This is a genomic window from Acinetobacter guerrae (genome assembly GCF_009372255.1).
Taxonomy (GTDB): domain Bacteria; phylum Pseudomonadota; class Gammaproteobacteria; order Pseudomonadales; family Moraxellaceae; genus Acinetobacter; species Acinetobacter guerrae.
Genome location: NZ_LXGN01000045.1, coordinates 1 through 57,671, shown reverse-complemented (window position 1 = coordinate 57,671; position 57,671 = coordinate 1). Strand labels below are relative to the sequence as shown.

Genomic DNA, 57,671 nt, shown 5'->3' with positions numbered 1-57,671 from the left:
GAATATCTATTTCCAGATCTAGCATAAGGCCAATCTGGTGAGCTATGTCGAATTTTCAATTTGGAGTTGTTATGGCACTCGTTCCTCCATATGGTGGCGCAAGTTGTGACGAAAAACTACTTGGCGGCTTAATGATTAAAACGGACTGGAAAGGAGATGCACATGACTGAAGATAGATTAACCCATCTCAAGCAGCTTGAAGCTGAAAGTATTCACATTATTCGTGAAGTTGCAGCCGAATTTGAAAACCCAGTGATGCTTTACTCGATTGGTAAAGATTCTGCGGTGATGCTGCATCTGGCACTGAAAGCCTTCTATCCTGCAAAATTGCCATTTCCTTTATTACATGTGGATACAGGCTGGAAATTTAAGGATATGATCGCCTTTCGTGACAACATGGCTAAAACCCATGGCTTTGATTTGATCGTGCATCAAAACAAAGAAGGTCGTGACGCGGGCATTAATCCATTCGATCATGGTAGCTCGAAATATACCGATATCATGAAAACTCAAGGCCTCAAACAAGCACTGGATAAATACCAGTTTGATGCGGCTTTTGGTGGTGCGCGTCGTGATGAAGAAAAATCACGTGCTAAAGAACGTGTTTATTCATTCCGTGATAGTAAGCACCGTTGGGATCCTAAAAATCAGCGTCCAGAGCTTTGGAATCTTTACAATGGTAAAGTAAACAAAGGCGAAAGTATTCGTGTATTCCCATTGTCAAACTGGACTGAACTGGATATCTGGCAGTATATCTATTTAGAAAATATTCAAATCGTTCCTCTTTATTTCTCTGCGGTTCGTCCTGTGGTTGAGCGTAGTGGTACGCTGATCATGGTCGATGACGAACGTATGCGTTTAAAAGAAGGCGAAGTTCCACAAATGAAATCAGTACGTTTCCGTACGCTCGGCTGTTACCCATTAACGGGTGCGGTGGAATCTGAGGCAGATACCTTGCCTGAGATTATTCAGGAAATGCTTTTGGCCACAAGTTCAGAACGTCAGGGTCGTATGATTGACCATGATGAAGCGGGCTCAATGGAAAAGAAAAAGCAGGAAGGTTATTTCTAATCAATCTCCCCCAACCCCTCTTAAAAAGAGGGGAGCTTAGGAAAAGATTTCAGAATTTGTGGAGTTAGAGCATGTCTCATCAGTCAGATCTTATTAGTCAGGACATTCTGGCGTACTTAAAACAACATGAGCAAAAAGACTTATTGCGCTTTTTGACTTGTGGTAATGTCGATGATGGTAAAAGTACCCTTATTGGGCGTTTGTTGTATGATTCAAAATTGATTTATGAAGATCAATTGCAGGCTGTGACCCGCGACAGTAAGAAAGTCGGTACGACAGGCGAAGCACCTGATTTAGCATTACTTGTCGATGGTTTACAAGCTGAACGTGAGCAGGGCATTACCATTGATGTCGCTTATCGTTATTTCTCTACAGAAAAGCGTAAATTCATTATTGCGGATACACCTGGGCATGAGCAATATACCCGTAATATGGCAACAGGTGCGTCAACCGCTGACCTTGCGATTATCTTGATCGATGCCCGTTATGGTGTTCAAACTCAAACCCGTCGTCATACTTTTATTGCCAGCTTATTGGGTATTAAAAATATCGTCGTTGCCATTAACAAAATGGACTTGGTTGAGTTTTCAGAGGCACTTTTCAATGAAATTCAGGTTGAATACGATGGCTTTGTAAACCAATTGGGTGATCGCCGTCCAGAGAATATTTTATTTGTCCCGATTTCAGCTTTGAATGGTGATAATGTCGTAAATCCATCGGAAAGTACGCCGTGGTACAAGGGTCAAACCTTGATGAACATTTTGGAATCTGTGGAAATTAAACGTGAATCAAATAAACATGAATTCCGTTTCCCTGTCCAATACGTAAATCGCCCAAATCTGGATTTTCGTGGTTTTGCGGGAACAATTGCACTCGGTGAAATCAATGTTGGCGATGAGATTGTTGCATTGCCATCGGGTAAAAAATCGACGGTCAAAGAGATTGTGACTTTTGATGGCAATCTTCAACAGGCGATTGCAGGTCAGGCCGTTACCTTGACGTTAAATGACGAAATTGATATTTCTCGTGGGAACATTTTAGTCCGTGCTGGTGAACAGCCATTGATTTCACGTAGTGTACGTGCCTCTGTGGTGTGGATGACTGAGCATCCTTTAGTAAAAGGTAAGTTGTACAATGTCAAAATTGGTACACAAACTGTACCTGCCAAAGTGACTGAAATTAATTATCGTGTCAATGTAAATACCCTTGAGCATACTCAGGTAGAAGAGCTTGAGCTGAATGCAATTGCAGATGTGACAGTCGAGTTCGATGCACCTGTCGTCTTTGATCGTTATCAAGATTCCCGCTATACAGGTTCTTTCATCTTTATTGACCGTTTAAGTAATGTAACGGTTGGTGCAGGCATGGTGGAAGCTGCGGTTGAATGGACTGCGAGCAATAATCCTGTAACTGCCGAAGATCGTGCGGCGCGTTTAGGTCAAAAACCAGCGGTGATTGGTGTATCAGCACAAATCCTTGAGAAAGCACAAGCACTTGAAAGCTTATTGATTCAGCAAGGTGTTGTCGCAATTGCCAAAGCAGATTTGACTGCTGATCAAATCAACTTACTTCGTGAAACGGGTATTGTTGTGATTACAACCATTACAGAAGCATCAGATGCAGATGTTACGGCTGAGACTGTAGAAGAAGTAGCCGATCAGGTAGTGGAATTGGTTCGTTTGTAATTGACTTGATCAAAAAAAAACCTCCTAAATTTAGGAGGTTTTTTTTGGATAGATAGAATTAAATCACACTCATTAATGGAAAAACGCCAAATACCAAAGCACTTCCCATCAGAACACAACACGTCACAAAAGCCCATTTTAAAGTAAATTTTTGATGGTCAGCAAATTCAACTGCGGCCAGACCACAGAGTAAATACGTGGATGGTACTAAAGGAGAGAGTAAGTGAATGGGTTGACCAACAATTGAAGCACGTGCGATTTCAACAGGCTCAATACCATAATGCGTTGCAGCTTCGGCTAAAATAGGCAGTACACCAAAATAAAACGCATCATTGGACATAAAGAATGTCAAAGGCATGCTGAGAGCGCCTGTAATGGGTGCCATATACGGCCCCATACTTGCAGGAATGAGTGCCACAAACTGTTTTGACATGGATTCGACCATACCCGTTCCAGTTAAAATTCCTGTGAAAACTCCAGCTGCGAAAATAACACCGACAACAGCCAGTACGCTATCAGCGTGCATTGCAATACGCTTTTTCTGCATATGTAGATCAGGATAGTTCACCACGAGCGCAATACAGAAACCGAGCATAAATAGAATCGGCATTGGTAAAATCCCTTTTACTAATGATGCCATCAATATGATGGTCAAAATTCCATTGAACCAGCGTAAATGCGGACGTTGCGCTTCAGGATCTTTAGAAATGCTAATGTTGTCTGCATGACTAATGTCATCAATGCTAATGACACCTAAACGTTTACGTTCGTGTTTACCATAGAGATACGCAAGGAAAAATAACCAAATAATTGCCACAAGCATAGATGGAATCATGGGGATAAACACATGGCTGGCATCGACTTGTAACGCACTCGCGGCACGTGCAGTAGGCCCACCCCAAGGGGTGAGGTTCATCACACCACTTGATAGAAGCATGAGACAGGTCATTACCAATGGATTCATACCAATACGTTTATAGAGTGGCATCATCGCTGCGACACAAATCATATAGGTGGTTGAACCATCGCCATCTAAAGAAACAGTTAGGGTTAAAAAAACAGTACCTAATGTAATTTTAAGCGGGTCACCTTTGACCATTTTCAAAATCCATTTGATAGATGGATCAAATAAGCCTGAATCGATCATCAAGGCAAAATACATAATGGCAAAAAGTAGCATGACGCCTGTTGGTGCGAGTTTCTTAATACCTTCCAACATGGTTTCGCCTAACATTGACACTTCAATGTGGCTTAAGCTGTCAATGTGGAACCCAAGCCCCCAACCGATCAGGGCAAAAATAACTGGAATGAGAATAAGTGCTACCAAAGCACTGAGACGTTTTGTCATGATCAAATACATAAAACACATGATCATGCTAATACCTAAAAAAGTAAGCATGTACGCAATCCTTAGCCCAAAAGTTATTATTTATTAAAGTGTTCACTTAACTTGAACAAAGTATATATTCATTAATTTTTCTAAAAAATGCAATTACATAATTTATCGTTAAGACTAAAGTTAATGAATCATTTCTTTTTTTTAAACTATTTTTCACCTTTAATGGCGCATTTTTGTTTTCACCAGTGAGAGCGGCTAAAGTAAAAATCTATTTCATGCTCTTTGATCTTCAAGTTGAAATGGTGAGAGTATTTTCAATGCCATAGGTAAAATGCTAAAACATGAGTGATACTTTTGACTCTGAATGATGAAAATCAGTATTTATTGCATGCTCAAGCGATGAAAAAAAGCTGCACAAACTTCGTTTTTTCATTGAGTTTTATTCTGCTTTGGCACCGCTTTTATGCGACAATAGTCCTTTCATTTTTTTCAAGGCCTCCCATGTCAGACAGATCTCATGAATCTTTAACGGATATCGAAATTTTAGATATTTTACAGTCAATGAAAAAAGACGAGCTTGATGTTGAAGCGAAAGAGATCATACGTAATGGGGGTAAAGCAGGTCGGCAAGAAGCCCATAAACAAGCACTTATCGCTTTAAATCATAGTTTTGAAGAAAAATTTGTAGAAGCTGTAACTCTGGCATTGGGTTTAAATCCTGCACAGGCAAAAAAAATCCGATATAAAAAAGACCGTATCCGAATTTTAAAAGCACGTGGTATTGATTATCTTGCAATTGATGGTGCTGAAACGGCGCAGGTGCTAGCGCAAATCGCACAGGCGATTACTCGTGAAGATGCGATTGTCACCAAAGACTTGCATAATATTTTTCCTTTCTGGAAAGAAGGCTGGCCAATGGTTCAATTTGATAGTGCTTACAAAATTTTGTCAGAAGATATTCAGTTGCACTATGTCGCATTGATTGATGAGTTACTTAGATAATTTGATTACGCAATAATATCGCAGTTTGTCCTGTTAATTTTGATGATGCCTCTTAATGAGGCATTTTTTCTATCTGTTTTTTATTTATATCATCGTTCTGTCATTGATCTTTAAAATTTGAGTCAAGATCTTAGACTCAATCTTTATTCTCTAAAATTAATCTAAGTTACTGTTATATAAATTATTTAAATATTGGTATTACAATTTAATAAAAAAGTATTACTAAATTGGCATGTGCTTTGCTTCTTGTTTATCAACATACAAAAGTGATCTAGGGTTCCGATGTTGAATATTAAACAATTCAACATGACTGGTCCGAGAGATGACGGTTCGTAAGAACTACACGGAGGGACAAAAGCCCGGGAGGTTGATTGAACTAATCCGATCAGGAGTGGCTATGAACACTGTACATTATCATGATAATCAAATGCTTTGGGATGAGCGATTACCAGCGGGTCATCATTGGTCAGGACGTTTACAAAAGGGCTCGGTTTTACAAGTCACGTCGTTAGGGAACAATGCAAATTTATCGTTATATCTGGTAAATGCATTAGAAAAACTAGAACGCTTTAATATGCCAGACAGTTTGAAGGCACAGCACACCGCATTTTTGAGTCAGGGACATGTCTTGTATTCCGACTTGGGGCGAGTTATGGCTTCCATTGTTCGTGATGATCATGGCTGGAATGATGTTCTTTGTGGCCCAAGTACAGCCGAACAGATTGAGCAGCATTATGGTATTCAAACTTTTCAGGATGCACGAAATGAAAGGTATCAAAATGGTTTGGACAGTTTATTGGTTGAAATGACTAAATTCGGTCTGGCTCAACAAGATTTAACTGCAACCTTAAATTTATTTTCTAAAGTGGCGGCTAATCAAGCGGGAGAATTGTCCTATGTAAAAACCGACAATCATCAGCAAGTCATTGAATTACGTTTTGAGATGGACTGTTTGGTTTTTCTTTCAAATACGCCACACGGTCTAGATGCTTCAGATGTTTATCAACCTGCCGATTTTGAACTCAGATTATTTAAAGCTTTACCTCTGGCTGAACAAGACATATGCCGTGATTCCTGCCCGCAAAATCAGCGCGGATTTCAAAACAATGCACGCTATTTCGCAGTTTCAGCATAAGGGAGAGTTTGACATGACAGTTTTAGTAAAATTAGAAAATACCGTATTGAGTGAGATTTGCCCAGCGGGTGAAGCATGGATGGGAGAAGTCAAAAAAGGGCAGTATTTTCGTATTGTCGATTTAGAAGGTAATCAAGCGGTTGATACTTTGTTTATCAGCCAAGAAAATCCTGATGAGCGTTATAGTGCTACCGATACGCTTGCTCAAAATAAACAGATTTATCTGGAAAAAGGCTCAATTTTATATACCAATTATGGACGCCCAATTGCCACCATTTATGATGACAACTGTGGTCGTCACGATACTTTAGGTGGCGCATGCTCTTGTGAAAGTAATACTGTACGTTATGCACACGATAAGTACCCGATGCATAGTTGCCGTAATAATTTCATGTATGCACTGGCCAAGCATCCGATTGCCCTGAAACATGCGCTAAACGTGCGTCATATTGGACCTAATATTAATTTCTTTATGAATGTGCCTGTGACGCCAGAAGGCCATTTAATGTTTGATGATGGAATTTCTGCGCCAGGTAAATATGTGGAAATTAAAGCAGAAATGGATTTGATCGTACTGATTTCAAATTGTCCGCAATTAAACAACCCATGCAATGCTTATAACCCGACTCAAATTCAGTTGCTTGTACGTGAAGCAGGAGAGATCTGATATGTTTAATAAAGTCCTCATTGCCAATCGTGGTGCAATAGCTTGCCGTGTGATTCGCACCTTAAAAAAACTGGGTATTCAATCTGTTGCGGTCTATTCCGAAGCCGATCGGGATTCTTTGCATGTGACTTTGGCTGATGAAGCAGTGTGTATTGGTTCCGCAGCAGCCAGCCAAAGCTACTTAAATATCGAAAAAATATTAGAGGTCGCGCAGGCAACAGGTGCGCAAGCGATCCATCCTGGGTATGGTTTTTTATCGGAAAATGCCCAGTTTTGTGATTTATGTGAACAACATGGCATTGCTTTTATTGGGCCAACCTCGCAGCAAATGCGTGAATTTGGTCTGAAACATACCGCACGTGAACTGGCAATACAGAGCAATGTACCTCTATTGCCCGGTAGTCAGCTTTTGGCTGATGAAGTTGAAGCACTCAGTGAAGCTGTACGCATCGGTTATCCCGTGATGCTGAAAAGTACCGCAGGTGGTGGTGGCATCGGCATGCGTCTGGTGTGGAACGAGGCTGAACTGAAAGAAGCTTACACGACTGTGTCTTATCTGGCACAGGCCAACTTCAAAGATGCAGGATTGTATCTGGAAAAATTTGTACAAAATGCACGTCATATTGAGGTTCAAATTTTTGGTGATGGAAAAGGACAAGTTTTGGCATTGGGAGAGCGTGATTGCTCGGTTCAACGTCGAAACCAAAAAGTCATTGAAGAAACGCCTGCACCGCATTTAAATGATCAACAACGTCAATACATTCAAAATGTTGCCATTCAATTGATGCAATCGATTCAATATCGTTCTGCAGGAACAGTTGAATTTGTCATGGATACCGATACTCAGGAATTTTATTTTTTAGAAGTCAATACACGCTTGCAGGTAGAACATGGCGTGACTGAACAAGTCTATGGAGTCGATCTGGTCGAGTGGATGGTGATGCTTGCCAGTGGTGACTGGACTGCACCTCAAAAAACTTTGCAATCGACAGGTCATTCGATTCAGGTACGATTATATGCAGAAGATCCAATCAAAAACTTTCAACCAAGTGCTGGTTTACTCACCTCAGTAGAGTTTGATACGCATTCAAGAGTAGAAACTTGGGTTGAGACAGGCTCAACCGTATCTTCGTTTTATGACCCGATGATTGCCAAAATTATTGTTACAGCGAAGGATCGCGAGCAGGCAATTACTGCAATGCAAAGCAGTTTGGCGCATACTGAAGTAGCTGGGATTGAAACCAATCTGGAGTATTTACAAAATATTATTGCCAGCGAGGTATTTAAAGCAGGAACACAAACCACGCGCTTTTTAAATACGTTTAGTTGGAATACGCAAAAAATAGAAGTTCTGCAAGCAGGGATTCAAACTGCAATACAAGATGTGACTGGACGTTTGGGCTATTGGGATGTCGGTGTACCGCCATCAGGTGCGATTGATCCTTTAAGTTTAAATGTTGCCAATCAATTATTGAATAATCCATTCAATACAGCAGGTCTGGAATGTACTTTGCAAGGACCCACGCTTAAATTTCATTGTGATAGTCAGATTGCTATTACAGGGGGTGACATGGCGATCACACTGGATGGTCAATCGATTGCGATGTGGCAAACTGTTCAGGTAAAAAAAGGTCAGATTCTCAAATGCGGCAAAATTAATACAGGTTGTCGTAGCTATATTGGAGTAAAAGGTGGTTTTGCTGTGCCTGAATATCTGGGGAGTCAGGCGACATTTACGCTCGGTCAGTTTGGCGGTCATGCAGGGCGTAACTTATTGATTGGTGATATGTTGCCCATTGATGCGTTTAGCTTAGATCAATCATCTGGTTTGGCAATCAATCAAATCCCTACTTTTCACTCAAATTGGGAAATTGCAGTGATGTATGGCCCTCATGGTGCGCCTGATTTCTTTACTTCTAAAGATATAGACACTTTTTTTCAGCATGAGTTTGAAATTCATTACAACTCTAGTCGTACAGGTATTCGCTTGGTTGGACCTCAGCCAGAATGGGCACGTGAAGATGGTGGAGAGGCAGGTTTGCATCCATCCAATATCCATGACAACGCCTATGCCATTGGTGCTATCGACTTTACAGGCGACATGCCAATTATTTTAGGTCCTGATGGGCCAAGTCTGGGAGGCTTTGTTTGCCCAGCCGTTGTGATCCATTCTGAACTATGGAAATTAGGACAACTTAGAGCAGGAGACAAAGTCAAGTTTGTTCCAGTAAGTTATGCGCAAGCGCAAAGATTGAATCATACTTATGAGGCAATGCTTAAAGCGACGGATATATCCAAAATCAATTATGATGCTGATTTTACAGCAGAAATAATAACACTTAAAGATGCAGTATTGGCGCGTTTGGACGGAGCTGAAAAACGACCAGAAGTTACTTATCGACCAGCAGGTAATCATTATTTATTGATTGAATATGGTGAATTAGTCCTCGATTTAAATTTACGTTTCCGTATTCATGCCTTAATGCAATGGGTCAAAGATCAAAATATTCAAGGAATTATTGATCTCACCCCTGGTATTCGTTCTTTGCAAATACATTTTGATTCTTCAGTTTTAGATCAACTGGATTTATTACATCAATTGCAGCAAGCGGAAACACAACTCCCTGACATTGAAAATATGCAAGTGCCGTCACGTACTGTTTATTTGCCTTTGGCATGGGAAGATTCACAAACTCAATTAGCCACTGAAAAATACACACAACTGGTACGTCCTGACGCGCCTTGGTGTCCAGATAATATTGAGTTTATCCGACGCATTAATGGTTTAGCATCCAAACAAGCGGTTAAGGATGTAGTTTATAACGCCCGTTATCTGGTGATGGGACTGGGTGATGTATATTTAGGTGCCCCTGTAGCAACGCCGCTTGATCCAAGACAACGTCTGGTGACCACGAAATACAATCCTGCAAGAACATGGACACCTGAAAATGCAGTCGGTATCGGCGGAGCTTATATGTGTGTCTATGGCATGGAAGGACCTGGAGGTTATCAGTTTGTTGGACGTACCACACAAATGTGGAGCCGTTATCGTCAAAATGCCAATTTTGAACAAGGAAAGCCGTGGCTGCTGCGTTTTTTTGATCAGATTCGCTTTTATGAAGTTTCAGAAACTGAATTAATGCAAATGCGGGAGGACTTCAAAGCAGGTCGCCTGCAATTACGTATTGAAGATGGTGTACTCAATTTAAAGGAATACAATGCATTTTTGGCAGAACACTCTGGCAGTATTCAAGATTTTAAATCGGTACAACAGGCTAACTTTGAAGCTGAACGTCGCCGTTGGCATGAAGCAGGACTGGCAGAATATGTTTCTGAAAGTCTGGAAAATGTTGATGATGGGAATGCTGTTGATATCCCTGAGGGTGGATGCGTGGTGGAATCTCATATGCCAGGTTCAATCTGGAAAATTGAATGTGAAATGGGAGATGTGGTCGAGGAAGGTGCAACACTTGCCGTCATTGAAGCCATGAAAATTGAGATTCCTATTTTGGCACCTGAACGCATGAAAGTTGAATCAATTATTATAGAAAAAGGTCAAACGATAAAAACAGGTCAGGCTTTATTTACCTTGGCACCTATTGCTTAGTTTAGTTTTATTAATATTTGCCCTGATTTGAAATCAGGGTTTTTTTTGCCCAATTTTTAAGCATTATGATTTTATATTTTTTTGCTTTGCACCAAGTTAAGGCTGTAATAGGGGATGAAATGAAAAATTGAAGTTGGTTTATAAAAAAAACTATACTAGCTTTGTTTTTAATCATAAGTATTTGATTATATTTAAATAATTTAATTTAAAAAGTTGATGGCAAGATTTAAAAACTGGCATAGTTCATGCATTATTTAAGTAATACAAAACTATATTTTGGTAATACTGAAAAAGGAGCCTATCATGTCAGAAAAATCTAAATCTGTAAAAGCACGGCCTGTATGGATCACTTTTTTAGTTGAGCTACTGACAGTTCGGGCGGGCTTTTATATGTCACAACAAGTTCATTCTTCTAAGAGAGACAACATTGGCTAAACCTAAACTTACACGAATCAGTATCACTGTTCCAGAAGATACCGTTACCTCATTGGATCAAAAGATCGTAGAAGAACACTATGAGAGTCGTTCTCAAGCGATTGTCGATATGATTAATCGGCACCTGATTCATCACTATACCACTGAAAATTCGGTGATGGTCGGCACTTTAACCCTGTTGTACCGTCGTGATGCAGGTAATATTCGTGTTTATCTTAGTGATTTACAACAACAATTTTTAGAGCAAGTCATTAGTTCGCTTCATATTCAATTGGATGATCAGAAAATTCTGGAAGTGATTTTGCTACAAGGTAAAAGCAACACATTAAAGCAAATCAGTCAGCAGTTTATTGCTTTAAAAGGGGTGATTAAAGGTCATCTGGAACTTATGGATGCAGTCATGCCGCCTTTACAGCAGAATGAATAGGAGAAAAACGTGCCACAACTATCGACCTTACAGGATTGGCAAAATGCCTATGCACAAGGGCAATTTAAACTCAATGATTTGTATGATTATGTCAAGTCGATCAGTAATGATGATCATGCATGGATTGAACTAGCCTCCCAACAGCAGCTTGATATACAAATAGAGTTACTCCTCAATCAAGATCCTGCACAATTCCCCTTGTATGGCATTCCTTTTGCTGTAAAGGATAATATTGATGTCGAGGGCTTTCATACAACGGCAGCATGTAAAGAAGCCGCTTATCTGGCCAATTCAGATGCAACAGTTGTGGCCAAGTTAAAAGCAGCAGGCGCGATTGTGATTGGAAAAACTAATCTCGATCAGTTTGCGACAGGTTTGGTGGGTGTCCGTTCACCTTATGGCGCAGTCAAAAATAGTTTTAATCCTGATTATATCAGTGGTGGCTCGAGTTCTGGATCATCGGTAGTAGTTGCCAAAGGGATTGTTCCATTTTCTTTGGGAACAGATACAGCAGGTTCTGGTCGAGTACCTGCTGGGCATAATAATATTGTTGGGCTTAAACCCACCAAAGGTTGGTTTTCAACCACGGGTTTAATCCCTGCTTGTCGTACGCTTGATGTGATATCGATTTTTGCACTTGCTGTAGATGATGCATGGGCTGTTGCCCAAATGATGCAGGGGTTTGATGAAACGGATGCATATTCTCGACCGCATCCTGAAAATGTACCTGTTGCGTTTTCACTTGGGACGATCGCAATTCCTGCACAGCTTGAATTTTATGGTGATGAACAGAGCCGTCATGCTTTCGACATTGCAATTGAACGTGTCAAAGCACTGGGTTATCAAGTTGAATCTATTGATTTTACAGTTTTTAATCAGTTGGCAAACGCCCTCTATAACCGTTCATGGGTGGCAGAACGCACCGTTGCGGTAGAAAAGAAAATAAACCGAGATCAAGCGCATCCAGTGATTCAAAAAATCATTGCACAAGCAGATCAATTTTCTGCAACAGATGTCATGCAGGATGAATATGATCGAGCTGAGATGACACGTCATATTCAGCAAATCTTAGACAAATTTGATGCGTTAATGGTACCAACAGCGGCCACGATTTATACCATCTCAGAAGTTGAAGCCGATCCAATTTTAAAAAATAGCCATATGGGCGCTTATACCAACTTTGTCAATTTTGCTGATTTGAGTGCTTTGGCATTACCCAATGTCATTCGTGATGATGGTTTGCCTTCAGGTATTACTTTGATTGCCAAAGCTTGGCATGATCAAGCTTTAGCGCGTTTTGGGCAAATATGGCAGCAACAAAACCATTTAAAGTTAGGTGCTACAGATCATTCGTATCAACCTTATTCAAAAATTGAGTCGTCAAATTCGGTGAAATTGGCTGTGGTTGGTGCGCATTTAACAGGGATGCCACTCAATTTTCAGCTCACGACACGCGGAGCTGTTTTATTCAAAAAAACTCAAACAGCACATCATTACAAACTCTTTGCACTCAGTAATACCACGCCTCCAAAGCCAGGTTTGCAATATTGCGAACAGGGGCAGTCAATTGAGGTCGAAGTATGGGAAGTGCCCATCGCGTTATTTGGAAAAATTGTAGCTGAAGTTCCTGCACCACTGGGGATCGGGAATGTCCAACTCGCCGATGGAACTTGGGTCAAAGGCTTTATCTGTGAAGGGTATGCGCTCGAATCTGCAAAAGACATTAGTCACTTGGGTGGTTGGAGAGCTTATATTCAATCACTTCAAAATCATTCTACATCAATGTGTTAACCTTATTTTAAAAAGGGGATAGATCATGATTCGCACCGTAAGCTCGCTTTCTTTTTCTGTCATGTTGGCGATGGCTTTAACAGGCTGTGACAACACCGCAAAAGTACCACAGGCACAAGCTGAAAATGATAAGACGACAACGAGTTCCACTCAGCCAATTACAATAGGATATAGTGATTGGCCAGGTTGGGTTGCTTGGCAAGTTGCCATTGAAAAAGGCTGGCTAAAAGAAGCGGGTCTAAATGTTGAATTTAAATGGTTTGATTATTCCTCTTCGCTTTCTGCATTTGCTGCAAATCAGCTAGATGCAGTGCTTGTCACCAATGGTGATAACTTGGTGACAGCGTCAGGCGGTACCAAAGGGATCATGATTATGGCAACAGATTACTCTGCTGGTAATGATGTAATTATTGCTAAATCTGGCATCAACAGCATTCAGGATTTAAAAGGTAAATCAGTTGCAACTGAAAAAGGGCTGGTTGATCATCTATTATTATCGACTGCCTTAAATGATGCAAAAATTCCTCTTACTGATATTAAATTGGTCAACTCTGTGACCAATGAATTGCCACAAGTCTTTGCCAGTCCTGATATTTCTGCAATTGCGGTATGGCAACCAGTTGCTAATCAAGCATTAAAATCGGTTGCTGGCTCTAAGATTATTTATACTTCTAAAGATAAGCCAGGTCTGATTTACGACACGCTTTCGGTCAATATGAGCCATTTATCCACGCATAAAGAAGAGTGGAAAAAAGTCATTCAGGTCTGGGACAAAACGGTGAAATACATTAATGATCCAGCCACACATGCCGATGCAGTGAAAATTATGGCAAATCGAGTGGGGGTTGATCCAGCACAATATGAGCAATTTGTGGGGGGAACTCATTTACTTGATGTTGAAGCGAATAAAAAAGTATTTACCAAAGGACAAGGCTTCGATTCCATTTATGGTTCAACCTACCATGTCAATAAATTTAACGTGACTAATGGTGTGTATAAAACCGAAATGGATGCCGATGGTTTAATCTACCCTGACTTAATACAAAGCTTAAAATAAAATAAAAGGCGCTTCGATTCACGAAGTGCCTTTTTTATCTTTTATTTCACAGTTCGGTAGTTTTAGAGAAAACATTGATGATGATAATTCCACCGATGACCATAGCTAAACCAATAAAAGCAGCTAAATCGAGATGTTGCTTAAATATGACCCAACCAATCGTTGAAATTAAAACAATTCCTGCACCAGACCAGATTGCATAAGCAATTCCGACTGGGATAAATTTTAAGGTCAAAGATAAAAAATATAGTGCAATGCAATACCCCACAACGGTAACGAATGAGGGCAAAGGAACAGTAAATCCTTGTGACGATTTTAATGATGAAGTGGCAATGACCTCGGCCACAATTGCGATAAATAAATATAAATAGGGCAACTCAGGCTCCTTTATTTGACAATAACAGCGTGTTTAAGTAAATGTGACTTTTCCTGATCGAGCCATTGTTGTGCAGATGCAGTTGTCGATGTTTGTTGTTCAAACTGGAAATCTGGTTGATACATATCCAGTGAAAAATAGAGCCGATAGAGCACACCCTCAATTTCTTTAATTTGAGTGATGTTTCCTAAATTGTCCATTTCAAAATTATCCAGATCCAACGTTGTATTGACTAAACAACTTTGCGTTGAAAATTGAATCGTTTGCCCATTCAGTGCGATAGATACTTGGTAGTTCTCAACAAAAGAGGCATCGATTTGTTGATTTTGAATCGCATCATTTAATACAGAAATATTCTCAAGCTGTTGTTGTGCAAATGGTAGACGAGACTGGACATAAGCAAGATGCTCACCCGCAATAATAAGACCACCATCCATTGCAAATTTTTGTTGTGAGTGTAGATGCTCAGTTTGATAAAGTCTTAAACCACAGAATAGACCCGAGCTAGATTGTTGTCGCCAGTCTTCTACATACGCGCCTGAAGGTGCAAATTCTAAAATACAATTACCTATTGGGAAGAGCTTGGCGGGTTCAGGCCATTGAATACGCGGTTGATAACTTTCGCGGATGTTCCATGACAGTAATTCTTTTTCACTATCCCAGATTGTATCTCCAATCCAGCCTTGTCGCTCGCTAATAGGGGTATACATCGGATCACTGAGGCGTAAATCTATACTAAATGACTTCGACTGAAACCAGTATACAGTGGTTTTTTCATCGGTCAGGCCATTAAAAAAACTAATACTTTTACGTCTAAAACTGCCCATTAAGTAAGTTGGTAATTGCATATCTTCAAGCGAGGTCACCGAACAGCTTTTTAATAATTCGAATAAATTCATATATCTGCCCCTTTTTCATTTAAGCCAAAAGAATAAAGAGGACGAGCATTGTTCAGTGTAAGTTCTCCACGTTCAATACGTCTTTTTAAGTATTGAAAGGTTTGTGCAGTTTGATTAAATAAATGTTCACCCCCTTTTAAGGGCGCATATTTGGGTTGATTTGTTTCAACCAGCGGCTGAATGACATAATCATAATCACATGAAAAAAATAAAGGAAAAGAATAACGTTGTTGTTTAACTTTTTTAACCCGATGTTTAGTCGCCAAATAACGCCCGTTGGATAATATTTCCATCATGTCACCAATATTCATAATCAAAGTATTTTCGATTAAGGGAATATCGATCCATTCTAAGTTTTTATTCAGTACTTGTAAGCCATCTGCTGTAGGGAAAAGTAAAGTGAAACATTCATAATCTGTATGTGCGCCAATTCCTGAGCTATCCACAGCATCAGGATTATAAGGATAATGGATTAAACGTAATTGACTTGGTGCATGTTTTAAATGTGCATCAAAATAATTTTCCTCAAGATCTAATGCTAAAGCAAAAGCACGAAATAGTTGATGTCCAATATCCTTGATATGTTGATAATAGTTTAGAACGTGCGTTTTAAATTGTTGATCATTCGGCCATTGATTAGATCCAACCAGTGGTCTTAATTCGGTTAAGCCTTCATAGTCATAATTGACATCATAAGCTTCTTTAAGATCATAAGTATTGGCAGTAAATTGTTCTTCACCCATAGGAACATAACCACTATGATTGGTGGAGTTTCCGATATAATTTTGCATTTTGATGTTTTCATCTTGAGCAAAATAATGCTGCACAGTGTTCACTAATTGTTGAAATAATGCGGGTTTAAATTGTTCTCCACGGATATATAAAAAACCAATATCTCGACAGGCTTGATCTAGTTGCTGGGCGACCTCTTTGCGATCAGTCAGTTTGTCACTTGTTAATTTAGAGATATCCAGCATAGGTAAAACGTAATCTTCTGACATTTTCATCCCCTTAAGCTGGTCGTCCAGCAGGAAGTTATGACGCGTCAGGTCGTCCCAACGGTTGTCGCTATTACTTTTGATGACTGACTTGGGTCATACGTGGAATCTCAGGCAAACGTTGCAGTGCAGGATCTAGATGCTCTTCTTCCTGTGCATGTACCAGTTCATCGACATGCGCACGCAACTGTTTAAATTCTGGTGTACTCATAAGCTCTGGGGTACGCGGGCGCGGTAAATGTACCTCAATAATTTCTTTGACTTCGCCAGGATTCGCCTTTAGTACCACGATACGATCTGCTAATAAAATGGCTTCATCCATATCATGAGTAACAAATAAAATTGTAATATCGATGCTTTGCCATAGATCCATTAAATGACGTTGCATTTTTTGTCGGGTATATGGGTCAAGTGCCCCAAAAGGCTCATCCATTAGCAGCATCTTGGGTTCATTGACTAAGGCACGTGCAATTGCAACACGCTGTTTCATTCCACCAGAGAGTTGGTGTGGATACTGATTTTCGTATTTTTCCAGACCAATAATACTAAGCCATTCACGTGCAGAAGATTCTGCGGCAACCTGACTTGCACCACGCATTAAGGGACCGAACATGACATTTTCTTTAACCGTTTTCCAAGGAAATAAGGTATAACCCTGAAATACCATACCTCGTTCAGGGCATGGGCCTTCAACACGTTCACCATCGACTAAAACTTCTCCGCTACTATAAGGATCAAGTCCTGCAACAACACGGCTTAATGTCGATTTCCCACAGCCAGAAGGCCCGATTACACAGATAAATTCACGTTTATGAATTTTTAAATTGATCTGATGAAGCACCGTTCTTTGAGTTTTACCATGCTGAAAACTTTGACAAAGATTTTTTGTTTCCAAAAGAATCGGACGTTTGTACAACTCTTGAAAATAGTGGTTTGCATCGAAACTTTCGCTGGTCATACTCTCGCTCCTGATTTCCATTTAAATAGATGTTGTCCAATCTTCATTAAAATGACATCGGTTAATAAGCCTATTACTCCAATAATTAGAATTGCTGCATACACATTGTCAAAATTTTGATAGCGTGCTTGTTGTGTGATAAACCAAGTAATACCTGATGTTGTCCCGATCAACTCTGAAACAATCAAATATGTCCATGCCCAACCGAGTAGCACTCTTAAATCTCGATAAATATCTGGCAATGCTGCTGGAATTACGACATGCATCAAACTTTTAAATTTATTGGTTCCTAACGTGTAACCCGCTTCAATTAAGCCGCGATCAACCATACGAGTGGTATTGGCAATAATTAAAATTTGTTGAAAGAGTGTCCCAATCACAATAATCGCAATTTTAGGCGCATCGTTAATACCTAAAATGGCAACAGCTAATGCACCAAATGCTGGTGCAGGTAAATAACGAAAAAACTCGACAAAGGGTTCTGTTAGTCTGGAAATAACACTGGAGAAACCACATAAAATGCCAAGCGGAATACCAATGAGTGACGAAATAAAAAAAGCAGTAAAAACAATTTTAATACTATGCCATAGGCTTTGATGTAACCAAGGGCTATCGGGTTGAGCTGGTGGCGTTGTGAAAGATGTCACTAAAGCTTTGGCAACTTCATGAGGGGCGGGCAAATAAATGGGATTGACCAGTTTTCCTTGTGGTGGTTCTTGATGTTGATTAACTGCATTTTGGGCTTCTTGATAGAAAAAACGTTTATCAACTCTGCTTCCAACCTGTAAATATGACACACTTCCCGAGTCAGTGATTTGTACCTGAGGGTGCCAGATAAAAGGCAAATAACTGACACAGCACCAAATGAGGATGGGGATCACAAAAGAGCCGAAACCCAACAGTAATGCTTTTCTTCTGGAAATATGTTCATTCATATCAGTTTGCTCAAGTATTACATAAAACAAAAAAAGTAATACTTTTGTTTAAGCAATATAAATGCCAAATCGTGATAGCTTATTTTATTTTAAATTTTATTTGAGTTATATATTTGATTTTAAATATTAAAATTAATCATTATTGTGGCTTTATCATCATTTTTTTTATAATTGACTCCAAAAAAATAAGCAGGATTTTTATGTCCTGCCAGATTTTAGAGCAAAGGGTAAGCATTAAGCCTAGTGAAAGCGCAAAAGACAATATTCAGTTAAAAGAACTGTGTTCATGTTTTGCCAAGTAAGGTTAATCTTCAATTAGAATTTGATCTTCTATTTTTTCTAAAATTCTTGTCACCAATAATTGGTCAATTTTGTAATGATCGACATCGACCACTTCAAATTTGAAACCACTAAACTCGACACTATCAGCAGGACGCGGAATTTTGCGTAATTGATACATCATAAAACCTGCCAAAGTTTCGTAGTTTTCGTCATCTGGCATTTCATCAATTTCGAGTGCATGTTTCAAATCTTCGATCGGGGTACTCCCATCAATTAGCCATGAATTATTATCGCGCTTGATGATTTGCTGATCTTCTTCAATTGGCGTGACCCAGTCGCCCATTACAGTAATCATAATATCACTTAACGTAATCACACCGACCACTAAAGCATATTCATTAATAACCACAGCAAATTTTTCTTTGGTCGAACGAAAACGGTCGAGAACTTCTGAAAGTGTTAATGTGTCAGGAATGGTCAAAACGGTACGAATGGTGTTTTCTTTGAGTTTGATTAAAGACTGACTATTTAAAATCCGAACAAGAATATCTTTGGCATCGACATACCCAATCACCTGATCAATATTCTCATTACAAACTAAAAACTTGGAATAAGGGTATTCTGCCAGTTTTTGGCGAATACTTTCATCAGATTCATTAATTGTAAAATATACGATATTTTCACGTGTCGTCATACTTGAAGGAACGGTACGCTCTTCAAGTTCAAATACATTTTCAATAAAATGATGTTCTTGTTTTTGTAATACACCCGCTTGTGCTCCTGCTTCCATTACTGCTGAAATATCATCAAAAGTAATATTGTCATCACGTGTGGTATTTACTTTGAACAAACGAAATAATAAATTGGCAATTGCATTGATAATCCAAGCTAAGGGTTTACAAATTTTGATGAAAACCTGAATTGGATTAATGACTGAAACTGCAATTTTTTCAGGCGCGATCATCGCTAGACGCTTAGGCATAAGATCGGCAAATAAAATGAAGAGTGACGTCACAAAGGTAAAAGAAAGCACAAATCCTATATTTTCTGCCCACGGCCCATTATAAAAACGATGAACCAGATTTACAAAAAAAGGACGGAAAGCAGCTTCCCCCAAAATACCACCGAGAATGGCAACCGCATTTAGACCGATTTGTGATGCAGCAAAAAAATCAGCTGATTGCTGCTGAAGATCAAGGACTTTTTTGGCGCGTTCATCGCCAGATTCCGCAAGAATTTTTAATTTTACTTTACGCGCACCGGCAAGCGCGATTTCAGTTAAAGATAAAAAACCCGCCGCGATAATCAGTATGGCAATGATAACGACGTTTTGAAAGAGGCTCACAGTTCACCTGTAGTCATTCGTTATTATGAGAAAGTTTTGATGCAATGAAAAAGGCGAGGCAGTTTTTAACCACCTCGGGATAGAATCAGTATAAGCTTGAAAACAGAAGAAATTAACAAAAATTTATTTTAATAGTGCGAAAATTGCGAATTATTTGTTAAAAACTCACGATTTTCATCTTCTATCATCTGACGTGCGACAAATAAAATCAATTGTCGTAACCAGCGATGTGCAGGGTGATGATGCAATAAAGGACACCATGCCATTTTTAATTCAAATTCTGGAATATAAAAAGGAGGGTCCTTAATTAATAATTTGGGATTATTCGCTTGTAGGCGCGCCATACGAGTAGGTAGGGTCGCAACTAAATCTACATTTTGAGCCAATAAAGCTGGCATTTGATAATGCCGTGTAAAGACTGAAATTTTACGCTTTTGTCCAATCCGCTCTAACGCCTGATCAATCCAGCCCAAACCTGCCTGTTTATCAGGATTAATGCCAAAACCAACACCCATTCCAGTCTTAGATACCCAAATATGCTGTGCATCCAAATAGTTTTTAAGATTTAGGTGCTGACCCGCAGGATGCTTATCGTTTAATAAGCAGCTAAAACTGTCGCGCCAAACTAGAACTTGGTGGAAACTTTGTGGAATTTCATTAAAACGGTTAATCGCTAAATCAACTTTACCTTGTTCCATATCGCGATAAGACACATCGCTTGGGGTAAGGAAATCTAAAACGACATTTGGTGCTTCAGAACGTAAAGCTTTAACTAAACGAGGAACCAAGGTTGCTTCGGCGTAATCCGAAGTCATGATCCTAAAGACGCGATTACTGGTATAAGGACGAAATTCGGTACGAGGTTCTAAAATCATGGAGAGATCAGAAAGTGCATCGCGGATACGTGGTTGTAGTTCAAGCGCACGTTCGGTTGGAGTCATACCTTCTGATGAGCGGATCAAGAGTGGATCATTAAATAAATTGCGAAGTCTACGCAAAATATTACTCATGGCAGGTTGAGTAACGCCTAATTGTTCGGCTGCACGAGTGACATTTTTTTCGCGAAGAAGCACGTCAAGATAAATTAATAGATTAAGATCTACACGCTCCAGATTCATAAAAAAAATACCGAAAATAAAATCATGAAATTGTGATTGATTATGCCATAGTTGAATGGATTTGTGTGAAAAAACGCTGAAAAAAACAGCGCCTCTGAAGCCTAAATTTAAAGAGAATAATTAATTAGAAAATTTGAAATATTTACAAAAGAAATCTTAATTAATTTGGGCAAATCTCTCAGAAAAAAGGCAAGTTCAGTGAAAATCCAAGTGATTTATTTCTTTATTATAACGAATGTTATTCAATTCAATCTTGTCATGTTTTACCATTTTTAGTCCTATGATGATGAAAAAAATTACATTAAGATTTCACACGAATAGACTGAAAATTGTTCAAAATATTTTGATCAAATGATTCAATAAATTTTTAAATTTAATTTAATTTTTAAAAATCAATAATTTGTGTTTTTTGCACATAATTATAATACGACTTTAATCTATATATTTTTTTAAAAAATACTGAAGATTAATGGAGGATATTGGATTAATTTTTTTGCTCAGACTAAGCTGTGTTCATATTGATGAAATGACTGAAATATAGTCTAGTCAAATAAACATGACAGTTCAGCATCTTATCTCTTCGATGAAATCCTAAAAGGGAATATATCATGACATATCAATCAGCTCTTGAGCACGTACGTGCCGTAAAAAATAAATTAGGTGGCACTTGGGACGCGATTCGTCCTGAAGACGCTGCTCGTATGATCGTTCAAAACCGTTTCCATACTGGTTTGGACATCGCTAAATATACAGCTGCTATCATGCGTAAAGATATGGCTGAATATGATGCTGACAACAGCAGCTATACTCAATCTTTGGGTTGCTGGCATGGTTTCATCGCGCAACAAAAAATGATCGCGAACAAAAAATATTTCGGTACAACCAACAAACGTTATATCTACCTTTCTGGTTGGATGGTTGCTGCACTTCGTTCTGAATTTGGTCCACTTCCTGACCAATCTATGCACGAAAAAACTGCTGTGCCTAAATTAATCGCAGAAATCTATACCTTCTTGCGTCAAGCTGATGCAAAAGAATTAAATGATTTATTCCGCGCATTACAAAAAGCTGAAGGCGCTGGTGATTCTGCAAAAGTAAAAGAAATCGAAGCTCAAATCGATAACTTTGAAACTCATGTTGTGCCAATTATTGCCGACATTGATGCTGGTTTTGGTAACGAAGAAGCAACTTACTTGTTGACTAAACAAATGATCGAAGCGGGTGCATGTGCAATCCAAATCGAAAACCAAGTTTCTGATGCGAAACAATGTGGTCACCAAGCTGGTAAAGTAACTGTTCCACATGAAGACTTCCTTGCAAAAATCAATGCTGTTCGTTATGCATTCCTTGAGCTTGGTGTTGATGATGGTGTGATCGTTGCACGTACTGACTCTGAAGGCGCTGACTTGACTCAAAAGATCCCTGTATCTAAAGAGAAAGGTGACTTGGCTTCTCAATACATCAGCTATTTAGACACTCAAGAAATTGATATCTCTGAAGCAAATGATGACGAAATCCTCATCAAACGTGATGGTAAATTACACCGTCCAACGCGTTTAGCTTCTGGCTTGTATCAGTTCCGTGAAGGTACACAACACGACCGCGTTGTACTTGACTGTGTAACTAGCCTACAAAATGGCGCGGACATGATCTGGATCGAAACTCCAACTCCAGACGTTCAAGGCATTGCAGGTTTTGTAAATGACATCAAAAAACAAGTTCCAAATGCTAAACTTGTTTATAACAACTCTCCATCATTCAACTGGACGTTAAACTTCCGTCAACAAGCTTACGATCGTTGGGCTGCTGAAGGTAAAGATGTTTCTGGTTATGACCGTGCTAAATTAATGAGCGCTGAGTACGATGCTTCTGAATTGGCTGCTGATGCTGATGAAAAAATCCGTACTTTCCAAGCTGATGCTGCACGTGAAGCGGGTGTGTTCCATCACTTGATCACTCTACCGACTTACCACACTGCTGCTCTTTCTACTCATGAGCTTGCTAAAGGTTACTTCGGTGAAGAAGGTATGTTGGCTTATGTTGCTGGCGTACAACGTAAAGAAATCCGTGGTGGTATCGCATGTGTTAAACACCAAGCAATGGCTGGTTCAGACATCGGTGATGATCACAAAGAAATCTTTGCTGGTGAGCAAGCGCTTAAAGCGGGTGACGCAAGCAAAAATACAATGAACCAGTTCTCTGCTCACTAAGTAGCAAACTGATTCAATAAAAAAACCCTGCTTATGCAGGGTTTTTTATGGATAAATTGATAAAAAAGATAAATGAAAATTAATTAATAAATATTTAACAACTCATCATTAAGCTTGCAAAACGCGATTTAGACGTTGCTGAATAATATCTTGTGCTTCGGTCATAATGCCGTGTATGAGTTCCTGACAGCTTGGAATATCATGAATTAAACCTAAAACCTGTCCTGCGGAAAGCAAGCCTGCATCAACATCACCAGTTTCAAGTGCAACTTTACCTTTGGCTCCTGATACATAAGGTCGAATTTCTTCAAATTGAATATCTGGTTTTTGACTCAGTTCAACCACTAGATCGGAAATACTGTTTTTTGCAACGCGTGTAGTATTGCGAAATTTTCTGAAAATCAAATTGGTTGAACGTTCGTCTTGTGTCAGATAATACTGTTTGATTTTTTCGTGAATAGGCGCTTCCTGAGTCATACAAAAACGCGTACCCATATTGATACCTTCGGCGCCGAGTGCCAATGCAGCCACCAGTCCTCGCCCATCAGCAAAACCACCACTGGCAATCAGCGGAATTTTAACTTGATCAGCTGCGGCAGGAATCAAAATAAGCCCAGGAATATCATCTTCACCTGGATGTCCCGCACATTCAAAACCATCAATAGAAATAATATCAGCACCCATACGTTCTGCTGAAAGTGCATGTCGTACCGATGTGCATTTATGCAGTACGATAATATCGTGCTTCTTAAAGTCTTCGATGTGTTCTTGAGGTTTATTGCCCGCAGTTTCTACAATTTTAATGCCACTTTCGATAATGGCCTGACGATACTCTGCATAGGGTGGCGGATTAATTGCGGGTAAAAATGTGAGATTGACCCCAAAAGGCTTGTCAGTCAGGTCCCGGCAGCGTTGTATTTCTTTGCTTAATGCCTCAGGTGTTGGCTGGGTAAGGGCAGTCAGAATACCTAAGCCACCCGCATTAGAAACTGCACTCGCAAGTTCAGCACGACCAACCCACATCATTCCACCCTGAACAATAGGATATTCAATACCTAATAACTCTGTAATACGCGTTTTCATTGAGGAGAATCCTTACTTTATCATTTATTCAATTTTGCAATTTGATCTTACTATAGCGTTTTATTTTTGGTAACAATAATTAAAATTTTAGAAACTATATTTCATAATGCGATATTTTTTGAATACCGATCTTGAGGGATCGGTATGTACTGCAAGTTTGTCTTTTGGGTTTATTTTACATCTTTTTTCAAGATATAAAGATCTGCCATTGCGCCTTCAATTTTATTCCCTTCAAGATCAAGTGCTGTGGCAGTATTTTCTCCAATAAAGAATTTACGTTTATCGCCTTTTGCATCGAGTGTAATGATAGAGCTATTTTTTGGGTCAAAGCTAAAGCTACCTTTAGTCTCGATTGGCTTGCCATCACTTTTTCCACCCAAATAAGTTTCTGTAAGCTCAAAAGTTTTATCGGCTTTTAATTCTAGTTCAGTTTTAATGCCTTCACAGTCAGCACAAGGTAATTTACCTTCATAATCGCCCGCCCAATCCAAAGCGTTTTCAGCAGTATGAGCTGTATCGACAGCCGTAGCCGTTTCAGCAGGTGCAGATGCAACTACTGCCTGATCGGAAGTAGAAGGGGCTGTTTCTGTTTTATTTTCATTTTTTGAACAAGCAACTAAGAAAGTACTGGCTATTGCAATCGCAACTAATGATTTTTTCATATATTTAATCCACTTTAATTTTGATCGTAGAGAAAGCCACCCTATTAGAAACAGCCAGTGAATAAAAGTATGGATGTGTAAGGGAGTTTAGAAGAAATATAATTAACGTTCTAACTCAGTTAATTTTTTATGCTTGGGGTTCATTGTCTTTTATAAAGAATGGCTAATTCCACCCAATGCCTGACAGGCAGAGTGATACAGTTGATACTGTTGTTTAACGACTTCATCTAGGGGAACATCAAACAAGGTTTGACCATCTTTGTATTGTTCAATATAGGTAGTGGCTTTTTGTTTACTGACCGCTAAAGACTGTTGATGGAACGTATTAATATTGCTTTGAGGCATATCATGAACTTCAATATTTTTACATTGAAACTGTTCAAGCATTTTTTCAGCTCGTTTAATTTCACTCGAATTTCCCAATGCACAGCCAAATAATAAGATACAACTTGCAATGACAAATAAAGGTTTCATAAAAATATAAAGTGTGAGTAAAAGAGCAAGGCTATTTTATAAGAAATAACGACGAAAGAAGTTGGCAACTTTGAAAAAACTGCTTAATTTTTGGCTAATTAAGCAATTTTAAATTCAATTAAGAAAATATTTAGTTTTTTACCAAACCACCATCGACCATTAAGTTTTGACCTGTGACAGCTCTCGACCACGGCGATAAAAATAGTAAAACTGTATCGGCAAATTCTTGTGGTGTTGTGGTACGTCTTAGTGGCGTTGATGCAGCAATTAAATCAAATACGGCATCAGGTGTCGCTTTGCTTGCATCAGTCGTTTGCAGTAATCCACCTGAGAGCATATTGATATTAATGCCATATTGACCAAGCTCATGTGCACTGGTTCTGGTAAAGGCTAATAAAGCTGCTTTGGCAGTTGTATAATCATGATAAGGAACAACTGGATTTTGCACCAGATTGGTTCCAATATTTACAATTCGACCAAATTGAGCCGCTTTCATATCTTCAAGTCCCGCTTGTAAGGTATTCAACGCAGCTTTTACAGCACCTTCAAACTGCTGTTGCATATTATCCCAATTCAAGTTTTCAATATGCGGACGCGCTTCCCCATTAAATTCGAATTTGATTAATGCATTATTGACTACAGATGTAATTCCACTACCAAAATGTTGTTTGGCGGCTTTAAACATTTGTAAAACTTGATCACTCTGGGTGATATCCGCTTGAAAGATAAAAACCTGTTTTGGAAATTGTTGTTGTAAATGCTCAGCTGTTGTACGGCTGTTTAGGTAATTAACCACAACGCGAGAGCCTTGTTTAAGTAAAGCCTGTGAAATGGCTAAACCTAAGCCACGCGCTCCACCAGTGACCAGCACAATTTGCTCTTGAATTTCCATGTTGAATCACTTTTTTTGATTATATGAAGACGATTCAAGATTAGAAAAAACCAAGTCTGAAATCAAATCTATATTGCATTAAAATTGATGGTAAATTGAACATGTAATTTGAAAGATTATAATTTGCAAGGTATTGGTGCAATTTTTGCATTATAAAAATACCCTTCATATTTCGTTATAAAAGGAATGCAATGAATCAACCACAAGACTTTGAAGCCCAAAGGTCTAAAGCTTTGTGGTATGCCCAGTTGGAGCTAGGATTTAAACAGGATGATCGTCGCACCATTATGAATCATCGTAAGCATTATGGTCCTGTTCGGGTGCAAAAAATGTTGTGGCCTGAGAAAACGGGTGTATGTCATGCCATTATCGTGCATCCACCTGCAGGAATTGCTGGAGGTGATCATTTAACATTTCAAATTTCGACACAACAAACTGCACATGCTGTAGTGACAACACCTGGCGCAGGAAAATGGTATAAAACCAATACTAAGCCAGCTTTTCAGCATATAGATTTAAAAATTAAAGATTCATCAACACTTGAGTGGTTACCACAAGAAACCATGCTATTTGATGGTGCAAATGCACATTCAGAAACCACAATTCATTTAGATCAAAGTGCAAGTTTTATTGGATGGGATATGTTGGTGTTAGGAAGACAGGCGCGTGCCGAAACCTTTCAAAGCGGGGCGTATGCCAATCAATTTAAACTTTACCGTGAACAAAAACTTTTAGTTGCCGATACCTTGCGTTTTAAAGGACAAGATCGGTGGTTATCTTCATGTTTAGGCATGAACGGTTGTGCAGTCATGGGAAGTTTATGGGCAATTGCTCCAGAAAAATTTCGTGCGTCATTTCATTTAGAACAACATATTGAATTGATTCGTGAACTAATCATGCGTATGAATGTACCTGTCACTTTAACGTTATTGGATGATGTCGTATGTGCGCGTTTTTTGGGAGATGATGTCAGAGTATGTCACGATGCTTTTGCTGCGATTCGCGCGCGATTACGCCGTTATTGGTTTGATTTGGACGAAGAATTTCCACGAATCTGGCGAACTTAGATATATGGTGTATTTAATAATGTGTTTTATTCACAACACATATAAAGATAAATTTTACAACGTGTGCATATATTTTGCTTAACCCTAAATAATCAAGATTAGGAAGACCCCATGGAACTTAATCCGACTGAAAAAGACAAGATGCTAATTTTTACTGCGGGTTTAGTGGCGGAACGCCGCAAAGCGCGTGGTTTAAAATTAAATTATCCAGAGGCAATTGCTTTTATTTCAGCAGCTTTGCTTGAGGGTGCACGTGATGGCATGAGTGTGGCAGAGCTGATGCATTATGGTACGACCTTGCTAGGCAAAGATGATGTGATGGAAGGTGTCCCTGAGATGATTGCTGAGGTGCAAGTCGAAGCAACTTTCCCTGATGGTTCTAAACTGGTCACGGTTCATCAACCTATCGTATAACAATAAATAAGGAGAATCTGATGATTCCTGGTGAAGTGATTACCCCAAATAGTGATATTGAACTGAATGTTGGACGAGAAACTTTAAAAATGAGCGTCGCCAATACGGGTGATCGTCCAATTCAGGTGGGTTCACATTTTCATTTTGCTGAGGCCAATGATGCCTTGCAATTTGACCGTGAAAAAAGCAAAGGGTATCGCCTGAATATTGCCGCAGGTACAGCGGTACGTTTTGAGCCGGGGCAAAGCCGTGATGTGGAACTGGTGGCATTGGCAGGGAAACGCGAAGTGTATGGTTTTGCAGGTCGTGTGATGGGTGCATTGGATTAAAAAGATAAAATATTACAGAGAAACTTATTATGAAAATGTCGCGTCGTGCATACGCTGAAATGTTTGGGCCAACGGTAGGGGATCGGGTTCGTTTAGCCGATACCGAGTTGTTTATTGAAGTTGAACAAGATCTCACCACCTATGGTGAAGAAGTTAAGTTTGGGGGCGGTAAAGTCATTCGCGATGGCATGGGTCAATCGCAAATGCTAGCAGATGACGTTGCAGATACAGTCATTACCAATGCCTTGATTGTAGACTGGTGGGGCATTGTCAAAGCCGATGTTGGTCTTAAAAATGGACGCATCTGGAAAATTGGTAAAGCAGGCAATCCAGACATTCAGCCTGATATCACCATTCCACTTGGCGCTGCGACTGAAGTGATTGCAGGTGAAGGGCAGATTCTCACCGCGGGTGGGATTGACACACACATTCACTGGATTTGCCCACAACAAGTTGAAACTGCGCTGATGTCTGGTGTAACAACGATGGTGGGTGGTGGAACTGGCCCAGCAGCAGGTACATCCGCGACCACAGTTACGCCGGGGCCGTGGCACATTGCGACCATGCTACAGGCGATTGATGATTTACCCATGAATATCGGTTTATTGGGCAAGGGCAACTTAAGTTTACCTGATCCGATTCGCGAACAGATAAAAGCGGGTGTGGTTGGGTTAAAACTGCATGAAGACTGGGGATCAACGCCAGCAGCCATTGATAACTGTTTAAGCGTAGCAGATGAGTTCGATGTACAGGTGGCGATTCATACCGATACGTTAAATGAAAGTGGTTTTCTGGAAGAAACACTGGCTGCATTTAAAAATCGTACCATCCATACGTATCATACCGAAGGTGCTGGCGGTGGACATGCACCCGATATTTTAAAAGCGATTGGTCAAGCCAATGTCTTGCCATCTTCAACTAATCCAACTCGCCCTTATACCATCAATACCATTGATGAACACTTGGACATGTTGATGGTCTGTCACCATCTTGATCCTGCTATTGCTGAAGATGTTGCATTTGCAGAAAGTCGTATTCGCCGTGAAACTATTGCTGCGGAAGATATTTTGCAGGATTTAGGCGCGATTGCCATGATGTCGTCAGATTCTCAAGCGATGGGACGTGTTGGTGAAGTGATTATTCGGACTTGGCAAACTGCGCATAAAATGAAAATTCAGCGTGGTGCATTAGAAGGCGATAACGTAAGTCACGATAACAATCGGGTGAAACGCTATATCGCTAAATATACGATTAACCCTGCGATTACGCATGGCTTAAGTCATGAAATTGGCTCAATTGAAGAAGGTAAACTGGCAGATTTAGTCTTGTGGAAACCTGCTTTTTTTGGGGTAAAACCTTCCATGATTATTAAAGGTGGCATGATCGCAGCAGCCCCAATGGGTGATATTAATGCCTCCATTCCAACGCCACAGCCTGTACATTATCGTCCGATGTTTGGTGCGTATCCGCGTGGCGTGCATAACACGTGTATTACTTTTTTATCGCAAACCGCAATTGAAGATGGTGTTTCTGAAAAGTTAAAACTGAAGAAATTGATTAGCCCGTGCAAAAATACTCGTCATATCACCAAAGCGGATATGAAGCATAATACGTATTGCCCCGTGATGGATGTACATCCTGAAACCTATGAGGTACGTGCCGATGGTGAACTATTGACCTGTGAACCTGCGGATGTATTGCCAATGGCACAACGTTATTTCTTGTTTTGATGATTAAAAATAAGTACGAGGAATTGTATGAAAATCTACACCCAGCGTCTTGATGAAATTGCATCAGATCAAGCCTTTGAAACGGTTGAACTTACTTTTGATACACGTCAAAAATCACGTTTCCGTGCCACTTTAAGCAACGGCACTGATATTGGTGCGGATTTGCCACGTACTGGCATTTTACGTAGTGGCTCTTTTATTGCCACCAATGAGGGTGAGGTGTTGCGTGTCGATGCTAAACCCGAAAAACTCATGCAGGTGACTGCAAAAACCGATTTTGAGTTACTCAAAGCAGCGTATCATTTAGGCAATCGTCATGTCCCGCTCATGCTGACTCCGTATGCGCTGTATTTTGAACCTGATCATGTACTGGCAGAAATGGTCGAAGGCTTAGGCTTGCATGTAAAACTGGTCGAACATGCGTTTGAACCTGAAAGTGGTGCATATGCACAACATGCCCATGATCATCGTTTAAGCCCAATCAAGTCTTTACATCATGTCCATTAATGCAGCGCAATTACTCAAACTGTTGACTTTATCCTCAACGGCTTTACCTGTGGGTGCCTATTGTTATTCTCAGGGAGTAGAAACAGCGATTGAAACAGGGCTGATTCAGAATGAAGCAAGCTGTATGGCTTATTTTGAAGAAGTCTTGGAAATGTTGTTGCTCAGATTCGAGCTGCCTGTATTAAAGCGGTTAATGCAATCTTATGCGAATGATGAGCAATTTTTACATTGGGCGCACCTTTACAAAGCCAGCCGTGAAAGTAAAGAGCTACTGGCTGAATCGCAGCAATTGGCATTTTCTTTAAATGCATGGATTAAAGATGTTTTAAAAATGCCAGTAGCCGTGAAAAAGCAATTTGGTTTTGTGCCTGTGTATGCACAGCTTTGTGGAAGACTTGGGCTTAATGAGGCTGACGTGTTGACGGCTTATAGCTTTAGTGTGCTGGAAAATCAGGTTTTGGCAGCCGTTAAAACCGTGCCTTTAGGACAAATGAGCGGACAACGTATTTTGTGGCATTTACACAGTCTGGTGCCACAGGCGGTTGAAAGGGCTTTGGCATTACACGATGATGAAATCAGCAGTGCCTTGCCACAATATGCCATGCTGAGTATGCAGCATGAAACCCAGTATTCAAGATTATTTAGATCGTAACATTGAATTTTCTTTTGTATTTACCAAGAGAAAAGTTCAATAAAATTATAGGAATTGATCATGACAGAACGTAGTCCCTTACGGGTTGGTATTGGTGGTCCAGTGGGATCGGGTAAAACAGCTTTGACCTTAAATCTTTGTCGTGCGTTACGCGACAAATACAACATGGCTGTAGTGACCAATGACATTTATACCAAAGAAGATTCTAACTTTTTAACCCGCAATGAAGCGATGTCACCAGACCGTATTGTCGGTGTCGAAACTGGCGGTTGCCCACATACTGCGATTCGTGAAGATGCTTCAATTAACTTGGCAGCCATTGATGATTTATGCGAAAAATTTGATGGTCTGGAACTGATCATTATTGAAAGTGGTGGCGATAATCTGGCTGCGACGTTTAGTCCAGAACTTTCTGACCTGACTTTATATGTGATTGATGTGGCAGGCGGTGAAAAAATTCCACGTAAAGGTGGGCCGGGCATTACTAAATCAGATTTGCTGATCATTAATAAGACAGATCTTGCCCCGATGGTTGGCGCAAATCTGAACGTGATGGAACAGGATGCTAAACGTATGCGTGGTGAAAAACCATTTTTATTTTCAAATATGAAAACAGAAGATGGCTTAAATCAAATTATCGATTTCATCGAAAAACAAGGGCTATTTAAAGCTTAAGGTGATCAAATGCGCTCATTTAATAAAAAAATAATAGTTGCTGGTTTAAGTTTGTTACCAATGATGGCAATGGCTCATCCTGGTCATGATCAGAGTCATATGGGGTTTTGGGCAGGATTTATTCATCCCTTCACTGGGCTTGATCATTTGGTGATGGCGATTGGTTTCGGCGTCCTGCTTTGGACAGTTGCCAAGCAATGGCGCATTCTAGGAATTATTGGCTTAAGTTTAAGTTTGGTGATTGGCTTTATTTGGGGTGCTCAACAAATTGTTTCTGCAAATGTTGCCGAATATGGAATCATCGCATCATTGGTGGTATTGGCGGCTGCACTATGGAGTAAATCTTATCGTGTTTTACCCATTGCTGCTGTACTGACTGCCAGTTTTCATGGAATGGCGCATGGCGTGGAGCTTGCACCACAAGGTCATGTTGTTGGACTGATTTTGGGGATGATTTGTGGCATGGCGATTTTATATGCGGTTGGGCTTGGTTTGGGCGAGTTCATTCGTCGCTATGTACCTTATGGTCGTAAGATTATGGCGGGTCTCGCTGCAATGATTGCCATTATTGGGTTAAGCTAAAGATTATATTTATTCAGTGCGAAAGGTAGCGTATGCTACCTTTTATCTTTTGTTTTATATAAGAATATGTCTGTTCAAAAAATCATAAGCATAATTTTTTTCATGATAGCGCTGCTCAATATTCCCATGATTTACGCCTATGATTTTTTTGCTGAAAATAATCAAAAGCAAATAACAGATTTTGAATATAATTCTGAAAATAACGATCTTAATCAAACACAAAAACATTTGGCAGAACAACATGATCAAGAAGAAAATAATTACAATGTTCTGAAAAATCCTTTTTTCTCAAATGAGCGTATCAATGTCTATAATTACACCGCCTATAACACAGATATATTAAAAAATAAGGCGCTGAGTGGTGGTTCCGATCATGTCAGTGTAGATGATTTATCTATTTCATTTGGCTATGGCATCACCTATAAGATCAATTCAGATCATAAAATTGGTTACGAATATATTTCCAGTTTTCCTTATGATCGAGGGCAACTCATTCGTATTTTTTCGATCTGGAGTTTTTAAGCGGATAGTTAAGATAATTTACCAGTTTCACATAAGCGATATAGATCATATATAAATCTCTCGTATTTTCTTCAAACTGAATGATGCTATTTCAGGCAGACTTGGCTACATTCTTCGTGAAGAAAGTGTTCAGTATGATGCAAAAAATTCGTTCGATCCTTTTAGTTGTGCTGAGTGTGCTCGGATGTATCTTGAGTTTACCGAGTCAAGCGCAAAGCAATATGCCAATATCTCATCAAATGATTGATCATAGTCAACATTGGAGTTTGCAGCCTCAGCAACAAAATGACGATGATGATGTACGTGAACGCCGTGAGGATGAAATTGTCCGTGATATTCGTCCTGTTCGCATGGATCGACCCCAATAAGTTAAGATCTAAATAACATAAGATCTAAATAACAGTTGAAATGACCAAAAATCCTCCTGAGGCAAATAATAATGAAAGTACAATGTGTTTAAATTGCGTTTCTGAAATTTTGTAAAATAATTGTGCGCCTAAGAGTGCAGGAATGGTGACACTGATCATCAATGCAATAATATACGGCCATTGTTGTGGTTGAACTGTGCCTTGAAATATATAAACAGCAAAAGTAAAAAACTGAATAGCAAAGTTAAAATGTCTTAAGATATAACGTTGTTCAATTTTGCTTAAGCCTTTAAGCATGACCCATGCAGAGGGTAGTGATCCACAAAACCCACCTAAACCTCCTAAAATTCCACCAAAAAAACCGATCATTGCATCCGTTTTTTTACCTAAGTGTTTTAATAATTTCAACTCAGGTGAAAAATACATGATAGGACACCAAATCATGAGGAAAATACCCAAAACCAGTTTAAACGTTTCAGCATTGATCTGATGTAAAAGATAAGTTCCCAGAGGAACTCCGATTAAACCTGCAATAATATAAGGTAGAACAAGAGATACACTGAGCTGATGCGGGCGTTCTTTACTTAGTGCAATGATATGGCTCCATAAAGAAGCAAAAACCACAAGAGGAGCAGCCAGTTGGGGGGGCAATGCCCATACCCAAAAAGACATGGCAACCAATGCAAAGGCAAAACCCGTAAGTCCTTGAACAAAACCTGCAATACATGCACCGACTAGAAATAACGACCATGATTGCATAAGTGTTTTATCTCATTCTAAACACGTGGAGTTTAATTTTTTTGAAACAGCCCTGCACGAACTGTGCCTGCTTTTGTGGATTTGATTAATTGCCAAGAATCGGGAAGCTGTAACTGGTTCAGTTCACGGTTAGCTTCAACATAAATATATGCCTGATCTTTTAATAGAGGATCTATCAAAAGAGAAAGTTCTTGCCAGAGTTCTAATGCATAGGGTGGGTCAAGAAATACTACATCGAATTGCTGATTGAGCTTAGCTAAGACGTCCTGTGCAGTAGCAACTTTTAGCTCACAATGCTTGGCATTTAATAACTCAATATTTTGCTTTAGCATCTTCGCTTGTGTGGTATTCGGTTCAATCATCAGGACTGAACGGGCATGACGTGACAACGCTTCAAAAGCCAATGCCCCTGAACCTGTGCAGACATCAAGCACCACAGCATTTGGAATTTTCCACATCAACCAATTAAATAGGGTTTCTCGTACCCGATCAGGCGTAGGGCGTAAGCCTTCTATATTTGCAAAAGGCAGTACACGACGTTTCCATTCACCGCCAATAATTCTGAGCTGATTTTTCATTATTCAGTTACCTCAGCGGTATCGGCAGCAGGTGTTGGAGTAGGTACTGCTGTAGTTGGTGGTTTTGGCTCAGGTTTTTTCTTATTTAGGTTGGCATTTGGATCTGCTTCCAATATTGCATTACTAGGAAGTTCACCGGGTTTAATGCCTGCGGTCATCAGACCACCACTGATTTGATGATTTGCAGGGCGAATTTGCTCTTTTTTACGATTGACCAGCCAATAATCAAAAACAGGTTTGGCAAGTTGAGCTGCTGACCCGCCGTGACGACCATTTTCCCACACCACTGCAATGGCAATTTCAGGATTCTCAGCAGGTGCAAAGCCAACAAATAAACCATGATCCAGTTGGCGCTGTGTCAGAATGGATTCATTGTAGCGTTTACCCTGTGCAATACTTTTAACCTGTGCTGTTCCTGTTTTACCTGCAATTTGATAAAGCGGTGTGCGAATACCGCGTCCTGTACCTGATTGAACTACATCAATCATGGCATCGCGCATGTTTAGCCAGTCTTGTTCAGTGCCGTTAAAGTTGATTTTTCCATCTGGAGCATTGTGAATTTCATGCTTTTTTGCACCGCGTGTAGCTCGTAATACATGTGGCGTGACATGCGCACCATGATTCGCTGTAATTGCTGTTGCCATTGCTAATTGAAGTGGTGTCGCTGTAAATGCACCCTGACCAATACTGACAGAAATGGTTTCACCTTTTAGCCATTTGCTTTTTCGAGTGCGTAGCTTCCATTCGGGACTTGGATATAAACCTGTACTTTCGCTTGGTAAATCAACCCCAGTTTTTTCACCAAAGCCAAACTGACGCATCCAGTCGTTCATGCGCTCAATACCCATTTGGTAAGACAACACATAAAAATAGGTATCGCAAGACTGAATAATGGCTTTATGCATATTCACCACACCATGACCTGTTTTTTTCCAGTCACGGAATTTGTGTGAGTCACCAGGAAGGTGGAAATAACCTGGATCATTAATTGTGGTTGCCCAATCTACCAGACCATAATGAATACCACCCATTGCTTCCATTGGCTTAATTGTGGAACCCGGAGGGTAAGCACCCTGAACCGCACGGTTATAAAGTGGTTGATCCAGATTGTCACGCAATGCACTATAGTCAGTACCGCTAATACCTGTAACAAATAGATTTGGGTTAAAACTTGGACTTGACACCAGCGCCAGAATTTCACCAGTACGTGGATCTATCGCTACAATTGCACCACGTTTATCTGCTAATTGTTCGGCAGCAACGACTTGTAAGCCATAATCTATAGATAAATATAAATCATTACCACGAGTAGACTCTTTGCGACCTAAATGTCTGAGTACATTACCATGAGCATCTGCTTCGATCGATTCATAACCGGGTGTACCGTGTAATAAATCTTCGTAAGTTTTCTCTACGCCGATTTTTCCAATCAGGTTGGTTCCTGCGTAAATATCACTATTAATCGATTTTAATTCTTTGTCATTAATTCGTCCGACATAACCAATCACATGAGCAAATAAATCTCCATGTGGGTAGTAACGCGTCATTTGCGTTTCAATCCGCACTCCTGGAAATTTGTATTTCACTTCACTGAATTTGGCGATATCAGTTTCAGTCAGATTCAGCTTAATTGAAACCCGTTCAGTTTTACGTGCGGTTTTAATCCGTGATTTAAAACGTTCAACATCGTCCTGACTGAGACTTAAAATAGGTGTTAACTGATCAACTGTGCCATCTATATCGTCAATATCTGCTTTACTTAATGTTGCAGTAAATACTGGATAATTATCTGCAAGTAAAACCCCATTACGATCATAGATATAACCACGAGCAGGAGCGAGCGGTTGCAGACGGATACGGTTTTTATCAGAAGCAGTTGAAAACTCATCATAATGCACTATTTGTAAATAGGCATAACGACTCAAGAGCAATAACAAACAGCAGCAAACCAGTCCAATGGCGAAAAAGATTCGCCCTCGATAAATACGCTTTTCTTGCTGATTATCTTTTAAAGGAAAGTGCTGTTTCATACCTAACTAACTTGACAAAGCAGACCACAAAAATAGCCGACAAGTTTAACCCATTCGTCATTAGAATTTGGGATATTTTTAAATTATTCACGAAATAAATTTAGTCGCTTTTTTTGACCTTGTAGACATTAAAATTGTAATGTGCTGTATATAAGAACGAAAATAATTCTGTTAAAGTCACCAAAACGGATGAGCGGAATCCCCTATATCAGATAAATAGGGAAACATGGAGAAAATAATGAGAAAAATATGTCCCTTAGTCATGCTTCTAGCACTTAGTCAGACAACTTTTGCAGATGAAAGTCGCTTTAAACCTGAAGCAAAATTAACTGAGGGAAGTGCATCGACATGGAATGCAGGTGCAGGGATCACCCAAAAATTAATTCACTTGAATGGTGAATGGGTTAATCCATATGGGATCGCCTATGCTAAAGTGGGTAGTTATCTAAACGATGACCATAACTTTGGTGGTCAGGTCGGGTTTCGTTACCCTTACTATCTCACTGGCGTAAACAAAAATGGGTATTATTTTGGAGTTTATGCAGGATCAATTGAAAGCAAAGTCATTGATGGTGATGATAAAACCCGTTTAGGCGGTGGAGTTGATCTTTCATATGTGTGGCTAGATAAAGAAAGAATTAGTACGTTTAGTGTCGGCATTGGCGCTGGAGAGAAGCTAAAAAATGCCAATGGTGATGTTGTGGCTGATATAGAACCTAAACTACAAGTTTCTTATACTTTGAGTATTGGCCTGTAATGTTTAATCGTAGCTTTAAAAATGTAAAAGCCCATAAAATAGAATGAAATACGAGAGTAATGGATGTTAGAGTTCGTCAGTAATTTGTGGCAAGCCTTTTTAAACCGACCCGATCATCTGGCGGTCTTGAGTATTATTCCAGTAACTGCATTTGTGACATGGGCACACGTGTGGATGGCTTTAAAAATGGTATTTTATCCAATTAACTTTTGGGGATTCCATTTAGGGCCAATACCTGTAGGTTGGCAAGGTATTGTACCGCGTAAAGCTGGACGCATTTCTGGCATTATTACTGATAATACTTTGTCCAAATTAGGTTCATTGCGTGAATTCCTTGAAGCGATGGACCCTGAGGATATGGCGCGGATTATTGGTGAACAAGTCGGCTTTGAACTTGAGCATTTAATTGATGAAGTTATGATTGATCGTAATGCGGTACTTTGGGAAAATTTACCTTATTCGATTAAACGCCGTATTTATGCCCAAGCTCACAAACAATTACCTGCTGTATTAAAAGAATTAGTGACTGAGCTGACCATGAACGTCGAGTCACTTGTGAATATGCGTGAAATGGTAGTTAGCCAGATGGAAGGTGATCGCCGTTTGATGGTGCGCATGTTCCTTAAAGTTGGTCAAAAAGAAATCAATTTTATTTGGCATATTAGTGCGCTCATTGGGATGTTTTTTGGTATTTTTCAAATGTTGGTTTGGTTCTTTGTACCATGGCACTGGACAGTACCTTTCTGGGCAGCAATCTGGGGCTTTTTAACCAACTGGATTGCAATCTGGATGGTATTCAATCCGATAGAACCCCACTATATCCGCTATCCACAGTTCTTTCGCTTAACCACAGACCGTAAGTTTCCTTGGATTGTTCCTGTAATTCCTCGTATAGGAACTTACAATGTTCAAGGTGCGTTCATGAAGCGTCAGGAAGAAGTATCAGATGTATTTGCCAGTGTAGTGACTGAAGATCTGATCACGCTTAAATCCATCATGACTGAAATGATGTATGGCCCTAAGAAGGACAAAACCCGTCGAATTGTCAAGCGTCACATTAATGAAATTATGGAAACCCCATTGGTAAGAACTTCATTACAACTTTCCTTAGGGCCACGTGAATATGCTAAACTTAAGACGGACTTGATTGATCGATCAATTGAAATTACGATGGTGCCTGTATGCGACCCTGCGTTTAATGCGAGCCGTGCACAGAAAATATTTCAAATGTTTAAAGATCGTATTCGTGAGCTAACACCGAAAGAGTTCCAAAATCTGTTGCGTCCTGCTTTTCAGGAAGATGAATGGATTTTGATTGTGTTAGGTGGGGTCACAGGTTTTATTGCAGGTACGATCCACTTATTTGTTGCTTTCTTATAATTTAATTAGATGTTGGTAGGTATGGTCTATACAACCATAGTCAAAGACATCATGAAAATTGTTCTTAATGAGGATTTTTTGTTATGCGCATTATTTTACTCGGACCACCTGGAGCAGGTAAAGGTACTCAGGCTCAGTTGATCTGTAAGCGCTACGATATCCCACAAATTTCAACCGGTGATATGCTCCGTGCTGCAATTCGTGAAGGTACCGAACTCGGCCTTAAAGCTAAAAGCGTAATGGAATCTGGTGGTTTGGTATCAGATGAGTTGATTATTGGCTTAGTAAAAGAGCGTATTGCACAACCTGATTGTGTCAATGGCTGCATTTTTGATGGTTTCCCTCGTACTATTCCACAAGCAGAAGCTCTGGAAAAAGAAGGGATTAGCATTGATCATGTGATTGAAATTGCAGTACCTGATGAAGAAATTATTAAGCGCCTTTCTGGCCGTCGTCAGCACCCTGCATCAGGTCGTGTTTATCATATTGAATACAACCCGCCAAAAGTAGTAGATAAAGATGATGTGACAGGTGAAGACTTGGTACAGCGTCCTGATGATCAGGAAGAAACCATTCGTAAACGTTTAGGGTCTTATCATACTGAAACTGAACAATTGGTAGGTTTTTATCAGGGACGTGCAGCATCTGGTGAAAATGCGCCGACTTATGACAAGCTAGACGGTTTACGTAAAATTGAAGACGTACAAAAAGATTTATTTGCAATTTTAGATCAAACAAAATAACTCTAAAGATTTTGTTTTGAAAGAGCTCTGTTATGATAGGGCTCTTTTTGTTTTATTAGGTCATGATTTTGAAGATCGCTTTAACACTTTTGGTGGTTGTAAGTTTAATTGGACTTGGCTATTTATTTTTTATCAGTCATAAAATGTTGCGTCGTGTACAAAAGCAGGAAGCATTAGAAAAAACCCAAGTAAAATCGTTGCAACACGACAATTTAGACTCATCGCTAAACAAGAAAAAATAAAGATGAAATTCTTTGGTACTACGTTAGCGATGAAGTTGCTGTAGGGGCTAAAGAACCTTTATGTGCGCCAAACTCAAAACGCTCAGGCCAGTTGCAAACATCTGATACCACACATTCACCGCATTTAGGTTTACGGGCAATACAGCAATAACGCCCATGTAAGATTAACCAGTGATGTGCATCTACAATAAACTCTTTAGGAATCACTTTAATCAGTCGGTGTTCTACTTCTAGTACATTTTTTCCAATTGCCAAACCTGTACGATTTCCCACACGAAAGATATGAGTATCGACAGCCATTGTTGGTTGACCAAAAGCAGTATTTAACACGACATTGGCTGTTTTACGACCGACACCAGGTAAGGCTTCTAATTCAGCACGAGTTTGTGGAACTTCGCCCTGATGCTTTTCCAGCAAAATCTGACACGTCTTGATGACATTTTCTGCTTTAGCATTGTACAACCCAATCGTTTTAATATATTGCTTGAGTCCCTCAACACCTAATGCATAAATTTGTGCAGGTGTATTGGCAATCGGGTAGAGTTTATCGGTGGCTTTATTAACGCTCACATCTGTCGCTTGAGCTGAGAGCATTACTGCAATAAGGAGTTCAAATGGTGAAGCGTATTTGAGTTCAGTTTGCGGATGAGGTCGCTGCGCACGTAGACGCTCAAAAAACGTTTGAATCTGTTTTTTGGTCATATTCTTCACTGCCATTTAAAGCTCCTGAATTTCGCCTAAACGTTGCTGTAATTGAGCAAGTTGTTGCTGTTTTGCTGGATCAGAACGAACACTTAACTGCTTTTCTAGCTTTTTAATTTGAGTCCGAAGTTTAGCAAGCTCTATTGTGGTTTTTGCATCCATTGCAATTGTAATTTTAGTCTTATCTTCAAGCCGTTCGATCGCTGGAACTTCTTTAATGGCACTGGAAAACTGGGCAAATAATTCAGTATCAATTTCTGCACGAACGACAGGTCCTTTACGATGCGCACGTCTTAATTCTTCACGTTGAATATGCGCATAGTAACGCTGTCTTAAGTCACTTTGTTCTTGTTGTCTTTGCACAGGTGTTAAAAGTGGCTGAAGGTCTTCAACCAGATCGATACAATCTACAGGGCACGGTGGAATACACAGCTCGCAGCCTGTACACAGGTCAGTCAAAATACTATGCATCAGTTTGCCACTTCCAATGATCGCATCCACTGGACAGGCATTGATACATTTAGTGCAACCAATACATTCATCTTCACGAATAATCGCTTTCATTCGTTGTGGTCGACCATCGACTTGAATTGGCCAGACACTAGCTTCGGCTTGTAAATGAGGGCGCTGTAATAGCGTTGCAAGTGCATCAGCAACAGGCTGTCCACCCGGAACACATTTATTTGCATCTTCGCCGTCTACAATGGACTTTGCATAAGGTAAACATCCGTCACGGTGTCCACATAAACCACATTGGGTTTGGGGCAATAAAGCATCAATTTCACGGATTAGCGTAATAGCAGCATTCATGGATTTTGCAAACTGAAGAAAAGATTAAATAAGAAGCAGTGAGAATATTGATACACAAGTCAATGTGCTATTTTAGCATGAAAAAAGCTTGAAGATATTGATCTATTTTGATCCTATAAACGCATTAAAATAGCGCAAAAACTAAAAAATTGATATAACGAATTGAATAAAACGTTTAAACTAATTATATGAATTAGAAATAAAAATAAAAAATTATAAATAATGATTGAGCTTGTGGGCTAAACATTATTTAATCAATTGCTCTAAAATTTATCATTCATTGAGAAATTTGCACAATATTGAATCACTTTATAATTGAGGACGAAGCGTTGAAAGATAGTAGTAGCCTTAACGACTTCCTACATGCTGTGAAAGCACGAGACCCACACCAACCAGAATTCTTACAAGCTGTTGAAGAAGTTATGATGAGCTTGTGGCCTTTCATCGAGAAGAATCCTGAATACGCAAATTATGCTTTACTAGAACGTCTGGTTGAGCCTGAACGTGCAATTCAGTTTCGTGTAGCATGGGTTGATGATCAAGGTCAAACGCAAGTCAATCGTGCTTTCCGTGTGCAATATAATTCTGCGATTGGCCCTTTTAAAGGCGGGATGCGTTTTCACCCATCTGTCAATCTATCTATTCTCAAGTTTTTAGGTTTTGAACAGACTTTTAAAAATGCCTTGACGACATTACCTATGGGGGGCGGCAAAGGCGGTTCCGATTTTGATCCAAAAGGAAAGTCTGAAGGCGAAATCATGCGGTTTTGTCAGGCATTAATGATTGAGCTTTATCGTCATTTAGGGTCAGATACCGATATTCCTGCTGGTGATATTGGCGTGGGTGGACGTGAAGTCGGCTATATGGCAGGCATGATGAAAAAGCTAAGTAATAATACCTCATCTGTATTTACAGGTAAGGGAGTTTCTTTTGGCGGAAGTTTAATGCGCCCTGAAGCGACAGGATACGGTACAGTTTATTTTGCTGAAGAAATGCTAAAAACACATGGAACCCACTTTCAGGGTAAAACTGTTGCAATTTCAGGCTCGGGAAATGTCGCCCAGTTTGCGGCTGAAAAAGCGATGTTTTTAGGCGCAAAAGTCGTGACATTGTCGGATTCTAACGGTACGGTTTATTTAAAAAATGGCTTTACCGATGAACTCTTGGTCGAAGTAATGGAACTCAAAAATAAAAAACGTGGTCGTATTTCTGAGTTTGCTTCCAAACATGGCTTTGAATATTTTGAAGGAAAAACGCCGTGGCATATTCCAGTCGATATAGCATTGCCATGTGCTACTCAAAATGAATTAAATGCTGAAGATGCAGAAGTTTTAATTCAAAATGGCGTGATTTGTGTGGCAGAAGGCGCAAACATGCCTTCAACACTCGAAGCTGTCGAAAAGTTTATTGATGCCAAAATTTTATATGCACCAGGCAAAGCATCAAATGCGGGTGGTGTTGCAACTTCTGGTCTTGAAATGTCGCAAAATGCAAGTCGTTTAGCTTGGTCACATGCCGAAGTTGATGAGCGTTTACATGCGATTATGAAAGACATTCATGCCAACTGTGTGAAATATGGTACTAAAGAGGATGGTTCTGTGAATTATGTAGATGGCGCCAATATTGCTGGTTTTGTCAAAGTCGCTGATGCCATGCTGGCGCAAGGCGTGTTCTAAGCCCATTATGTTCTAAAAAGAAATAAAAAAACCGATGCATCATTTAATGCATCGGTTTTTTATGCTTATATTCTTAAATTAAGGTTTTTTCACGATTTCCTGTTCAACTGTCATATCATGCACATAGGCATATTTTGATTGATCGGCAGCAGGATTTTTACGTTCATAACGTTTTACACGGATAATCACGCGTTGATCATCGTGATGTTGATAACCTTCGATTTGGTCATAAAACAGTGTCCAGTCTTTATCGACTTGAGTTTTAATTCCTTTGCTATCATATTTAATTTCACGAACCTGTAAGCAAGTTTGTGGTGCTACACCAGTACATTGTTTAGTTTCTGGAGAAATTTCCAGAAAAATAATTTCACCTTGAGACTGATACTTGGTTTCAGGGGTCATTGTCCCTTTAAACTCATACTTTTGACCATTTGATGCCGTAATCGTTAAGCTTGGTTGCTCAATGGAGGATGTATTTAATTCAAATTTATTCTGTTGATCGCTGAACAAGCTGCTTGAAAATTGCTCATTTTTCATAAGAGCTGGTTCACAGGCTTTCATGGTAGAAACCAAAGATGAGGTGATCAATTGATTATTTTCAATTTTCCATGAACCGCCTTGATTATTACAACCTGTAATAATGTTGAGACGATTTTCTGAAAAATTCAATTGGATTGGACGAGGTGCCCCCTCTGGTTGGTAGGCCCAAGTGTAAGCACTCAAAATTTTATTTGCATTCATTTGTTTTTCTGCACTAATTACGGCAGGAGCTGAAGTCTGTTTTACAGATTGGCATGCCACAATTGAAAAGGGTAAAAGAGCAAGGACTAAATATCTTGTTTTCATTTAATGGGACAGTAATGACTTTAACAGACTGTATGTTAATAGATTAATTAATAAATAAAACAAGCACAATGAAGGCTTTCAGTTTCAGATTGTATCTATTTTGCAACAATGACTAAACTTCAGATCGCAATAAATTAATAAAAATTTAAGAAATAAACAAACTTATCGGCTTAGTCAAAACGATAAATATCCATACCTAAAGCACCCATAGAAAAACTACTATGTACAATTGAAAAACGATGACCTGTACCCATTGCAAAAAACAGGGGAGCAAAATGTTCCAAACTTGGGTGATTACGTTCGATATAAGGAATATCTGGCCAGTTGAGTACAGCATCATAGTCCTGATGCGTTAATTTATTTACCACGTAATTACGAAAAGTTGAAGCCCATTCTGGGATATGTTGTGCGTTCCCATCCCATGATAATTCAGCCAAATTATGCGTAATACTGCCTGAACCAATTAAAAGAATCTGGCGTTCACGTAATGAGGCAAGCACTTTGCCAATTTGATAAATTTCATCTGCATTCATATTCATAGGCAATGAAATCTCAACGACAGCAATATCTGCATCTGGATACATATGCAACAAAGGCATCCAGACGCCATGATCACGTGGTCGAGTGCTATTGGCATGTGCAGGAATATGATGTTCAGCTAATAGTCTTAAAATCTCTTCGGCTAGTTCTGGTTGACCTGGGGCAGGATAATGAATTTGATATAACGCTTCGGGGAAGCCACGAAAGTCATGCCATGTCTGTGGACGCGTTGAAGTACTGATTTCCAGTGACTGACTTTCCCAGTGTGCAGACATGATGACAATAGCTTGAGGCTTGGGTAAATTAAAACTCAAACGATGCAAGGCAGGCCCAACTTGTTCAGGATCAAGCGCAAGCATGGGGGAGCCATGAGAAATAAATAGACCCGGAAGTGTTTGTAAATTCATGCTGCTAATCTCATGCAAATATCTCGTTATCTTGCCAAAGAAATATTGCTTTAGGTGAATGATTTTGTTTCAAGCGATGGATCAAGCACGATGATAAGGATGATTGTGATTGATACTCATAGCTCGATAAAGTTGCTCAATCAATAAAACACGAACCAAAGGGTGTGGCATGGTGAGTTTTGATAATGACCAATGCCATGCAGCAGCTTGACGAACTTGATCCGATAAACCATCAGGGCCACCAATGGCTAAAGCCACATCATTGCCTTCTAGCATCCACGACTTCATGGTTTCTGCAAGCTTCTCGGTACTTAATTCACGTCCACCCACTTCCAGTGCAATGAGGGTTTCATTCGGTTTTAGTGCAGCAAGAATACTTTCACCTTCAATCTGACAGTATTTCAAAATATCTGCCTCTGAATCATTTTTACCACGCTTGGCCATTGCAAGTTCAATCACTTGGGTTTGCACAAAAGGTTGGATCCGTTTGAAGTAATCTTCAAAGCCTGTAAGTACCCATGCTGGCATTTTTTGACCAATTGTCAGAATGCGGATTTTCATAATATGACCCAATGGTAAATGCAAACACGTATAAGTATAACGAGGAACTCAACATGCTTCATATGGATTGTTATATTACTTGTTTGAATGTTTAAGCCTTAGGCAGAATATTCAAACTAAATATAACCAATAAAAAAACGCAGCCCTAAAAAGTATGAGGACTGCGATTAAAAGGTCATCTGTCTGGAGAATCAGATGACCATACTGAAAATTCGATAAAATAGTGAAAATGATGAATTCCTTATTTTATTATGGGTGCTATTGGTTAATTTTCAACCTAATAAATGTAAAAAAGAGAGCCGAAGCTCTCTTTAGTTAATCAGATATAAGATTAATGTCGTGCCGCTTTTGATTCTTCGACAGGCTTAACGATTGGTGCTTTCACCAATGGTTTCGGCTTCTGGGTTAGAGCAAGTGGCAGAATCTCATCAATACTTTTCACTGCTTTAATTTCTAAACCTTCTTTGACGTTATCTGGAATTTCAGCCAAATCACGTACGTTATCTTGCGGGATAAATACCAGCTTAATTCCGCCACGGTGTGCTGCCAAAAGTTTTTCTTTCAAGCCACCAATACGCAGTGCATTACCACGTAAAGAAGTTTCACCTGTCATGGCAATATCAGCGCGGATTGGAATCCCAGTAAATGCAGAAACCAATGCGGTTGTTAATGCTAATCCAGCAGAAGGGCCATCTTTTGGTGTCGCACCTTCAGGCAAGTGAACGTGAACATCAGTTTCTTCAAAGCGAGAAGCTTCAATTCCAAGCTCATCTGCACGGGTACGAACAACGGTCATTGCAGCGGTAATCGATTCTTTCATTACATCACCAAGCGAACCAGTGGTAATGAATTTACCTTTACCTTTAACTGCTGCAACTTCGATGGTAAGTAATTCACCACCGACTGAAGTCCATGCTAAACCATTAACACGGCCAACTTGAGCTTCATCTTCAGCCATACCGTAGTCAAATTTATGCGCACCTAAATAATCTGGCAGATTTTCACCTGTGACATCGATGTGCAAGCTTTTAGCTTTCTTGCTAACCGCTTCTTTAACCACTTTACGTGCAATTTTAGAAACTTCACGCTCTAAACTACGCACACCAGCTTCACGTGTGTAGCGACGAACGATGTCTCGAATTGCTTCTTCGTGAACAGTTAATTCACTGCTACGCAAGCCATTGTCTTTAATTGCTTTTGGTACAAGATAACGTTCTGCAATATTGACTTTCTCTTCTTCGGTATAACCCGGTAAGCGAATGACTTCCATACGATCAAGCAATGCTTCTGGAATATTCATACTGTTCGCAGTACAAATAAACATGACTTCTGATAAATCTAGATCTAGATCTAAATAATGATCGTTGAACTTACTGTTTTGCGATGGATCAAGTACTTCGAGCAAGGCAGAAGCAGGATCACCACGATAATCTTGTGCCATCTTGTCAATTTCGTCGAGCAAGAACAAAGGATTCTTCACGCCTACTTTTGTCAATGACTGCACAATTTTACCTGGCATCGCACCAATATAAGTACGACGATGACCACGAATCTCAGCCTCATCACGTACACCACCTAAGGCCATACGGACAAACTCGCGTCCTGTCGCTTTAGCGATAGACTCGCCCAGTGAGGTTTTACCTACACCTGGAGGACCAACCAAACACAAAATTGGGCCACGAAGTTTTTTCACACGAGACTGAACTGCCAGATATTCCACAATACGGTCTTTTACATCGTCTAAACCATAGTGATCTGCATCCAGAATTTCCTGTGCTTTTTTCAGGTTAATGCTGACTTTGCTAGCAGTATTCCATGGGGTATCCAAAATCACTTCAAGATAATTACGCACAACAGCCGCTTCACTAGAAGCAGGTTGCATCGCTTTTAGCTTGCGAAATTCCGCTTCCGCTTTTTTACGGACATGCTCAGGTAAATCGGCTTCTACAAGACGTTTTTCAATTTCAGCAACGTCATCTTCTGCACCGCCATTCATATCGGAAAGTTCACGTTGAATGACTTTCATTTTTTCATTTAGAAAGTATTCGCGCTGATTTTTTTCCATCTGACGTTTTACATTGTCATGCAACGTTTGTTCAATTTGCTGTTCAGCAGATTGTTGAGTTAAATATGTGGTTAACTCTTGCAAGTGCGCTTCAAACTCGTCATTTTCCAGAAATTTTTGTTTCACATCAATATTTAATGGAACACGAGTTGCGACAAAGAACATCAACTGAAGTAAATCTTCAATTTTGTTCGCAGCGGTTACTAATTCACGGGCATTGCGTAATTTTGCTTCTGCATATTGAGCAAATAATGTACGTAATTCCTGTAAACGTGTTTCTTGATCCTTCTCATCCATATTGACCGTCATTGGACTCATTTGATGTTCAGCAGTTAAATGGCTGTCTTCATCAATAATTTTGGTCAATTTTGAACGATACAAACCTTCAATTAAAACCTTGATACAGTTTTCATCATTTTCGTGATTCACAACTTGCACAATCTTCGCGACAGTACCGTATTTATAAAGGTTGTCGTGATCAATTTCTTCGGTAAGAGAATCTTTTTGTGCAACTACAAATACTAAATTGTCACTGTTACGAGCCACATCCACTGCATTGATCGATTTTTCACGACCCACAAATAGCGCAATTTGCATGTGTGGATACACCACAACATCACGCAATGCTAAAAGCGGTAATACACTTGGAACCTGAGGCTCTAAGGTTTCTATATTCATAATATTTTCAGACATGGGCACTCCTAATGAGTGACAACAATGTTGCCATGTTTTTTATAGTGATGTGTATTTTGAAAATTACAAGGGCATAAATATAGAAAATGCAAAAAAATAAGTAAATCACTCGGAATTATTTAGATGAAAGGCTTAGCGCTTAAAACGATAAAGATGATCGGGGGTGAGTAAGGCATCTAAAGGTTGATCCCATGATTGACGGGTCAGAGTTCGATCAAGTAACTGAAAAGCATGCGCCAAGCCTAGTCGAAATGGTTTGTGAGGAGCACTCGCCAAAGTTCGATCATAAAAACCACCACCCATTCCTATTCGGGTTCCTTTATGGTCACATGCAAGTAAAGGCATCACCAATAAATCAAGATGAGATACATGGTGGCCGCGACTTGCCATTGGCTCTTTCATACCTAAAGGGTGATGTGAAAAACGCTTGTTTCGATATTGATGACGGCTAACTTTTACCCACATCAGTTGATTGTTCATGTTACAAATCATGGGAAAGAAAACTTGTTTTTTAAATTTATAACATTCTTCAATTAACAGTTGAGTGTGGACTTCACCGAAAGCATGTAAATAAAGTCCGATTTTTTGATATTTATGTGAGGTTAAAAATTTTCTAAATACGTGATGGCATGAGATGGATGATCGACATTGCTGAAATCGTGTGAGCTGTTTGCGCTGTTGTATTAAATTTTTACGATTTTTTTTCATATCTTTACAATATGCCAACTTGATAATAAATAAAACTACAAAACTAAGGAAAGATCTCACATGAATTTTATCAAAAAATTAATTAAATTAACTAAATAAATCCAATCCAAATACAATTTTTAATAAAAAACTCATTATAGATATTAAGTTTTATTAATCAAAATTCTACCTAAACTTTTAAAACTTAATATTTAATGTGTAATTTTTCACACTTTAAATGGAAATATTGATTGAGTTGTGAATATTTGGCCTATAGAATTTTATTTATAACAAAAAACTTTCTTGAAAATTAACGGCGGTAAAAATCGATGAATAAAGTTTACAAAGTTGTATGGAATGCCTCTTTAGGAGCATGGGTCGCAGTTTCTGAATTAGCTAAATCTAGAAGCAAATCAAAATCTGTAAAGAAAACAGCAGGCATTGTCATTGTAGCGACGACAATCGCATTTGCTGTATCAGCCCATGCACAGGATATCAATGAAGATTTAAATGTAGCGGGTGATATAACAGCTACCGGGGAGATTACTGGTTCAGATGTGACCACTACTAGTGGAGCATCTCTAAATGATTTGAATAATAAAGTAAATGACACCTCTACAGGATTAGCAACGAAAGCCTCAAAAGCCGATTTAACCACTTTAAATAATCAAGTAAATGACACCTCTACAGGATTAGCAACGAAAGCCTCCCAAACTGATTTCAGTACATTGAAAAATCAAGTGAATGATAGCAGTACAGGATTAGCCACTAAAGCTTCCAAGGCAGAAGTAACAGCTGCAAAGACGGAAGTTGTCCAAGGTAAAAATATTAATGTAACTTCAGTTCCTGGAACTAACGGCCAGACAATTTATACCGTTAAAACAGCGGATGAAGTGACTTTTAATAAAGTCACTGTAGACGGCACAATTATTGATGATGGACAAATCACAGTTGCAAAAGATGGATCTATAGCAGCAGGTTCTCAACAAGTTGTTACAGGGAATCAGTTATATGAATTAGAACAAAAACTATTTAATAGTGGAGCACAAGGGGTTAAGTATTTTCATGCGAACTCCAGCTTAGATGATTCTGCTGCTTATGGTACAGATTCTGTAGCTGTAGGTCCTAAAGCAGTTACTAATAAATCTGCTTCAGACTCAATTGCCATAGGTAGTAATGCTGTCGTAGGCACTGAGGACGACGGTACAACTCCAGCACCAACTGACGGTGTTGCCTCTATTGCTATTGGTAAAGATACTCTCGCCTTAGGTAATAAAAACACGGTGATTGGTCAGGCTGCAACAGTCGATTCAAAATATGTTACAAGCTCTTTAGCTCTTGGTGATTCTGCAAAAGTCACAGGTGACAATAGTAATAATGCTTTGGCGATTGGATCTAATGCTACATCAAGTGCCGCAGGTGCAAGTGCAATAGGTAAAGCAGCAGCAGCCAGTGGCTCAAATGCTACAGCAATAGGTGGAAATTCCAATGCTTCAGCAGCAAGCGCAACGGCTATTGGTAACAACTCAATTGCGGGTGCTGTGGCGGGTACGGCAATAGGAAGTAACTCTCAGGCAAATAGTAATAATGCGGTATCAATTGGTAGTAATGCTGGACAAGGGACAGCTAACTTACCGGGTAATGCCAATCAAAATCACATCGCAATCGGCACATCATCTGGTCAAAACATTACCGGGAATGAAAATATTGCAATTGGTTTGCAAGCCTCCAACAACACAACGGGTAGTTATAATATTGCGATTGGCTCCAAAGCAGGTCAGGGCGCTGCTGGAGAAGAAAGTGTAAGTATTGGTTATATATCCAATCAAAGCTCGACTGCAATCAATCATACCACCGCACTTGGAGCGAGAACTCAATCTGGACAAGGTGCTGTGGCAGTTGGATTTTCTGCAAATGCCAGTAATCAAGGTGCAGTTGCAGTAGGTGCATTATCAAAAGTTCAGGGCGTGGATGACGGCACAGGTAATATCACAAATGCAGATAACGGCGTTGCACTAGGGACAAATGCATGGTCACAGGATAATAGTATTGCGCTTGGAACAAACTCTATTGCGTCGAGCACTACTTCGCAAACCCAAGCTGGATATATTACCTCTGCGTTAATTGGTGATGAGGGCGTAGTTTCAGTCGGTGCCGACTCCAATGGAGCAACTGCATCTTTTAACCGTCGAATTGTACATGTCGCTGACGGTGCAGGAGATTATGACGCAGTCAACGTCAATCAACTAAGAAAGGCGCAGGAAAAAGTTGCAGATATTATTGGTGGTAATGTCACTGTTAATAGTCAAACTGGGAACTATTCTAAAATCACGTTAAAAGACACGAGCGGGACAGAATATCAATATAGTACAGTCGTTGAAGCGTTAGGCGCAATTAGTACAGGAGCAATCCAGCTTCCTGCTACAGAAAACGCAGTGACTTATACAGATGCCACATCTAAACAAATTAATCTTCGTCCGAATACAGTGATTAGTGGAGTTGCTGAAGGTAAGGTGGGTACAGACGCGGTCAATGTTGAGCAAATGCAACAAGCAGTCGAAGAAAGTCGTGCTAAATATATTAGTGTGAACTCAACGACCAAAGGTAATCGTGCCAACGAAGGAGCTACAGGGATTAATGCGGTGGCTATCGGCCCAGATGCTATAGCTGCAAACAATAACAGTACCGCTATTGGTTCAAAAGTTCAGTCTTTGGGTGATTATGCAACCGTTATTGGAACTGCCGATTCAGTTGTATATGATACGGCAGGTGTAGCAATAGGTAACCACGCGATTAGTCGTGGTGCAGGCAGTATTGTAATAGGTAAAGATGCTAAAGCGGCCCCTCAAACATCACCAACTGGCAAAATTGACAATGCTATCGCTATTGGTACTCAAGCTTTAGTCACTAATGAAAAAGGGATTGCAATTGGTCAAAATACAATTGCTGAAGGCGCAGAAAGTATTGCTCAAGGTTATGATTCAAGATCAACTGGCAATGCCTCTACTGCACTTGGTGTAAGTTCTCGTGCCAGTGCTGAAAATGCTTATGCATTGGGTACAAATGCTAATTCCTCAGCGACTAATGCACTTGCATTTGGTAATGCTGCGAAATCGGTTGCTACGGACTCAATTGCAACAGGAACGAATGCAGCTACTTATGCGACCAATGCTGTAGCATTGGGTAAAGGTGCTGTTTCAGGCAAGGCCAACCCAACTAAAGAAGAAATAGATAATAACTCCAACTCGGATACGATAGCGATAGGAACCAATAGCTTTGCCCAAATTAAAAATGGGTTAGCAGTTGGTAATACTGCAAAAGCGACTGAAGAAAGCTCGCTTGCACTCGGTACAGAATCTCAAGCAACTGCAAAAGATGCAATTTCAGTGGGTCAAAAATCACAAGCTTCGGGTTTAAACAGTATGGCTCTGGGTAAAGAGGCACAGGCCAGTCAAGAAAGTGCAATCGCGCAGGGTTATGGTGCGAAAGCTTTAAATACTAATAGTATTGCTCAGGGCGTGAATACTCAGGCTTCTGCTGATTATGCGATTGCTACGGGTGCAAGTGCATTAGCTACTGGAAACAATGCTATAGCTCAAGGGCACAATGCAAGAGCTTTAAATACGAATAGTATTGCACAAGGTTTGAATGCACAGGCTACAGCAGCTAATGCAGTGGCTATAGGTGCAAATACAATTGTGACAAATGAAAATGCAGTGGCCTTGGGGAATGGTTCAGCATCTGGTAGTTATAATCAAACCACGAAAGCTACGATTAATGGCAAAGATTATAATTATGCAGGGAGTGGGGCTGGATTATCTACAGTGAGTGTAGGTTCTGTAAATAATGAACGTCAAATTATTAATGTTGCAGCAGGCCGCGTAAGCTCTACAAGTACAGATGCTGTTAACGGAAGTCAGCTCTTTGCCGTACAGCAGGAAGTTCAACAGCCTTTAAGTTTTGCAGGTGACAGTGGAACTAAAGTTGATCGTAAGCTAGGTGATCAGCTCAAAATCACGGGCGGGGCAACAAGTACATTAACGGACGGCAATATTGGTGTAGTCGCCAATGGCTCCGATACGTTGCAATTAAAGTTGGCAAAAGATGTGAATTTAACCAGTGCTGGTAGTTTGACGGTAGGTACATCCAGTGTTAAAAATAATGAAGTCAAAGTAGGTGCCAATACTCTTACCAATACAGGTTTAACTGTAGGTACTACGAGTGTGACTACGGGAAATGTTTCAGGTTTATCTAATACGACCTGGGATCCCGCCCAAACCTATACGGGTGGTCGTGCTGCGACTCAAGAACAATTAAAAAGCGTAAGTGATGTTGCTGGTAAGGGCTGGAACTTAACCACCAATAAAGATACTGCCAATAAAACCAATGTAGCCCCAGATGCAACAGTAGATTTCTCCAATAGTGATAACAATATTACAGTGAGTCATACAGGCACTAATGTGGATGTGAAACTGGCTAATGTAATTAAAGTCGGTCCTACGACTGGAGGAAGCCCAGTGACCATTAATGGTAATACTGGGAATATCACAGGACTTACCAATAAAACTTTTGATCCAAATAATTACACAACTGGACGTGCAGCTACTGAAGATCAACTTGCGACACCACTTATATTTGCAGGGGATAATGCGGGTGTAAATGTTCAACGTAAATTGGGTCAGCAGCTCAGTATTGTTGGTGGTGAATCTGTCGCAGCTAATTTAACTGATAATAATATTGGCGTTGTTGCAGATAGCGCCAGTAATAAACTAACTGTAAAACTCGCTAAAGATATTAAGCTTAATAGTGTAAATGCTGCGGGTACTGTGATCGATAGCAAGGGATTAACGTTTGTTAATTCAAGTGGTGGGGCCATTCCAAATTCACCTAGTATCAGCACAACTGGTATTAATGCGGGAACCAATAAGATTACCAATGTTGGCGCTGGCGAAATTACGGATACTTCAATGGAGGCTGTAAATGGAAGTCAGATTAAAGGTATTGTGGATAAAGGATTTACCGTCAGTTCAAATGGAAATACAGCCTCCAAAGATACCATTGCCTTAGGTGAAAACGTTGATTTCAGCTCAACTGATAGTAATATCAAAGTCACCAATACGGGGAATAATCAAATCACTTTTGGTCTTGAACCTGTAGTCAAAGTTGGCCCTGCCACTGGGGGAAATCCAGTGACTATCAATGGTAATACTGGGAATATCACAGGACTTACCAATAAAACGACAAGTAATGCAGATTTTGCCACAGTAGGACGAGCAGCCACAGAAGAGCAGCTAAAGAGTGTTCAGACAGGCTTAACGGATGCAGGCTTTGGTCTTAGGGCGAGTGATGGTAACTCTGTCACGAAGAAACTCGGAGAAAGTATTGATATCGTAGGTGCTGATAGCAATATTACGACAAAAGTCGTAAATGGACGGGTTGCTGTTGAATTGGCCAAAGATGTAAACCTGACCAAGGCTGGTAGTTTGACAGTCGGTAATAGCAAAGTTACGGATGGCAAAGTTGAACTAACAGATGGAACAAAATCCAATACTAGCACTGTAGAAGGTACGACGGTAACTAATGGTACTAATAGCAGTACAATAGGAGCGGGTTCAATTAGTGTTAGTAATGGAACCAATCAGACATTGATAGGAGCAACACAGGTCGTAGTGGGGGGGGGGGCTCCTGTGACAATAAATGGAGCCACAGGAAGAGTCAGTGGTTTAACTAACACGACATGGGATGCCAATGGCACTTATAACCAGAAACAGGCAGCCACAGAAGAGCAATTGAAGGCAGTAAGCGATGTTGCTCAAACTGCAAATAAAGGCTGGAATATAAAGTCCGATTCGACATTGGCATCTACGCAGGTCAAACCTGAGGATACTGTAGATATTGGTCTGGCAGCAGCAGAAACCAATCTTAAGGTTGCTGCAAATAGTGCTAATGGAACTACAACAATTGACTTTAGTTTGAGTAAAAACTTATTACTTGACAGTGTGAACGCAGGCGGAACAGTTATTAACAATAGTGGTTTGAGCTTTGTTGACCCAATTACAGGCTTACCACTTAGTAATTCGCCGTCTATTTCCTTTGCTGGGATAAATGCGGGTAATCAAAAAATTATCAATGTGAAAGATGGAGAAGTTAGCTCCACCTCTAAAGATGCTGTTAATGGTAGTCAGTTACAAGCGGTAAGTGATATTGCCAATAAAGGTTGGAAAATAACCACAGATCGAACTGGCTCTGGTACAGTAACTGGAAGTTCAGTTAGCAAGGTCGCTCCTGATGATACAGTGACTTTTGTTGCAGGAAATAATATTGCGGTTCAACAGTCGGGCAACCAGATTACCGTCGCCACGACACCCGAGGTTAGTTTTGATAAAGTGACAGTGGGTAATGTTGTCGTTGATAAAACTACAAACAAAATCACAGGCATTGAAGCGGGCACGGTTGCGCAAAATTCAAAAGATGCAATTAACGGCAGTCAGCTTTATAACCTAGCCACTAAAATCAGAAATATTATTGGCGGCAATACTACCTATGATCCAGGTACAGGAACCTATGTAAATAATGATATTGGGGATACTGGCAAAGATAATATCAACGATGCGATTAAATCTATCAATGAAACTGCTCAAAATGCCAACAAAGGTTGGACTGTTTCCACTAATGGTCAAAATGCGAGTCAGGTAAAACCTACTGATACTGTTGATTTTGCAAATAAAGATGGCAACATCAATATTAATAATACAGGCAATAATATTACTGTTGATTTAGCCAAAGATATTAAAGTGGATAGTGTGACAGCAGGTGATACTACGGTGAACAATAATGGTTTAACCATTAACGGCGGACCAAGTGTAACCAAAAATGGTATTGATGCTGCTGGTAATAAAGTGACAGGAGTTGCAGAAGGCAGTATCGCTCAGAACAGTAAAGATGCAGTCAACGGTAGTCAGATTCATGACATTATTGGTGATGGTGCATTCCAGGGAGGGGATGGAAATACTATTACTAATATTGGTGGTACAGGTGCGACCAATATTAATGATGCGATTAGCTCGATTAATAAAACAGCGGGTCAGCATACCACTGTTGAAGCAGGTCAGAATATTACCGTTAAGGAAAGTACTAACAGTAATGGAGGTAAAGAATATACAGTTGCTACTGCAGATGATGTGAAGTTTAATTCTGTAACCTCCAATACGGTGACTGCTAATACTGTGAAAGTAGGCGATGTTAATATTGATCAAAATGGTATTAATGCGGGTAATCATAAAATCACTAATGTTGCGCCGGGCGAGATTTCTAGCACTTCTCAAGATGCTGTGAATGGATCGCAGCTCAATACTTCAAACCAATATGTCGTCAACTCTTTGGGTGGTGGGGCGAAATATGAAAATGGTCAATTCACTGCACCAACCTATAATGTGAATAACGGCAGTTATAACAATGTCGGCGATGCATTAGGAGCTTTGAATCAGGCAGATGTCGATTTAGGTAATCGAATTACCAATTTGGGTGATCGTCTTGAGCAGGTATTCTACAATGTCAATAATCGGATTGATGATGTCGAGAAAAAGGCCAATGCGGGTATTGCCTCTGCGATGGCGTTGGAAGGAGCACCTTTTGTAGCGGGTAAATTTACTTATGCTGTTGGCGCTGCGTACCATGGCGGAGAAAACGCAGTGGGGGCTACATTGCGAAAAACTGCAGATAATGGCCGCTGGTCAATAACAGGGGGGGTTGCAGCCGCCTCACAAGGTGATCCAAGTGTCCGTGTTGGTATCAGTGGTGTGATTGATTAATTTCATGAATGCTCAATAGGAGGCTGGATGGCCAGCCTCCTTTTTTAAAAATATTAAAGAGAACAAAAGCTATGCAAATGAAAAAAACTTTTATGTTCGCTGCGATGTTGGGCTTTGTGATGTCTACAACAGCAGCTGAACCAACGGCAACGACAGAACAAATTACGTTTCCCGATGTCAGTAAAAGCTATTTAAAACAAGTATTGCGCTATGAGGTGACTGATGTGGCGCGTTTGGATGTGGGATTGAATAAAGATCAAATTAGATATTTATTAGGTAACCCACAATTTAATGAAGGAATTTTTGGTACAAAAGTTTGGAACTATGTGTTAGATATTCGTGTTCCGAATAGCAATGATTATAAACGTTGCCAACTTCGTATTGATTTTGACAATAACAATAAGGCTGAGCGATTATCTTGGAAAGGTCAGGATTGTGAAGCCTTAATACATCCTAGCAATCCAGCACCAACTTTAACCCCAACGCCAGTACCCGTTGCTCCGGCACCCGTTCGATCAAAAGATATCCTATTTGCTTTTGACCGTTCAGATGTTGCAGGAATTACAACTGGAGTAGAGTCGGTCAAAGAAATTGCAGAACAAATTAATAATTCACAAGATCATCGTCCTGTAATTGTTGCGGGTTATACTGATCGATTAGGGTCTTATGCATATAATCAGAAGCTCTCAGCCAAACGTGCTCAAACAGTTGCATCTTTACTGATTCAATATGGCATTGATTCAAACCGTATCAAAGTTGAAGCAAAAAATCAGACCACTGCATATCAGCAATGTGGTGATTCGGAAAAATCACAATTAGTTGAGTGTTTGGAACCTAATCGCCGTGTAAATGTTAATTGGTAATGTGATACAAACTAATAAAAAAAGTATGCTTATGAACTGCACCCCGAAAGTTGGACACATTCAGTCTAACTTGGAGGGTGCTTTTCTATGGCTAAATATTCCCAAGAATTTAAACTTAAAGTTGTGCATCACTATCTTAACGATGGTGGTTTCAAATCAACTGGTAAAGTTTTCAAAATACATAAGAGTGTTGTAAATAAGTGGGGCGATATTTATAAGATTCATGG

50 protein-coding genes and 1 riboswitch are annotated in these 57,671 nt (G+C 39.8%); of the genes, 28 read left to right on the top strand and 22 right to left on the bottom strand.

The annotated features are described in order from the left end of the window. Window positions 1–162: 162 nt before the first annotated feature. A complete protein-coding gene (cysD, locus tag A7A69_RS11905; RefSeq protein WP_004990602.1) occupies window positions 163–1,071 on the top strand; it encodes a sulfate adenylyltransferase subunit CysD in 909 nt (302 codons plus the stop codon). A 71-nt stretch (window positions 1,072–1,142) separates the two neighbouring features. Then, window positions 1,143–2,756, top strand: coding sequence for a sulfate adenylyltransferase subunit CysN (gene cysN, locus A7A69_RS11900; RefSeq protein WP_152877759.1), 1,614 nt, complete (start codon window positions 1,143–1,145; stop codon window positions 2,754–2,756). Window positions 2,757–2,814: 58 nt separating this feature from the next. On the opposite strand, the gene A7A69_RS11895 is transcribed toward cysN, so the two are convergent. Further along, window positions 2,815–4,155, bottom strand: coding sequence for a CitMHS family transporter (locus tag A7A69_RS11895; protein ID WP_120368755.1), 1,341 nt, complete (start codon window positions 4,153–4,155; stop codon window positions 2,815–2,817). Window positions 4,156–4,596: 441 nt separating this feature from the next. Here A7A69_RS11895 and A7A69_RS11890 point away from each other — a divergent pair, with 441 nt between their 5' ends. From A7A69_RS11890 to A7A69_RS11860, 8 genes are all read left to right on the top strand, one after another. Further along, complete coding sequence (locus A7A69_RS11890) at window positions 4,597–5,097, top strand: hypothetical protein (protein WP_152877757.1); 501 nt, start codon at window positions 4,597–4,599, stop codon at window positions 5,095–5,097. 260 nt (window positions 5,098–5,357) lie between these two features. Next, window positions 5,358–5,465: riboswitch (guanidine-I (ykkC/yxkD leader) on the top strand. 29 nt (window positions 5,466–5,494) lie between these two features. Further along, a complete protein-coding gene (locus tag A7A69_RS11885; protein WP_152877755.1) occupies window positions 5,495–6,232 on the top strand; it encodes an urea amidolyase associated protein UAAP1 in 738 nt (245 codons plus the stop codon). A gap of 13 nt (window positions 6,233–6,245) precedes the next feature. Then, window positions 6,246–6,899, top strand: a complete 654-nt coding sequence (locus A7A69_RS11880; protein WP_152877753.1) for an urea amidolyase associated protein UAAP2 — start codon at window positions 6,246–6,248, stop codon at window positions 6,897–6,899. A 1-nt stretch (window position 6,900) separates the two neighbouring features. Beyond that, window positions 6,901–10,506 (top strand): urea carboxylase, encoded by a 3,606-nt coding sequence (uca, locus tag A7A69_RS11875; RefSeq protein WP_152877751.1) that lies wholly within the window; start codon window positions 6,901–6,903, stop codon window positions 10,504–10,506. Between the two features lie 303 nt (window positions 10,507–10,809). Next, the gene (locus A7A69_RS16965) at window positions 10,810–10,941 is read left to right on the top strand and encodes a hypothetical protein (RefSeq protein WP_262381692.1); all 132 of its coding nucleotides are present in this window, start codon (window positions 10,810–10,812) and stop codon (window positions 10,939–10,941) included. Continuing rightward, on the top strand, window positions 10,934–11,368 hold the full coding sequence (locus A7A69_RS11870) for a CopG family ribbon-helix-helix protein (RefSeq protein WP_151980096.1): 435 nt from the start codon (window positions 10,934–10,936) through the stop codon (window positions 11,366–11,368). The genes A7A69_RS16965 and A7A69_RS11870 overlap by 8 nt, the downstream gene beginning before the upstream one ends. 9 nt (window positions 11,369–11,377) lie before the next feature. Beyond that, window positions 11,378–13,159 carry an allophanate hydrolase gene (atzF, locus tag A7A69_RS11865; protein ID WP_187349221.1) on the top strand — a complete coding sequence of 594 codons (1,782 nt, stop codon included), beginning with the start codon at window positions 11,378–11,380 and terminating at the stop codon, window positions 13,157–13,159. Window positions 13,160–13,184: 25 nt separating this feature from the next. Further along, a complete protein-coding gene (locus tag A7A69_RS11860; protein WP_152877749.1) occupies window positions 13,185–14,216 on the top strand; it encodes an ABC transporter substrate-binding protein in 1,032 nt (343 codons plus the stop codon). 46 nt (window positions 14,217–14,262) lie between these two features. On the opposite strand, the gene A7A69_RS11855 is transcribed toward A7A69_RS11860, so the two are convergent. The 7 genes from A7A69_RS11855 to A7A69_RS11825 form a co-directional block, all read right to left on the bottom strand. Further along, a complete protein-coding gene (locus tag A7A69_RS11855) occupies window positions 14,263–14,592 on the bottom strand; it encodes a DMT family transporter (protein ID WP_120368763.1) in 330 nt (109 codons plus the stop codon). A gap of 11 nt (window positions 14,593–14,603) precedes the next feature. After that, window positions 14,604–15,491 carry a hypothetical protein gene (locus A7A69_RS11850; protein WP_152877747.1) on the bottom strand — a complete coding sequence of 296 codons (888 nt, stop codon included), beginning with the start codon at window positions 15,489–15,491 and terminating at the stop codon, window positions 14,604–14,606. Continuing rightward, the gene (locus A7A69_RS11845) at window positions 15,488–16,492 is read right to left on the bottom strand and encodes an isopenicillin N synthase family dioxygenase (protein WP_152877745.1); all 1,005 of its coding nucleotides are present in this window, start codon (window positions 16,490–16,492) and stop codon (window positions 15,488–15,490) included. The genes A7A69_RS11850 and A7A69_RS11845 overlap by 4 nt, the downstream gene beginning before the upstream one ends. Before the next feature lie 70 nt (window positions 16,493–16,562). After that, complete coding sequence (locus A7A69_RS11840; RefSeq protein WP_120368766.1) at window positions 16,563–17,447, bottom strand: ABC transporter ATP-binding protein; 885 nt, start codon at window positions 17,445–17,447, stop codon at window positions 16,563–16,565. After that, window positions 17,444–18,382, bottom strand: a complete 939-nt coding sequence (locus A7A69_RS11835; RefSeq protein ID WP_151980102.1) for an ABC transporter permease — start codon at window positions 18,380–18,382, stop codon at window positions 17,444–17,446. Before A7A69_RS11835 ends, A7A69_RS11840 begins: the two co-directional genes overlap by 4 nt. Before the next feature lie 304 nt (window positions 18,383–18,686). Continuing rightward, window positions 18,687–20,009: a polyamine export protein PaeA gene (gene paeA / locus A7A69_RS11830; RefSeq protein ID WP_120368768.1), complete on the bottom strand. Its 1,323-nt coding sequence runs from the start codon at window positions 20,007–20,009 to the stop codon at window positions 18,687–18,689. Between the two features lie 128 nt (window positions 20,010–20,137). Beyond that, complete coding sequence (locus tag A7A69_RS11825; protein ID WP_120368769.1) at window positions 20,138–21,127, bottom strand: LysR family transcriptional regulator; 990 nt, start codon at window positions 21,125–21,127, stop codon at window positions 20,138–20,140. Window positions 21,128–21,732: 605 nt separating this feature from the next. Between A7A69_RS11825 and A7A69_RS11820 the strand changes: the two genes are divergently transcribed. Further along, window positions 21,733–23,337, top strand: a complete 1,605-nt coding sequence (locus A7A69_RS11820; protein ID WP_120368770.1) for an isocitrate lyase — start codon at window positions 21,733–21,735, stop codon at window positions 23,335–23,337. Between the two features lie 108 nt (window positions 23,338–23,445). Here A7A69_RS11820 and A7A69_RS11815 read toward each other — a convergent pair whose 3' ends face one another. The 4 genes from A7A69_RS11815 to A7A69_RS11800 form a co-directional block, all read right to left on the bottom strand. Continuing rightward, window positions 23,446–24,420, bottom strand: coding sequence for an NAD(P)H-dependent flavin oxidoreductase (locus A7A69_RS11815; protein WP_120368771.1), 975 nt, complete (start codon window positions 24,418–24,420; stop codon window positions 23,446–23,448). A 170-nt stretch (window positions 24,421–24,590) separates the two neighbouring features. Beyond that, window positions 24,591–25,082: a copper resistance protein NlpE gene (locus tag A7A69_RS11810; protein ID WP_120368772.1), complete on the bottom strand. Its 492-nt coding sequence runs from the start codon at window positions 25,080–25,082 to the stop codon at window positions 24,591–24,593. A gap of 150 nt (window positions 25,083–25,232) precedes the next feature. After that, window positions 25,233–25,556, bottom strand: coding sequence for a hypothetical protein (locus tag A7A69_RS11805; protein ID WP_120368773.1), 324 nt, complete (start codon window positions 25,554–25,556; stop codon window positions 25,233–25,235). Between the two features lie 130 nt (window positions 25,557–25,686). Continuing rightward, a complete protein-coding gene (locus A7A69_RS11800; RefSeq protein ID WP_120368774.1) occupies window positions 25,687–26,448 on the bottom strand; it encodes a 3-oxoacyl-ACP reductase in 762 nt (253 codons plus the stop codon). 191 nt (window positions 26,449–26,639) lie between these two features. On the opposite strand from A7A69_RS11800, the gene A7A69_RS11795 reads away from it, so the two are divergent. The 10 genes from A7A69_RS11795 to A7A69_RS11750 all read left to right on the top strand — a co-directional run bounded on the left by A7A69_RS11795 (window position 26,640) and on the right by A7A69_RS11750 (window position 33,294). Continuing rightward, window positions 26,640–27,515, top strand: a complete 876-nt coding sequence (locus A7A69_RS11795) for an urease accessory protein UreD (protein WP_152877741.1) — start codon at window positions 26,640–26,642, stop codon at window positions 27,513–27,515. 111 nt (window positions 27,516–27,626) lie between these two features. After that, entirely contained in the window at window positions 27,627–27,929 is a 303-nt protein-coding gene (gene ureA, locus A7A69_RS11790; RefSeq protein WP_120368776.1) for an urease subunit gamma, read from the top strand. A gap of 20 nt (window positions 27,930–27,949) precedes the next feature. Then, the gene (locus A7A69_RS11785) at window positions 27,950–28,258 is read left to right on the top strand and encodes an urease subunit beta (protein WP_120368777.1); all 309 of its coding nucleotides are present in this window, start codon (window positions 27,950–27,952) and stop codon (window positions 28,256–28,258) included. 29 nt (window positions 28,259–28,287) lie between these two features. Then, window positions 28,288–29,988, top strand: a complete 1,701-nt coding sequence (gene ureC, locus A7A69_RS11780) for an urease subunit alpha (RefSeq protein ID WP_152877739.1) — start codon at window positions 28,288–28,290, stop codon at window positions 29,986–29,988. Between the two features lie 27 nt (window positions 29,989–30,015). Continuing rightward, window positions 30,016–30,495 carry an urease accessory protein UreE gene (gene ureE / locus A7A69_RS11775; RefSeq protein ID WP_120368779.1) on the top strand — a complete coding sequence of 160 codons (480 nt, stop codon included), beginning with the start codon at window positions 30,016–30,018 and terminating at the stop codon, window positions 30,493–30,495. Next, entirely contained in the window at window positions 30,485–31,147 is a 663-nt protein-coding gene (locus tag A7A69_RS11770; RefSeq protein ID WP_152877737.1) for an urease accessory protein UreF, read from the top strand. Before ureE ends, A7A69_RS11770 begins: the two co-directional genes overlap by 11 nt. A gap of 60 nt (window positions 31,148–31,207) precedes the next feature. After that, on the top strand, window positions 31,208–31,822 hold the full coding sequence (gene ureG / locus A7A69_RS11765; RefSeq protein WP_151980107.1) for an urease accessory protein UreG: 615 nt from the start codon (window positions 31,208–31,210) through the stop codon (window positions 31,820–31,822). A gap of 9 nt (window positions 31,823–31,831) precedes the next feature. Continuing rightward, window positions 31,832–32,404: a HupE/UreJ family protein gene (locus tag A7A69_RS11760; protein ID WP_152877735.1), complete on the top strand. Its 573-nt coding sequence runs from the start codon at window positions 31,832–31,834 to the stop codon at window positions 32,402–32,404. Window positions 32,405–32,470: 66 nt separating this feature from the next. Further along, the gene (locus tag A7A69_RS11755) at window positions 32,471–32,926 is read left to right on the top strand and encodes a hypothetical protein (protein WP_120368783.1); all 456 of its coding nucleotides are present in this window, start codon (window positions 32,471–32,473) and stop codon (window positions 32,924–32,926) included. A gap of 134 nt (window positions 32,927–33,060) precedes the next feature. After that, a complete protein-coding gene (locus A7A69_RS11750) occupies window positions 33,061–33,294 on the top strand; it encodes a hypothetical protein (RefSeq protein WP_152877733.1) in 234 nt (77 codons plus the stop codon). Window positions 33,295–33,318: 24 nt separating this feature from the next. Here the strand turns inward: A7A69_RS11750 and A7A69_RS11745 are convergent, their stop codons facing one another. Genes A7A69_RS11745 through mrdA form a run of 3 tightly spaced genes read right to left on the bottom strand, consistent with a single transcriptional unit; the run spans window position 33,319 to window position 36,661 of the window. Further along, entirely contained in the window at window positions 33,319–34,053 is a 735-nt protein-coding gene (locus A7A69_RS11745) for a sulfite exporter TauE/SafE family protein (protein ID WP_152877731.1), read from the bottom strand. Window positions 34,054–34,085: 32 nt separating this feature from the next. Beyond that, window positions 34,086–34,631: a 16S rRNA (guanine(966)-N(2))-methyltransferase RsmD gene (gene rsmD / locus A7A69_RS11740; protein WP_152877729.1), complete on the bottom strand. Its 546-nt coding sequence runs from the start codon at window positions 34,629–34,631 to the stop codon at window positions 34,086–34,088. Further along, window positions 34,631–36,661, bottom strand: a complete 2,031-nt coding sequence (gene mrdA, locus A7A69_RS11735) for a penicillin-binding protein 2 (RefSeq protein WP_120368786.1) — start codon at window positions 36,659–36,661, stop codon at window positions 34,631–34,633. Before mrdA ends, rsmD begins: the two co-directional genes overlap by 1 nt. A gap of 238 nt (window positions 36,662–36,899) precedes the next feature. Between mrdA and A7A69_RS11730 the strand changes: the two genes are divergently transcribed. The 4 genes from A7A69_RS11730 (at window position 36,900) to A7A69_RS11715 (ending at window position 39,783) form a co-directional block, all read left to right on the top strand. Continuing rightward, window positions 36,900–37,418, top strand: coding sequence for a hypothetical protein (locus A7A69_RS11730; protein WP_151980112.1), 519 nt, complete (start codon window positions 36,900–36,902; stop codon window positions 37,416–37,418). A gap of 63 nt (window positions 37,419–37,481) precedes the next feature. Further along, a complete protein-coding gene (locus A7A69_RS11725) occupies window positions 37,482–38,798 on the top strand; it encodes a DUF445 domain-containing protein (RefSeq protein WP_152877726.1) in 1,317 nt (438 codons plus the stop codon). An 83-nt stretch (window positions 38,799–38,881) separates the two neighbouring features. Beyond that, window positions 38,882–39,541, top strand: coding sequence for an adenylate kinase (gene adk / locus A7A69_RS11720; protein ID WP_152877724.1), 660 nt, complete (start codon window positions 38,882–38,884; stop codon window positions 39,539–39,541). Window positions 39,542–39,609: 68 nt separating this feature from the next. Beyond that, window positions 39,610–39,783, top strand: a complete 174-nt coding sequence (locus A7A69_RS11715) for a hypothetical protein (protein ID WP_421721592.1) — start codon at window positions 39,610–39,612, stop codon at window positions 39,781–39,783. Window positions 39,784–39,801: 18 nt separating this feature from the next. On the opposite strand, the gene nth is transcribed toward A7A69_RS11715, so the two are convergent. Continuing rightward, window positions 39,802–40,500: an endonuclease III gene (gene nth / locus A7A69_RS11710; RefSeq protein ID WP_151980113.1), complete on the bottom strand. Its 699-nt coding sequence runs from the start codon at window positions 40,498–40,500 to the stop codon at window positions 39,802–39,804. Continuing rightward, a complete protein-coding gene (locus A7A69_RS11705; protein WP_152877721.1) occupies window positions 40,501–41,295 on the bottom strand; it encodes an RnfABCDGE type electron transport complex subunit B in 795 nt (264 codons plus the stop codon). Between the two features lie 287 nt (window positions 41,296–41,582). On the opposite strand from A7A69_RS11705, the gene gdhA reads away from it, so the two are divergent. Continuing rightward, window positions 41,583–42,971: an NADP-specific glutamate dehydrogenase gene (gene gdhA, locus A7A69_RS11700; protein WP_187349225.1), complete on the top strand. Its 1,389-nt coding sequence runs from the start codon at window positions 41,583–41,585 to the stop codon at window positions 42,969–42,971. Window positions 42,972–43,049: 78 nt separating this feature from the next. On the opposite strand, the gene A7A69_RS11695 is transcribed toward gdhA, so the two are convergent. From A7A69_RS11695 to A7A69_RS11675, 5 genes are all read right to left on the bottom strand, one after another. Then, window positions 43,050–43,817 (bottom strand): META and DUF4377 domain-containing protein, encoded by a 768-nt coding sequence (locus A7A69_RS11695; RefSeq protein ID WP_151980116.1) that lies wholly within the window; start codon window positions 43,815–43,817, stop codon window positions 43,050–43,052. A 170-nt stretch (window positions 43,818–43,987) separates the two neighbouring features. Next, the gene (locus A7A69_RS11690; RefSeq protein WP_120368795.1) at window positions 43,988–44,764 is read right to left on the bottom strand and encodes a dioxygenase family protein; all 777 of its coding nucleotides are present in this window, start codon (window positions 44,762–44,764) and stop codon (window positions 43,988–43,990) included. An 81-nt stretch (window positions 44,765–44,845) separates the two neighbouring features. Then, the gene (gene rlmH / locus A7A69_RS11685) at window positions 44,846–45,325 is read right to left on the bottom strand and encodes a 23S rRNA (pseudouridine(1915)-N(3))-methyltransferase RlmH (RefSeq protein WP_120368796.1); all 480 of its coding nucleotides are present in this window, start codon (window positions 45,323–45,325) and stop codon (window positions 44,846–44,848) included. Window positions 45,326–45,656: 331 nt separating this feature from the next. Next, entirely contained in the window at window positions 45,657–48,083 is a 2,427-nt protein-coding gene (lon, locus tag A7A69_RS11680; RefSeq protein ID WP_152877717.1) for an endopeptidase La, read from the bottom strand. A 132-nt stretch (window positions 48,084–48,215) separates the two neighbouring features. Further along, window positions 48,216–48,791, bottom strand: coding sequence for a 5-formyltetrahydrofolate cyclo-ligase (locus A7A69_RS11675; protein WP_152877715.1), 576 nt, complete (start codon window positions 48,789–48,791; stop codon window positions 48,216–48,218). 308 nt (window positions 48,792–49,099) lie between these two features. On the opposite strand from A7A69_RS11675, the gene A7A69_RS11670 reads away from it, so the two are divergent. Both A7A69_RS11670 and tpgA read left to right on the top strand, forming a co-directional pair. Then, window positions 49,100–56,581: an ESPR-type extended signal peptide-containing protein gene (locus tag A7A69_RS11670; RefSeq protein WP_152877713.1), complete on the top strand. Its 7,482-nt coding sequence runs from the start codon at window positions 49,100–49,102 to the stop codon at window positions 56,579–56,581. A 71-nt stretch (window positions 56,582–56,652) separates the two neighbouring features. Further along, window positions 56,653–57,444, top strand: a complete 792-nt coding sequence (tpgA, locus tag A7A69_RS11665; RefSeq protein ID WP_152877711.1) for a trimeric autotransporter adhesin/peptidogylcan-associated protein TpgA — start codon at window positions 56,653–56,655, stop codon at window positions 57,442–57,444. The last annotated feature ends 227 nt before the right edge of the window (window positions 57,445–57,671 follow it).

Coding starts and splice junctions, on each gene's coding strand:
- cysD (WP_004990602.1), top strand. CDS start 163: ATGACTGAAGATAGATTAACCCATCTCAAGCAGCTTGAAGCTGAAAGT.
- cysN (WP_152877759.1), top strand. CDS start 1,143: ATGTCTCATCAGTCAGATCTTATTAGTCAGGACATTCTGGCGTACTTA.
- A7A69_RS11895 (WP_120368755.1), bottom strand. CDS start 4,155: ATGCTTACTTTTTTAGGTATTAGCATGATCATGTGTTTTATGTATTTG.
- A7A69_RS11890 (WP_152877757.1), top strand. CDS start 4,597: ATGTCAGACAGATCTCATGAATCTTTAACGGATATCGAAATTTTAGAT.
- A7A69_RS11885 (WP_152877755.1), top strand. CDS start 5,495: ATGAACACTGTACATTATCATGATAATCAAATGCTTTGGGATGAGCGA.
- A7A69_RS11880 (WP_152877753.1), top strand. CDS start 6,246: ATGACAGTTTTAGTAAAATTAGAAAATACCGTATTGAGTGAGATTTGC.
- uca (WP_152877751.1), top strand. CDS start 6,901: ATGTTTAATAAAGTCCTCATTGCCAATCGTGGTGCAATAGCTTGCCGT.
- A7A69_RS16965 (WP_262381692.1), top strand. CDS start 10,810: ATGTCAGAAAAATCTAAATCTGTAAAAGCACGGCCTGTATGGATCACT.
- A7A69_RS11860 (WP_152877749.1), top strand. CDS start 13,185: ATGATTCGCACCGTAAGCTCGCTTTCTTTTTCTGTCATGTTGGCGATG.
- A7A69_RS11850 (WP_152877747.1), bottom strand. CDS start 15,491: ATGAATTTATTCGAATTATTAAAAAGCTGTTCGGTGACCTCGCTTGAA.
- A7A69_RS11845 (WP_152877745.1), bottom strand. CDS start 16,492: ATGTCAGAAGATTACGTTTTACCTATGCTGGATATCTCTAAATTAACA.
- A7A69_RS11840 (WP_120368766.1), bottom strand. CDS start 17,447: ATGACCAGCGAAAGTTTCGATGCAAACCACTATTTTCAAGAGTTGTAC.
- A7A69_RS11835 (WP_151980102.1), bottom strand. CDS start 18,382: ATGAATGAACATATTTCCAGAAGAAAAGCATTACTGTTGGGTTTCGGC.
- A7A69_RS11825 (WP_120368769.1), bottom strand. CDS start 21,127: ATGAATCTGGAGCGTGTAGATCTTAATCTATTAATTTATCTTGACGTG.
- A7A69_RS11815 (WP_120368771.1), bottom strand. CDS start 24,420: ATGAAAACGCGTATTACAGAGTTATTAGGTATTGAATATCCTATTGTT.
- A7A69_RS11810 (WP_120368772.1), bottom strand. CDS start 25,082: ATGAAAAAATCATTAGTTGCGATTGCAATAGCCAGTACTTTCTTAGTT.
- A7A69_RS11805 (WP_120368773.1), bottom strand. CDS start 25,556: ATGAAACCTTTATTTGTCATTGCAAGTTGTATCTTATTATTTGGCTGT.
- A7A69_RS11800 (WP_120368774.1), bottom strand. CDS start 26,448: ATGGAAATTCAAGAGCAAATTGTGCTGGTCACTGGTGGAGCGCGTGGC.
- A7A69_RS11795 (WP_152877741.1), top strand. CDS start 26,640: ATGAATCAACCACAAGACTTTGAAGCCCAAAGGTCTAAAGCTTTGTGG.
- ureA (WP_120368776.1), top strand. CDS start 27,627: ATGGAACTTAATCCGACTGAAAAAGACAAGATGCTAATTTTTACTGCG.
- A7A69_RS11785 (WP_120368777.1), top strand. CDS start 27,950: ATGATTCCTGGTGAAGTGATTACCCCAAATAGTGATATTGAACTGAAT.
- ureC (WP_152877739.1), top strand. CDS start 28,288: ATGAAAATGTCGCGTCGTGCATACGCTGAAATGTTTGGGCCAACGGTA.
- ureE (WP_120368779.1), top strand. CDS start 30,016: ATGAAAATCTACACCCAGCGTCTTGATGAAATTGCATCAGATCAAGCC.
- A7A69_RS11770 (WP_152877737.1), top strand. CDS start 30,485: ATGTCCATTAATGCAGCGCAATTACTCAAACTGTTGACTTTATCCTCA.
- ureG (WP_151980107.1), top strand. CDS start 31,208: ATGACAGAACGTAGTCCCTTACGGGTTGGTATTGGTGGTCCAGTGGGA.
- A7A69_RS11760 (WP_152877735.1), top strand. CDS start 31,832: ATGCGCTCATTTAATAAAAAAATAATAGTTGCTGGTTTAAGTTTGTTA.
- A7A69_RS11755 (WP_120368783.1), top strand. CDS start 32,471: ATGTCTGTTCAAAAAATCATAAGCATAATTTTTTTCATGATAGCGCTG.
- A7A69_RS11750 (WP_152877733.1), top strand. CDS start 33,061: ATGATGCAAAAAATTCGTTCGATCCTTTTAGTTGTGCTGAGTGTGCTC.
- A7A69_RS11745 (WP_152877731.1), bottom strand. CDS start 34,053: ATGCAATCATGGTCGTTATTTCTAGTCGGTGCATGTATTGCAGGTTTT.
- rsmD (WP_152877729.1), bottom strand. CDS start 34,631: ATGAAAAATCAGCTCAGAATTATTGGCGGTGAATGGAAACGTCGTGTA.
- mrdA (WP_120368786.1), bottom strand. CDS start 36,661: ATGAAACAGCACTTTCCTTTAAAAGATAATCAGCAAGAAAAGCGTATT.
- A7A69_RS11730 (WP_151980112.1), top strand. CDS start 36,900: ATGAGAAAAATATGTCCCTTAGTCATGCTTCTAGCACTTAGTCAGACA.
- A7A69_RS11725 (WP_152877726.1), top strand. CDS start 37,482: ATGTTAGAGTTCGTCAGTAATTTGTGGCAAGCCTTTTTAAACCGACCC.
- adk (WP_152877724.1), top strand. CDS start 38,882: ATGCGCATTATTTTACTCGGACCACCTGGAGCAGGTAAAGGTACTCAG.
- nth (WP_151980113.1), bottom strand. CDS start 40,500: ATGGCAGTGAAGAATATGACCAAAAAACAGATTCAAACGTTTTTTGAG.
- A7A69_RS11705 (WP_152877721.1), bottom strand. CDS start 41,295: ATGAATGCTGCTATTACGCTAATCCGTGAAATTGATGCTTTATTGCCC.
- A7A69_RS11695 (WP_151980116.1), bottom strand. CDS start 43,817: ATGAAAACAAGATATTTAGTCCTTGCTCTTTTACCCTTTTCAATTGTG.
- A7A69_RS11690 (WP_120368795.1), bottom strand. CDS start 44,764: ATGAATTTACAAACACTTCCGGGTCTATTTATTTCTCATGGCTCCCCC.
- rlmH (WP_120368796.1), bottom strand. CDS start 45,325: ATGAAAATCCGCATTCTGACAATTGGTCAAAAAATGCCAGCATGGGTA.
- lon (WP_152877717.1), bottom strand. CDS start 48,083: ATGTCTGAAAATATTATGAATATAGAAACCTTAGAGCCTCAGGTTCCA.
- A7A69_RS11675 (WP_152877715.1), bottom strand. CDS start 48,791: ATGAAAAAAAATCGTAAAAATTTAATACAACAGCGCAAACAGCTCACA.
- A7A69_RS11670 (WP_152877713.1), top strand. CDS start 49,100: ATGAATAAAGTTTACAAAGTTGTATGGAATGCCTCTTTAGGAGCATGG.
- tpgA (WP_152877711.1), top strand. CDS start 56,653: ATGCAAATGAAAAAAACTTTTATGTTCGCTGCGATGTTGGGCTTTGTG.